The organism is Streptomyces sp. AC555_RSS877 (assembly GCF_019049245.1).
Taxonomy (GTDB): domain Bacteria; phylum Actinomycetota; class Actinomycetes; order Streptomycetales; family Streptomycetaceae; genus Streptomyces.
Window position 1 is genome coordinate 1 of the sequence record NZ_JAGMUK010000007.1, and the last position, 57671, is coordinate 57671.

Consider the following 57671-nt stretch of genomic DNA (forward strand, 5'->3'; position numbering starts at 1 on the left):
TAGCCGGTCGGCGGGGAGTACCCGGCCGACTGCGACACACCGGTGGGGGGCACCTCATCGGCGGGGGGCAACTGCCCGGCTGCGGGCGGGAACACGGTGGTGGCCGTGCCCTCCGGTGCCTCGGGCTCGGCAGCCGCCTCCGGAGAAAAGCCCGGGACCGCCGCGTCGCCCGGCTCCGCCTCCGGAACCGCTCGCATCCGGAACGTGGGAACCGCGTCCCGCACGGGTTCGTCGACCGGCCGTAGAAGATGCGTGGGCAGGTCGTGGCGGGGCTGCGGCTGCGCCGCGGCCGCGAGGTCGTCGGAGGAAGCCGACGGACCGGCCGGCACGAACGGACCGGCCGGCGGCGCGGGCACGCCGGACCCGCCGGACCCGCCGGCCTCCCCCGCCCCCGATGCCGATGCCGATGCCGGAGTCTGCGTCCTCGACCCCGACACCGACCCCTCGGAGTCGACCCCCGCGCCAGACTCCCGCTCCACCTGCGGAGCCAGCGCTGTCGGGTCCGCTGTGAAGCGGCTCGCGCCGTCCGGGTCGACCTGGAGGGGGACGACGTAACCGATGCGCTCGTCGTGGATCGTGGCGAGGACGGCGTGGCCGGTGCTGGAGGCGATGTGGTGCAGGTGGGTGAGGACGGTCTGCTGGACCTCCTCACCGGGGGCCGCGACGATCCGTACGCCATCGACCCACGCCGCGCCCGCGCCCGTACCGGACGCCGGGACGTGGACGTCGATCGATGCCGCTGCCGGGGCGGCCGGGGCCGCGGCGTGCTGCTGGTCCCGCTTCTTGTCGCGGCTGAGTCGAGCCATCGGTTCCCTCACTCGGATGCGTCGGGGAGTCGCCGGGCGACGCGTTCGGATTCCATGGTGCTCCCTCCCGCCGCCGGTCTTCCGCACCCTCAGCGCAAGATCCGGTGGTACACGTACTGTCGAGTCTCTCCGCTCGCTCACGGTTCTCACGTCACCGCGACGTCACAGACTCGTTCCAGGAACTCATGCCTCGTCAGGACAGGTTCGGGATGCCGTGCGTGTCGCCGGGTAGCAGCGGGGTGTCCGGGTTGACGAGGGAGGTCGTGGGCATGCGGACGGACGCGGAGGCGGGCGTACTGACGGAGAAGCGGCGAGGGCCCGAGATCTGGCTCCGCGGACCGGTGGCCGCACCGCAGAGCGGGTGGCCGCCGGAGCCCGCCCACGTCTCCGCCACACCCCGGCGCCACTCCTTCGTGGGCGTGCACGGCGGTGCCGGGACCACGACCCTCGCCACCGTCTACGGCGGCCACGACTGCGGACGCGACTGGCCGGGCCCGGCCGACCCCAGGTCGGTTCTCCTCGTCGCCCGTACGCACGCGTCCGGGCTCAGCGCCGCCCAGCGCACCCTGGAACTCTTCCGGCAGCGCGGGACTCCGCCCGGCCTCGACCTCGACGCCGTCGTCCTGGTCGCCGACGCGCCCGGCCGGCTGCCGCGCCCTCTCGCCCAGCGGATCAAGGCCATCGAGTCGGTCATCGGCGTGCACCGCGTGCCCTGGGTGGCGGACTGGCGTCTTGGCGACCTGAGCGGGGCGCCGCCGCGCGGCACCGAGGCGCTGACCCGCCTCACGGGGGCGGCGGGCCGGTCCCACTGACGTCGGGTGAGCCGAGCGCCTTGCCGCTCACCGCACTCACCCGTATTGCGGACAATCGCCGTATGACAGCCGCCGGGTCCGCGAACCGCTTCTTCCCCTCCGACTTCGCCGCGCTCTCCGCGCAGGAGACCGCGGCCGCCGTACGGTCGCGTGCGCTGCGTGCTGTCGACGTGGTCGCGGCGGCGCTGGAGCGGATCGGTCGGCTGGACCCGCAGTTGTGCGCGTTCGTCGAGGTGTGGGGCGAGGAGGCGTTGCGGCGGGCGGGGGAGGTGGACGGGCGGGTCGCGGCGGGTGAGGGGCTGCCGTTGGCCGGGGTGCCGATCGGGGTGAAGGGCCGGCGCGGGCTGCGTACGGCGGCTCCGCTGCTGGCGGCCGGGTGTGTGGCGGTGGGTGCGACGGCCGTGCCCGGTCCCGGAACTCCCTGGCAGACCTGGGGACTTGGCGCCCGTGGCCGTACCGTCAACCCCTGGCGGGCCGACCGTACGCCGGGTGGCTCCTCGGCCGGGTCGGCCGCCGCGGTGGCCGCCGGGCTGGTGCCGCTCGCGACCGGGAGCGACGGGGCGGGGTCGGTGCGGATCCCGGCGGCGTGGTGCGGTGTGCTGGGGCTGAAGGTCACGGGCGGACGGCTGCCGACGGCCGACCGTACGGGACTCACGGCGCCCGGCGTGCTGACCCGGTGCGCCTCGGACGCGGCGGCGTACTGGCAGGTGGTCTCGGGTGACGCCCCGAGGCCGGGCGGCCGAGCGGCCGCCACCGCCGTCTGGTCCCCCGACCTCGGCTTCGCCGGCCCCGACCCGGACATCGTGGCGGTCGCCCACGCCGCGGCCGTACGCCTCACGGAAGCGGGCGCCCTGCGGCTCGTACGGCCCTCCGTGCCCCTCCGCCTCGAAGACCCGGCCCCGGCCTGGCTCGCCCTCCGGTCTCCCGGCGCGGAGCCCGCCTCCGCCCACCGCGTCCGCGCGGAGAACGACCGCCGTCTGGCCGCCCTCTTCGCCGACGCGGAGTTGCTGCTGACCCCGACGACCCCCAACCCGCCGCACGGCCACGAAGGTCCCGGCGACCGCTACTCGACCGCTCTGACCTGGGCGTTCAACCTGAGCGGGCACCCGGCGGCCAGCATCCCGGCGGGGTTCGGCGGCGACGGGTGTCCGGTCGGGCTGCAGATCGTGGCACCGCACGGGCGGGAGGACCTGCTGCTCCGGACGGTCGCGCACATTGCCCCCATTGCTTGCGTACGCATATAATGCATACGCATGATGTTGTCGCACGCCGACCACTGGGGGACCCCATGACCCGCCGCTTCCTGTTCGTCCTCGGCAGCAGCCGCACCGAGAGCAACACCGAGATGCTGGCCCGCAGGGCCGCCGAGCAACTTCCCACCGACGTCGAGCAGCAGTGGATCAGCCTCGCCGAGCATCCGCTGCCCGACTACGTGGACCTGCGGCACGACAGCGACCACACCCGTCCGACGGAGGGCAACGCAGCACTGCTGCTCGACGCGACGCTCGCGGCGACGGACATCGTGATCGCGTCCCCGCTGTACTGGTACTCGGTCTCCGCCCCCGTCAAGCGCTACCTGGACTTCTGGGCGGGCTGGCTGCGCACCCCGGGCGTGGACTTCAAGGCCACGCTGGCCGGACGCACGCTGTGGGGCGTCACCGCGCTCGCGCACGAGGAGGGGGAGGTCGCCGACCCGCTGGTCGGCACGCTCAACAACTCGGCCGCCTACATGGGGATGCGCTTCGGCGGTGTGCTGCTCGGCAACGGCAGCAAGCCCGGTGACGTACTGAAGGACACCGGGGCGCTGACCCGCGCCAAGACGTTCTTCGCACGAGAGGCGCCGCTCGCGCGCTTCCCTTACGAGACGGAGTGACGGCCAGGAGACGGGGTGACGGGGTGACGGCTGCGTGCGGAGTGACCGCTAGGAGCCGATGTCCTTCGTCGTGAACCGCGCCCACGCCGCCGAGCCGAACACTGCCGCGTACAGGGCCTGCAGGCCGAGGTTCTTCATCAGGTCGTCCCAGTAGACCGGCTCGCGCATGAGGTCGGCGAAGGACAGCCAGTAGTGGGAGAAGAAGTACGGCTGGATCGCGTGCAGCTGGGGGATCTGGTCCAGGATCTGGATGGTGATCAGCAGGCCGACCGTGGTCGCCATCGCCGCGATACCACTGCTGGTCAGCGTCGAGACGAACAGGCCCAGGGCCGCCATGCCCACCAGTGACGCGGCGACGGCCAGAGCGATCAGCAGGGCTCTGCCCAGGCCCTCGGCGAAGCTGATCTGCGTGCCGGAGATGGTCGTCAGGTCACCCAGCGGGAAGAGCAGCGCCCCGACCGTCAGGGCCGAGACCGCGACGACCAGGGTGGCGAGCAGGCAGAAGGCCAGCACGGTCGCGTACTTGGTGAGCAGCAGGCGGGTGCGGCCGGCGGGTGCGACCAGGAGGTAGCGGAGGGTGCCCGCGCCCGCCTCGCCGGCGATCGAGTCACCGGCGATGACGCCGATGGCCATCGGCAGGAAGAACGGGAGCGTCGCGGCGAGCGCGGTGAAGACCAGGAACAGACCGTTGTTGGTGATCTGCGAGATGAACGCCGGGCCTCCGCCGCCGCCACCGCCGCCGGGCCCCGATCCGTCGCTCGTCTCCATCTTCACGGCGATCCCGACGAGGATCGGCACGGCGGCCAGCACGCCCAGCAGGGCGAGGGTGCGCCAGCGCCGGAAGGTGGTCCACAGCTCGTTGCGGAGGAACCCGAAGGTCCACAGCACGCTCGGCGTACGTACCGCTTCAGCCTGCGACATCGAAGCCCTCTCCCGTCAGCGCCACGAACGCGTCCTCCAGCGAGGCCCGTTCGACGCCGAAGCCGCGGACGCGGACGCCCGCCGCCACCAACGCGGCGTTCACCTCGGCCAGATCGCGGTCCTGGGGTGGCTCGGCGCTCACCCGGTCCTCGGCGATGACCACGTCGGCCGCGCCCTGCTCCTTCAGCGTCCGGGCCGCGTCCGCCGCATCGGGGGTCGTCACGACCAGCCGGCCGCGGGTGCCCGCCGCCAGGTCGGCCACCGGACCCTGGGTGATCAGACGGCCCTGGGCCATCACCGCCGCGTGCGTGCAGACCTGCTCGATCTCGTCGAGGAGGTGGGAGGAGAGGAAGACCGTCGTGCCGTCCGAGGCCAGCTCCCGGATCAGGGAACGGATCTCGCGCATGCCCTGCGGGTCGAGCCCGTTGGTCGGCTCGTCCAGGACGAGGAGCTTGCGGGGCTGGAGCAGCGCGGCGGCGAGGCCGAGCCGCTGCTTCATGCCGAGCGAGTACGCCTTCGCCTTCTTGCCGGCCGCCGCCGCGAGGCCTACCCGGTCCAGCGCCGCCGCGACGCGGGCGCGCCGGGTGCGCGGGTCGGCGGCCGGGTCGGCGGCGTCGTAGCGCAGCAGGTTGTCGCGGCCGGAGAGGAAGCCGTACAGGGCGGGTCCCTCGATGAGCGCGCCCACGTGCGGGAGGACCGCGCGCACCGAGCGCGGCATGGGCCGGCCCAGCACGTGGGCCGAGCCGGAGGTGGGCTCGATGAGGCCCATCAGCATGCGGATGGTGGTGGTCTTGCCGGAGCCGTTCGGACCGAGGAAGCCGAAGACGCTGTCCGCCGGGACGGTCAGGTCGAGACCGTCGACGGCGAGCTGCCCGCCCCGGTAGCGCTTGGTGAGGGCGCGGGTGACGATCACGCCGTCACCCGCGCCCTGCTGCTCCCGCTCCGGCTCCGTGGCCGGCGTTTCGCTCATGGCTGCCTTACTACCCGGCGTTCGCGGCCTTCACCAGGGCGTCCTTGGTGACCGCGCCGACATAGACCTTGCCGTCGTCGGTGATCAGCGCGTTGACCAGGCGGGTCGAGAAGACCGTGCCCGAGCCGAAGTCGCCGGTCACCTTGTCGCCGAGCGAGTCGAGGAAGCCGCCGAGGTCGCCGCCGGCGTCGGAGCCGGTGGGCATGCCCTCGCCGCCGCTGTCGAAGGTGGCGACCGAGTTCCAGCCCTCGCCCATGACCTTGAGGCCGTCGAGGCTCTTGCCGAGGTCTTCCTCGGGCTTCGCGCCTGCCCCGTCGTGCTTGCCGTGCGCACCGCGCCCGTCGTGCTCGATGGCATCGCCCTCGGTGACCTTCGCGCCCTTGGGCGGCGTGAAGTCGAACGTGGACGCGGCCGGCTTGGCGAAGCTGACCTGGGTGAAGCCGGCGTCGATGACGGCGGCGCCGCCGCTCGCCGGGGTCAGCGTGAACTTGAGCGGCAGCCCGGTCTTCGCGTCGACGGCCACGGTGATCTGGCCGACCGTGGACCCGGTGCCCTTGGGCTTGACGACGAGCCGGTAGGCGTCGCGGCCCGCGACCTGCGCGGTGCCGTCGACGGTCACGGAGGTGGTGTCGTCGACCGCCTTCAGGGCCTCCTCGGTGAGGTCCTTGGGTGTGGCCGGGACGTCCTTCTCCTTCTCGGCCGCCGCGCTGTCGGACGCGGTGGCGTGGTAGACCTCGTTGGACTTGCTGTCGTAGCCCCAGACGTCCTTGCCGTCGTGGATCACGCTGTACTCGGAGCCGCTCTCCAGCAGCGACAGCTTCTGCCGGTCGGGGCCGTCGGCCGCGACCCGCAGGGTGTGCGTGCCGGACGCGAGCTCGGTGAGCTTGGTGGACGGGTCGGCCGAGGAACCGCCGTCGTCCGGGCCCATGGCGCCGGAGGTCAGGCTGCTCTCCAGACCTCCGAGGTCGGGCAGTCCGAGGTCCGTGCTGATCTTCACCGTGCCGGACAGCTGCTCCACGTCCGAGGCGGCGATCTTCTCGATGAGTGCCTGTGCGCTGATCTTCGGCAGGTCGGGGTCGCCGGAGTCGGCGAGCGCCGGGACGAGCCCGATGGTCGCCGCCGCCACCCCCACCACCGCGACCGGGACGACGTACCGTGCGGCCCTGCGGCGCCCCGCGTGCCGGTCGTCGGCTTCCGCGGCGGTCGTGCTGTCGTCGGTTTCGTACGGTGCCATGTGTGCCTTACCTCCGTCGTCGGCGGCGGCTGCCCAACTCCCTTACGTCCACCCCGTAGCCGCCATTCTCACCCGAATCGGTGAGGAGTGGTGTTTCCCTGGTGTCCATCTGACCAAATCGGCCAGGAAGAAGCGTCAGACCCCGGACTCAACTCCACGTACACCTGCGGTATGACAAAGGGAGGCGGCGCCTCCCCCGACCCGTAGGGGTCGGGGTGCAGACGCCGCCCCCTCCGCGGTCGACGACTCAGCCGCGCAGGAACACGTAATCGGCCTGGTACGGCACGCCCACGATCGTGCCCGGCGTGCAGGAGCCGGCCGGGGCGACGCCGCCGACGGTGTTCAGCCGCAGGATCTCCGTGACGCCGGCGAACAGGCCGCGGTCCTTGCCGGACCGGGTGGCCCTGAGGTCGAGTTCGGGGATGTTGCCGTTCCCGTTGGGGGTTCGGGAGATGACCGCCCCGGTGACCGCGCTGCGGTCGGGCGCGATCCACTGCGGCGTACCGGAGTTGGGCTGCACGAAGGAGTGCGCGATGCCACCGCCGAGCACGGCGCTGACGTCCCGCTGGGCGAAGGCGGGTGAACCGCCCTCGACCGGCTTGCACTCGTAGATCTGCTTGCCCTTGTGGACGGAGGCCTGGAAGTTGTGCAGGGCGTCGCGGAAGTCGAAGGCGGCGACGGTGACCTTGTGGAGCTGGCCCCGGACGGCTCCGCCCGGGAACGCGGCGGTGTGCAGGTTGGCGTAGAAGGAGCCGGGGTCGGTCCTGAGGGCGTCGAGCAGTGCCGCGTCCTCGACCTTGACGGTGCCGGCGACGGTACGGCCCTTGCCGTTGCTCTTCAGGAGGCCGGTGAAGTCGATGCGGACGCCGCCGTTGGTGCCCTTGGCGCCCTGGTGGAGGTGGAGGGCGGTCGGTTTGTCGGTGCCGCGCCACTTGACGGCGACGGAGACCTGGTCGCCGTCGACCTTGACGAACTGGAGCGCTGCGCCGTCCTTGTCGCCGACGGCGGCTCCGCCCTCGACGGGCACCTCGTTGGCGCCCCTGAGGCTCGCGGCGAGGACGGTGCCGCCGCTGTCTTCGGCGGCGACGGCGGGAACCGTGGCGGCTGCGACACCGCCGACGGTGGTCAGGACGGCGGCGGTGAGGAGCAGGGTGGTACGGCGTTTCGCGAACGTCGTGCTCATGCCCATGATGGAGTTTTCTTCCCGTTGCGCAGCCGACACACCCTGCGTCAGCTTCTGGGCATGCATACGGGAGCGGTCTCACGCGGGATCAGTCCCGCGTGAGTGACCTGCGTCACTACCAGGCCGTCATCCGGCCCGGTGCACCACCGCTTCGCACATCTCCATCAGCGCGGCCTTCGCGTCGCACTCCCGCAGCGGAGCCAGTGCCGCCCGCGCGTCCTGCGCGTACCGGACCGTGTCCCGCCGCGCCTGCTCGAGCGCGGGATGCGCCCGCAGCTCCGCCAGCGCCTGCGCGTGCCGTGCGTCGTCGGTCAGGTCGGAGTCCAGCAGCTCGCACAGCGCGATGTCCTCGGCCAGCCCCAGGCGCTCCGCCCGCTCCCGCAGCCGCAGGACCGGAAGGGTCCGGATGCCCTCGCGCAGATCCGTGCCCGGCGTCTTCCCGGACTCGTGGGAGTCGGACGCGATGTCCAGGACGTCGTCCGCGAGCTGGAAGGCGACGCCCAGCCGCTCGCCGTACTGCGTCAGCACGTCGACGACCGTCTCGTCGGCGCCCGACATCATCGCGCCGAACCGGCACGCCACGGCCACCAGGGAGCCAGTCTTGCCGCCCAGCACGTCGAGGTAGTGCTCGACCGGGTCCCGTCCGTCCGTCGGGCCGGCCGTCTCCAGGATCTGCCCGGTGACCAGCCGTTCGAACGCCTCGGACTGGACCCGGACCGCCTCGGGGCCGAGGTCGGCGAGGATGTGCGAGGCGCGCGCGAACAGGAAGTCGCCGGTGAGGACGGCGACCGAGTTGCCCCAGCGGGCGTTGGCGCTGGCGACCCCGCGCCGCACCTCGGCCTCGTCCATCACGTCGTCGTGGTACAGCGTCGCCAGGTGGGTCAGCTCCACCACCACCGCCGACGGCACGATCCCCGGCGCATGGCGGTCCCCGAACTGGGCGGCAAGCATCACCAGCAGCGGCCGGAAGCGCTTTCCGCCCGCCCGCACCAGGTGCTGGGCGGCCTCCGTGATGAAGGGGACCTCACTCTTGGTGGCTTCGAGCAGTCCCTCCTCGACAGCCGCCAATCCGGCCTGGACATCGGCTTCCAGAGCCTGGTCCCGCACGCTCAGCCCGAACGGCCCGACGACGGTCACGAGGGGTCTCCTGTCTGCTGGTGTCCACTGGCGATTACACGGTTTGTCGATAGGTCGCTGCTATCACTCAAGTCAGCGTATCCGGTCACGTTTCGATCACCGATAGCGCCCGTCCGTCCAGCCCGGGCGGTATCGGATCACGACGGGTATGTTTTTGATCACTTGAAAAGAACGGATATCTATCGACTTACATGGAAGTAGTGGAGCGTGTCGCGAACCACTGTCGGTACCGAGCCCGGAAGCCGGCCGCCCCCCGAGGACGACGCCGCCTTCTTCGGCCGCCCGAAAGGCCTGCTCACCCTCTCCGGTCTCGAGGTCTGGGAACGCTTCTCGTTCCTCGGTATGCAGGCCATCCTCGTCCTCCACGTCGCCGACACGGTCGCGCGCGGCGACATGGGCATGTCGGCCGGAACCGCCGCCTTCGTCTCCGCCGCGTTCGGCACGCTCGTCCACCCCGCCTGCGGCCGGCTCGCCGACCGCAGGCTCGGCTCGCACCGCGCGGTCCTGTGGGGCGGCGCCCTGATCGCCTGCGGCCACTACTCCACGGCCGTCCCGACCATCGAGCCCGCCTACCTCGGCGTCAACCGGGCGACCGCGGTGGCCGCGGGTCTGGCGGTCGTGGCCGCGGGTCTGGCGGTCATGGCCGCGGCGCCGTGGCTGCGGCGCACCATGCACCCGGTCCACTGAACTCACGGGGTCACGCTCATGCACATCCGTACGTCCTTCCCCTACGAGACGACCCACGAGGACCTCCGCATCCCGCTGTCGGACGGGACCCTCCTCTACGCGCGCATGTGGCGTCCCCTCACGGACGAACCAGTACCCGCGATCCTCGAATACCTGCCCTACCGCCTGACCGACTGGACCGCGCCCCGCGACTGGCAACGCCATCCCTGGTACGCGGGCCACGGTTACGCCTCCGTACGAGTGGACGTGCGCGGACACGGCAACAGCGAGGGCATGCCCGGCGACGAGTACTCGGCGACGGAACTGGCCGACGGGGTCGCAGTCGTCAACTGGCTGGCGGCGCAGCCCTGGTGCGACGGCAAGGTCGGCATGTTCGGCATCTCCTGGGGCGGCTTCAACTCCCTCCGGATCGCGGCCCTCGCTCCCGAGCCGCTCAAGGCGATCGTCACGGTCTGCTCCACCGACGACCGCTATGACAACGACGTGCACTACATGGGAGGTTCCGTCCTCGCGGTGGACATGCACGCATGGGCGGCCACCATGCTGGCCTTCGTCTCCCGCCCGCCGGACCCGCGGTACGTCGGCGAGGGCTGGCGGGACATGTGGCTTCAGCGCCTGGAGGAGGTCGACCCCCTCATCCACACCTGGCTCGACCACCAGACGCGGGACCGTTACTGGCGCCACGGCAGCGTCTGCGAGGACTACGGCGCGATCGACGCCGCCGTCCTCGCGGTCGGCGGCTGGCACGACCCGTACCGCGACGCGGTCCTGCGCCTCGTCGAGCACCTGCCGGCCGACCGGGTCCGCGGCCTGATCGGCCCCTGGTCCCACCAGTACCCGGACCGCGGCCTGCCGCCCGGCCCGGCCATCGGCTTCCTCCAGGAGACGCTGCGCTGGTGGGACCACTGGCTCAAGGGCAAGGACACGGGCGCGATGTCGGAACCTCTCCTGCGCGCCTACGTCACCGACTCCCACCCCCCGGCCACGGTCTACGACACCCTTCCCGGCCGCTGGGTCGGCGAGCCGGCCTGGCCCTCCCCCAACGTCACGACGATCTCGTACGGCCTTCAGGGCGCCCCTTTCCTGGTCCGCTCCCCGCAGCACACGGGCATCGACGCCGGCCGTTTCCTCCCCGTCGGGAACGACGCCGACCTGCCGCCCGACCAGCGCGAGGAGGACGGCAGGTCGGTGTGCTTCGAGTTCGAAGCCGCCGAGGAGACCTGGGTGTTGGGGCGGCCGAGGGTACGGCTCAGGCTGACCTCCGAGGTGCCGCGCGGGCAGGTGATCGCCCGGGTCTGTGACGTCGCCCCGGACGACTCGTCGACCCTGGTCACCCGCGGCGTGCTGAACCTGTCGGCGCGGCAGGGGCGGGACCAGGTGGTGCCCTGGGAACCGGGTGTCACTCAGGACGTGGAGTTCGAGCTGAACGGCATCGGTCACGCCTTCCCGGCCGGCCACCGCATCCGCCTCTCGGTCTCCTCCGCGTACTGGCCGTGGATCTGGCCGCAGCCCGACTCGGCGGCGGGCTTCACACTGGACCCCGAGGGCAGCTTCCTCGAACTCCCGGTGCGGACCACGGAATCCGACTCCGGAACCGCCTCGGGCACCGGCATCACTTTCGAGGAACCGGAGCAGTCCGCGCCGCTGGGCGTCAATTCCCCGGTCACGCTGGACGAACCGCGACCGGAGCGGCTGGTCGTCCGCGATGTGGCCAAGGGTGAGTGGCGACTGGAGGTCGACCCGCGCCACGGCGGCACCCGCGTGTATCCCGACGGTCTGGAATGCACCGAGGAAGCGCTGGAGACGTACACGATCAACGAGTCGGACCCACTGTCGGCCCGGGCCCGCTCGGACTGGTCGGTCCGGCTGCACCGCCCGGAGCTCGCCTGGGACACGACGGTCCGTACCCGGTCGGAGCTCGGATGTGACGAAACGGGCTTTTTCGCCTCCAACGAGGTCATTTGCACGGACGGCGGCGAGGTGGTCTTCCACCGGACCTGGGAGAAGCGGATCCCACGGACGGCCGGTTGACTATGAGTTGGGCCTATTGCCCGATTTGGCGCGCTTGCGAAAGCGCGTGAATTGGGTCACTCGCGCCCCATTTCGGCCCCGCCGCCGCCGGCCCGCTTTCCGCCTTGCGCGGTGCGCCAGTTGAGTCTTGGCAACCGCAAAGGATCAAGCGCCCCATATGCCTCAGACCAAGGTCAACAGGTCGATGTGTGATTCCGCCACTTGTTACGGACATGTGCTCTCGCATACGTTCCGGGCCTGTCGGGCGGACGCCTAATCCTGCCGCCGCCCAACAGGACACTCATCGACCATCACCGCACGGCAGGAGCGGGGGAACCAGGTAAGTCGCCGTACCGGACTCACGCCGGTACGGCTAGGGGTGAAGTCGCGCCGCCTCACGGCGACGCGGCCGGGCAGCTCCCGCCCGAACCCGACAGCTCACCTCGTAGGCGCCGGAGAGGAACAGCGCCATGGCCGCACGAGGCAAGCACAGCCGCCCCCGCACCAACCCGTTCACCCGAGGCGTCATCACAGCCGGAACAGGCATCGCCGCCCTCGCCCTCCCGCTCCTGAGCGCGACCACCGCGAGCGCCGCGCAGCCGGCCAAGGCCCCCGCCGCCGCGCAGGCCGCAGCGCAGGTCAAGTCCGTCACGTACACCACGGTCAAGGGCGACACGCTCTACGACATCGCGGACACGTACGACACCCCCGGCGGCTGGCAGCAGCTCTACAAGGACAACCGCAAGGCCATCGGCGACAACCCCCGGCTGATCCACACCGGTGTCGAGCTGACGGTCAGAACGGCCAAGAAGGCGAGCGCGCCCGCCAAGAAGCCCGCACAGTCCGCGGCCCAGGCCACCCAGGCCACCCAGGCCTCCGTCAAGACGTACGCGAACAACCTCGACGGCTGGATCCGCGAAGCCATGGACATCATGGCGCAAAAGGGAATTCCCGGCTCGTACGACGGCATTCACCGCAACATCATGCGCGAGTCGTCCGGCAACCCCCAGGCCATCAACAACTGGGACTCCAACGCCGCCGCGGGCACCCCGTCCAAGGGCCTGCTCCAGACCATCGACCCGACCTTCCAGGCCTACCACGTGGACGGCACGTCGTGGGACCCGTACGACCCGGTCGCGAACATCACCGCGGCCTGCAACTACGCGGCCGCGCGGTACGGCTCGATCGACAACGTCTTCGGGGCGTACTGAGCCCTACCGGAGCGGAAACAGTCTTTCGAGGACGACGGCGACGCCGTCGTCCTCGTTCGACAACGTGATCTCGTCGGCCACGGCCTGGAGTTCGGGGTGGGCATTGGCCATGGCGACGCCGTGCGCGGCCCAGTCGAACATGGGGATGTCGTTGGGCATGTCCCCGAAGGCGATGGTGTGTTCGGGCCCGAGGCCCAGATGGTCGGCGGCCAGGGCGAGGCCCGTCGCCTTGGTGATGCCGCATGGCTGGAGTTCGACGGTCCCGGGACCCGACATGGTGACCGTCGCCAGGGAGCCGATCACTCCGCGGGCCGTCGCCGCCAACTCGTCGTCGGACAGGTCGGGGTGGCGCAGCAGCACCTTGCTGATGGGCGCGCTCCACAGGTCGTCCCGCCGGCCGACCCGTACCGCGGGCAGGGTCGGGTGGGGCATCAGATAGCCCGGCTCGATGAGGGTGAGCCCGTCGACGCCGTCCTGGTCGACGGCCGCGTACACCTGGCCGATCTCGGCCTCGATCTTGCCGAGCGCGGTCTCGGCCAGCTCCCGGTCCAGGGTGACCGACCACAGCAGACAGTCCGCCCCGGCGTCGTACACCTGCGCGCCCTGCCCGCACACCGCGAGCCCCTCGCTGCCCAGGTCGTCGAGGAGCGGCCGCACTCTGGGCGCCGGGCGGCCGGTCACCACCAGATGCCGGGCCCCGGCCGCCGCCACCCGCGCGAGCGCGACGAGCGACCGGTCGGAGAGGGTGTCGTCGCCTCGGAGCAGCGTTCCGTCCAGGTCGGTGGCGATGAGTGAATATGCGGTGGGTGCGGCCATGATCAGAGAATACGGATGGAACGCCCCGGCGACTCGACGCGAACCGGACGGCTACAGCCTTCACATGCGTTGACGCCTGCTCCGGTTACGGCAGTCGGCACGCTCACGCGGAGTCCCGTACCACCAGTTCCGTGGGCAGTATCACTCCCGACGTGTCCTCCCCCGCGATCTGCGCGAGCAGCATGCGGACCATCTCGGCGCTGATGCGCTCGAAGGGCTGACGGACGGTGGTGAGGGCGGGGGTGATGGCGGTCGCCGCGGGAGAGTCGTCGAAGCCGCCGACAGCGATGTCATCGGGGACCGAACGGCCGCTCTGCTGGAGGGCGTTGACGACTCCCTGGGCCATGAGGTCGGAGGCGACGAACACCGCGTCCAGGTCGGGGGCCTGGGCGAGCAGCCGGTGGGCCGCCTGCTCGCCGCCGGTGCGGCGGTAGTCGCCCTCGGTCACCAGCGCCGGGTCGTACGGCAGCCCCGCCTCGGCGAGCACCTCGCGGTAGCCGGCCAGCCGGTCCGTGCCGCCGGGGGTGTCCAGCGGGCCGGTGATCATGCCGATGCGGCGGCGGCCGCTGCCGAGGAGGTGGCGGACCATCTCCCGGGCCCCGTCGCGGTCGTCGGCCGCCACGTAGCTCACCCTGGAGCCGAGGCCCATCGGCTTGCCGCAGGCCACCAACGGCATTCCGGCGGCGCGCAGTTCGGCGGCCACCGGGTCCCCGCTGTGACTGGAGACCAGCAGGACGCCGTCGACGTGGCCCGAGGTGATGTAGCGGGTCACGCGACGGCGGTCGTCGTCGGTCGCGGCGAGCATCAGCAGCAGCGGGATGTCGTGCCGGGCGAGGTGCTCGGTGCAGCCGCGCAGCAGCACGTTGAAGTTGGGGTCCTCGAAGAACTTCTCCTGCGGCTCGGTCAGGAGGTAGGCCACCGAGTCCGAACGTCCCGTACTGAGGCTGCGCGCATGCCGGTTGACCACGTAGCCGGTCTTCCTGATGGCGGACTCGACCGCCCGGCGGGCTGCCGGGGAGACGTAGTGGCCGCCGTTCAGGAAGCGGGAGACGGTGCCCCGCGACACGCCGGCCTCCCGCGCCACGTCGTGGATGGTGGGCGGCCGGCGGCGTCCGTTGGCGCTGGTGGTCATGTTCCTCGTTCGTGACGGTGGGGTCGGCGGATACCTCAGGCCTTGACCGAGCCGCTCAGCAGGTCCAGGGACCAGAACCGCTGGATCACCAGGAAGAGCGCGATCAGCGGGATGATCGCCAGCAGACATCCGGTGATGACCAGGGTGTAGAGGGCGGGCTGCGAGGCGCCCTGGGCGAGCAGGGTGTAGAGCCCGAGGGTGAGCGGGAACTTGGTGTCGTCGGCCAGCATCACGTACGGCAGCAGGAAGTTGTTCCAGATGGCGACGAACTGGAAGAGGAACACCGTGATCAGGCCCGGCATCATCATCGGTACGGCGATCCGCGAGAAGATCCGCCACTCGCTCGCGCCGTCCATGCGGGCGGCCTCGAGGAGTTCGGCGGGCACCGCGGCGGCCGCGTAGATGCGGACCAGGTAGACGCCGTACGGGGAGAGGATGGACGGCAGAAGCATCGACCAGTACGAGTCGGCCATGCCCAGCTTCGACAGCAGCAGGTACTGCGGGACGGTCAGCACGATGCTGGGCACCAGGACGCCGGCCAGGATCAGCTTGAAGATGACCTCCCGACCCCGGAAGGCGAACCGGCCCAGCGCGTAGCCGCCGCCGGCGGAGACCGCGGCGGACAGCAGGGCGCCGAAGCCCGCGTAGAGGGCGGAGTTGCCCATCCACGTCCAGTAGATGCCGTCCCGGTAGGCGGTCAGCTCGCTCAGGTTGTCGAAGAAGCCGGTGCCGGGCGCGAAGGTGAAGGTGGAGAACAGCTCCGACCGGTCCTTGGTCGCCGCCATCACCACCCAGGCGATGGGGACCAGGCAATACAGCGCGCCGAGGACCAGCACGAGGGTGGGGACCCAGGCCGTGCGCCGCGCACGGCTCTTGACGGGGCGTATGCCCGCGGTGTCGGCGGTGAGGGTGAGGGGGGTCATGCCCGGTCCTCCCGGGTGTAGCGGTCGGAGACGCGCAGCAGGGTGAAGGAGATGAGGTAGGTGGCCAGGGCCAGGACCACCGCGGTGGCGGAGGCACCGTAGATGTCGGACTTCAGGAAGGCGCTGTCGTAGATGGCCATCAGCGGACTCCAGGTGGAGGTGAGGCTGTTGGTCAGCGGCTTGAGCGCCATGGGCTCGGTGAAGACCTGGAGGGTGGCGATCACCGAGAAGAAGAAGGTCAGCACCAGGGAGGGCATGACGATCGGGATCTTGATCCTGAGCGCGATCTTGAGGTCGGACGCGCCGTCGATGCGCGCGGCCTCGTAGATGTCCGGCGGGATCGCCCGCAGTGCGGTGTAGATGACGATCATGTTGAAGCCGGTGCCGCCCCAGACCGCGATGTTCGCGAAGGAGAGGTACAGGTTGCCGCCGTCGAACAAATCCGGCTGCGGCAGGCCGAACCTGTCCAGCAGGTAGTAGAAGGGGCTGACGGCCGGGAGGTACAGGAAGCCCCACATGAGGGCGGCGATGATGCCGGGCACCGCGTACGGCAGGAAGATCATCAGCCGGGCGAAGGGCGCGCTGCGCACCTTCGGGGTGTCGAGCATCAGCGCGAACAGCAGCGCCAGCCCGAGCATCGTCGGGATGACGATGAGGCCGTAGCCGAAGGCGCGCAGCACGCTGTGGCCGAACTCGGAGTCCTGGAACACGTCGGTGTAGTTGCCGAAGCCGTTCCAGACCTGCTCGCGGGCGCCCTTGCCCAGTCCGATGCCCTTGACCCGGACCTTGTGCAGGCTGAGCCAGATCGCGTACCCGATGGGGACGACGGTGAAGGCGGCGAACAGGACCAGGGTCGGCGTCAGGAACCAGTACGGTGCGCTGCGGCCGCGGCCACGGCGGCGGGGGCGGCTGGGGCGGACGGACTTGGCGGTGCCGGTGCCGTCCGCCAAGGGCCCGACCGTGATGCGGTCGGAGCCCTTGAGCGGAGCGCTGGTCATGCCTCGGTCACCTCGAAGCCCTGCTTCTTCATGTCGTCGAAGGTCTTCGACTGCATGGTGCTGAGGGCAGAGGTGAACTGGGCCTCCTTCTTCGCCTTGGTGGCCTTGCCGAAGCCGTCGTTGAAGGCGGTGTAGGCGGTCTGCACGTTCGGGCCCCAGGCGGCGGTGGCCGTGGTGGCGGCTATCTCCGCGGCCGTGGTGTAGAAGTCCTTCTGGTTCGGGAAGAAGGCGGGCGTGGTGAGCACGTCGCCGGACTGGCCACTGGTGGCCGCCGGGTAGATGCCGACCTCCTTGACCAGGGCGGCCAGCGCCTCCGGATCGGTGTTGATCCAGTGGGCGAACTTCGCCGCGGCCTCGGCGTGCTTGGAGTCGGTGGAGACACCGGTGGAGGAACCGCCCCAGCTGCCGGTGACGTTGTCGCCGGCCTTCCACTGCGGCAGCGGGGCCATCCGCCAGTTGCCCTGGGTCTTGGGGGCGGCGGAGACCAGCACACCGGGCGCCCACACGGCGGAGACCCAGCCGATGTGGGTGCCCTTGTTCAGGGCGTTGTTCCAGGCCGGGGTGTACATCGGCTGGTTGTCGATGACGCCCTCCTGGACCAGGCCGCCCCAGAACTCGGCGACCTTCCGGCTGGCGGCGTCGTCGATGCCGACCGTCCACTTGCCGCCGCCGTCGACCGTCCACCACTTGGCGCCGGCCTGCTGGGTGAGGCCCGCGAACAGACCCGGGTCGTTGGAGGAGAAGGTGGTCAGGTAGGCGTCCGGAAGGGCCTTCTTGGCGGCGCGCGCGGTCTCCGCGAACTCCGTCCAGGTCTTCGGCACGGACAGGCCGTGCTTCTTGAACAGGTCCTCGCGGTAGTAGAACATCAGCGGCCCGGAGTCCTGGGGGACGCCGTAGACCGCGTCGGTGCCGAGGGTGACCATGTCCCACAGGCCCTCGGCGAAGTCGCCCTTGGCGTCACCGACGTACTTCGAGATGTCGGCGAGCACGTCGTTGGAGACCAGGGTCGGCAGCGACTGGTACTCGGCCTGGATCAGGTCGGGCGCGTTGCCGGCCTTCTTCGCCGTGATCACCTTGGTGAGGATCTCGGCGCCACTGCCCTGCTTGGACACCGTGACCGTGATGTCCGGGTTCTTCTTGTTCCAGATCGCGGCGACCTTCTCCATGTTGGGCGCCCACGACCAGTAGGTCAGCTTGACCGGCCCGCTGCTCTCTCCGGAGTCTTCGTCGTCGGAACCGCCGCAGGCGGCGAGGGTGCTCGTAAGGCCGAGGGCTGCGGCCCCGGCGAGGATGTTGCGCCTGCTGATCTGGCGGCGGTTGATCGACATCTTCATCTCCCCTGACTTGGACGAGCCGACCTCGTCAACGTCCCGCGTACGCGGCAACCGCCGTGGGGGGAGGTTCTGCGGGACGTGACCGAGGGGCTGTGCGCGAGGGCCGCGCGGCTCTGTGATCGTGCACAGTAGAGAATTGTTTCGGCCCCTTGTCAATGGCGAGTGCCTGGGGTTACCTACTTGTTGCTCGCGGATGCCAGTCGGAATCAGTACTGTGCACGATCACAGAAACCTGGCGTCACCTCCGCCGCTACCTGTCCTCGATCCCGGGAGCCACCGCATGCCCTCCGCCGCCCCGCACGACCGCCTGCCACTCGCCTTCGGGGGCGACTACAACCCCGAGCAGTGGCCGCAGGAGGTGTGGGAGGAGGACGTACGGCTGATGCGCGAAGCCGGGGTCACCATGGTCTCGCTCGGCATCTTCGCGTGGTCCAGGATCGAACCCCGGCCCGGCGAGTACGACTTCGAGTGGCTGGACCAGATCATCGGGATGCTCCACGAAGCCGGGATCCTCGTGGACCTGGCGACACCCACCGTCGTACCGCCCGCCTGGTTCTACCGCGCCCACCCCGAGGCCCTGCCCGTGACCCGGGAGGGCGTGCGGCTGGCGTTCGGCTCACGCGGCGCGATCTGCCACTCCAACCCGGACTACCGGGCGGCCGCCGCTTCGATCACCTCACGGATCGGCGAGCGCTACGGGCGGCATCCCGCCGTGGTCCTGTGGCACGTCCACAACGAGTACGGCGCTCCCGTCCTGAGCTGCTACTGCGACACCTGCGCCCAGGCCTTCCGGGCCTGGCTCCAGGACCGCTACGGCACCCTCGACGCCCTCAACCATGCCTGGGGCACCGCCTTCTGGGGCCAGCTCTACGGCGACTGGGAGGAGATCGGGGTGCCCCGGACCACGCCCACGGTCGGCAACCCGGCCCATCAGCTGGACTTCCAGCGCTTCGCCGACGGTCAGGCCCGCGCCAACTTCGTCGCCGAGCGGGACCTCCTGCACCGTCTGTCCCCCGGCGTGCCCGTGACCACCAACTTCATGGTCGCGCCCAGCCAGTGTCAGAGCATCGACTACTGGGAGTGGGCCAGGGAGGTCGACCTGGTCACCAACGACCACTACCTGATCACCGACGGCCGCCGCACCCACGTCAACCTGGCCCTCGCCGCCGACCTCACCCGCTCCGTCGCGGGCGGCGCCCCCTGGCTGCTGCTCGAACACTCCGCCTCGGGCATCAACTGGCAGCACCACAACCCGGCCAAGGAACCCGGCCAGATGGCCCGCAACTCCCTCGGCCATGTCGCCCGCGGCTCCGAGGGCGCGATGTTCTTCCAGTGGCGCCAGTCCCGCAGCGGTGCCGAGAAGTTCCACTCGTCGATGCTGCCGCACGGAGGGACGGGGACGCGTGTGTGGCGGGAGGTCACCGATCTGGGTCGCCGGGTCGCGGACCTGGCCGAGCTGCGCGGCACCCGCACCCGGGCCGACGTGGCCATGGTCTGGTCGTGGGACTCCTGGTGGGCGCAGGGCATGGATTGGCGGCCCAGCCAGGACCTGGACGCACGGGAGCGGCTCGACGCGTTCTACGAGGCGCTGTACGACCGGCACCTGACGGTGGACTTCTTCCCGCCGGCCGGGCTGGGAGAGGTCGATCCCTCCCGGTACCCGCTGCTCGTCGTCCCCCAGCTGTACTCGGCGCCCGCCTCCGTCGCCGCCGACCTGGAGCGGTACGTCTCGCGCGGCGGCACGCTGCTGGTCTCCTTCTTCTCCGGCATCGTCGACGAGCACGACAGCGTGCACCCCGGCGCGTATCCCGGGGCGCTGCGGGACGTGCTCGGGCTGAGTGTCGAGGAGTTCGACCCGTTGCTGCCGGGCGAGCGGGTCGCCGTACGGACCTCGCACGGGGACTCGTGGGAGGCCGACCTGTGGTCCGAATACGTCGTCCCGGGCGACGGCTGCGAGACCGTCGCCGCCTTCGCCGACGGCCGTACGGCCGGACGCCCGGCGCTCACCCGGCGCGCGCTCGGCGACGGGGCCGCCTGGTATCTGGCCACCCGACTGAGCGGCGCGGATCTGGCGGCGGTCGTGGACCTCACCCTCGCGGACGCGGGGGTCACGCCCCTGGACCTGCCCCGGGACGTCGAACTCGTCGTACGGGAGGGCGAGTCGGGGGTGTTCCGGTTCGCCGTCAACCACACCGACGCCGAGGTGAAGGTGGTGCTGCCGGACGGGAGCCGGGCGGCGGTGCCCGCGGGCGCGGTCGAGGTGTTCCGCGAGCCGCGCTGAGCTTTCCCTCCTGTTTCCACCTCCTGTTTCCACCTCCTGTTTCCACCTCTTGTTCTTCCTCTTGTTCTTCCTCTGTGACTTTCACTGTGAAGGGACCCTGACATGCGCAGACGCAGTGTTCTGACCGCCGCCGGAGCCGCCGCGCTGGCGATACCCGTGCTGGGCGCGGCACCCGCCGTGGCCGCACCGGCCGTCGCCGCAGCGGCCGGAGATCGTCGCCGCCTGCAGATCCGCGGCGTGGACATCTCCTCGCTGCCGAAGAACGAGGACAAGGGTGCCGTCTACCGGCGTGCCGACGGCCGCCGCCAGGACCCGGTCCGCATCCTCGCCGAGGCGGGCGTCACCCATGCCCGCCTCAAGGTGTGGGTCAACCCGGCCGACGGCTACAACAACAAGGCCCACATACTCCCGCTGGCCCGTCGCCTGAAGCGGGCCGGCATCGGCATCTGGGTCGACTTCCACTACTCCGACACCTGGGCGGACCCGGCGCACCAGACCAAGCCGGCCGCGTGGACCGGCCTGGACGTGGCCGGCCTGACCCGGGCCGTCTACGACCACACCGCCGACGTCCTCGGCGCGCTGAAGCGGCAGGGCACTCCGGCCGACCTGGTACAGATCGGCAACGAGCTCAACGGCGGCATGCTCTGGCCCGACGGCAACTGGGAGCACTGGGACAACCTCGCCGCCTTCCTCAAGGCCGGCCTCAGCGCCGCCCGCGACACCCAGCCGCGCATCCGCACGATCCTCCACCTGGCCAACGGCGGCGACAACGGGCTGTACCGGTGGTGGTTCGACAACGCGGTCTCCTACGGGGTCGACTTCGACATCATCGGCCTGTCGTACTACCCCTTCTGGCATGGGCCGGTGGAGCAGGCCGCCGCCAACATGGCCGACATCACGGCCCGTTACGGCAAGCCGTGCGTCATCGCCGAGACGGCCTACCCGTTCACGCTGGAGAGCGAGGACGACATCAACGACATCATGAACGACCCCTCGCAGCTCACCGAGGGCTTCCCCGCCACGCCCGAGGGCCAGGCGGCCTGGCTGCGCGCGGTGGCCGACCTCGCCGCCGCCGTCCCCGGCGGGCAGGGCCTCGGCTACTGCTACTGGGAAGGCGTGTGGACCTACCGCGCCGGCAGCGGCTGGAACCCTCAGGACCCGGCGTCCGGCAACGCGTGGGAGAACCTTGCCCTGTTCGACTTCGAGGACAGGGCGCTGCCGGGGCTGAGGACACTGGGGCGCTACCGGTCGTAGGACCGAAGGGCCCGTTCACCGGCGGCGACAGCCCTGTCGCCGCCGGACGGTGTAGTGGGCTACACCACCGATACGGGTGACCGTTCCCTCGTCGTGGCGAGCCGGCGACGGGATCGTGGGCGGACAGAGATCCTCACGGATTCCCTCCTCCATCTCTTCCTCTCTCCTCCCCTCTTCCTCGATGAAGGGACAGCCCATGTCCGCGAACCGCCCGCGCCGCCGCCGTTTCACCCGCCTCGCCAGCGCCGTCGCCGCGGTCGCCCTGACCTCGGGGCTCGCCGCCGCCTGCGAGCCCGACGACTTCGACAACTCGCTGGACTGCGTGTCCGACGCCGACACGATCTCCGACAGCCTCAAGGCGATCCACGAGGCCGGCTGGGACGCGGCCGAGGACCCCTCCCGCACGAACGAGTCGATCGACACGATCGAGAAGAACCTCGACAAGATCAACGCGGACACGGACGACAGCAAGGTCGACAAGGCGGCCGACGAGCTGAACCAGGCGGTCAAGGACTACAACCAGGCCGTCCTGAACGGCGACACCGACCCGGACACCGGCAGGATCGACGCGGCGGCCGACAAGCTGAAGGACGTCTGCACGTCGTGAGCGGCCCTCTGTTCGCCGCGGCGCGACGTGACGGGACCGGCGGGTGCTCCACGCGGCCTCTTGGTGCCGGCTGACCGCCCGGACGGGGGCAAGACCATCTTCTCTGTGTCCGCCCACGCAACTCAGCCGTAACGTGTGGCCCGACAGCGTGTGGCGCGACCACATCGAACGCACGGTACGCACGAGAGTGAGGCAGCACCCATGCCCCCCTTCGATGTCCCCGAGGGCGACCCCTTCGGCACGCACAACCTCCCGTACGGCGTGTTCTCGCTCCCCGGATCCGACGATCGCCGGGTGGGTGTCCGCCTCGGCGACCACGTCCTGGACGCGGGCGCGGCGGCCGCCGCCCTCGGCTCCCCGTACGTCGCCCTCCTCGCGCGGCCCTCCCTGAACCCGCTGCTCGCCGCGGGCCGCAACGCCTGGTCGGACGTGCGGCGCGCGCTGACGGCATGGGTGACGGTGCCCTCCCACCGCGAGACCATCGAGCCGCTGTTCCACCCCCTGTCGTCCGTGACCCTGCATCTGCCCTTCGAGGTGGCGGACTACGTCGACTTCTACGCCTCCGAGAACCACGCCCGGAACGTCGGCCAGATCTTCCGCCCGGACGCCGCCGACTCCCTGACCCCCAACTGGAAGCACCTGCCGATCGGCTACCACGGCCGCTCCGGCACGGTGGTGGTGTCCGGCACGGACGTCGTACGCCCGTCGGGTCAGCGGAAGGCCGCTTCCGACCCCGCGCCGGTCTTCGGACCCTCCGTCCGCCTGGACATCGAGGCCGAGGTCGGCTTCGTGGTCGGGGCGCCCTCGCGCAGGGGCGAACCGGTCGCCCTCACCGACTTCCGCGAGCACGTCTTCGGGCTGTGCCTGCTGAACGACTGGTCCGCGCGCGACATCCAGGCCTGGGAGTACGTCCCTCTCGGCCCGTTCCTCGGCAAGTCCTTCGCCACCTCGGTGTCGGCATGGATCACCCCGCTGGACGCCCTGGAGCCGGCACGGGTGACGCCCCCGGAGCGGACCCACCCCCTGCTGCCGTACCTGGACGACACGGACGACGAACCCGGCGGCTACGACCTGCGCATCTCGGTCGCCCTCAACGGCCACGTCGTCTCCGAGCCCCCTTTCTCCACCATGTACTGGACGGCCGCCCAGCAACTGGCCCACATGACCGTCAACGGCGCGTCCCTGCGCACCGGCGACCTGTACGGCTCCGGCACGGTGAGCGGACCTGCCGAGCGGGAACGGGGATCGCTGCTGGAACTGACCTGGAACGGCCGCGATGCCCTCGAACTCCCCGACGGCAAGCGGACCTTCCTCGAGGACGGCGACGAGGTGATCCTGTCGGCCTGGGCCCCCGGCCCTGACGGTGTCCGGGTGGGACTGGGCGAGGTCGTCGGCCGGGTGGTGCCGTCCCCGCCCCACATCGCGCCCCACTGAACGACTTCCGACACCTGCCGTACGCCGCCCGCCGCCGTCATACTGGCGACGGGCGGCGCGGCTGTGAGGACGACGGACGACGCCGTCGCCGCTCGGACAACCCATGCGGCCGCACGGCCCGTCAGCCGTACAGCCCATACGGCCGTACAGCCGGCCGTACAACCCGTGCGGTGCTTGCCCCAGTGCACTGCGCACTGCGCGCTGTGCACCCATAGCAGCCGTTTCTTCCGACCAGATCCGGAGCCCGTGGCATGACTGTCAGCCTGCTCCTGTTGAGCGCCGTCGCCCTGGCGGCCGCCGTACCGGTTCCGCGCGCGCTGACCCGGGCCGCGTGGCCCGAGCGGGACCCCGTGGTCGCGCTGTGGGTGTGGCAGTGCCTGGTCGCCACCGTCCTGCTGTGCTGTCTGGCGGCCCTCGTGCTGGGCACCGCGGCGGTCTTCCACACCGTCCGCGACCACGTCTTCGCACCGGCACCGCCGGCCGTGACCGCCGCGTACGACCTCTCCGTCGCCCCGGCCTGGGCCGTCGCCCTCACGCTGCTACTGGCGTGCGGGGCCGCCTGGACGACCGCGATGCTCGCCCGCGAGTTCGTCGAGGCCCGCCGATGCCGCGGCCAGGCCCGCGCCCACCTGCGCGAACGCGCCCCCGACCTGCCGGCCGGCCTGCCCGCCGCGCGCGGACCCCTGCTCGTCCTGGAGGACGAGTACCCGGACGCCTGGTGGATGCCCGGCAACCCGCCCCAGCTGATCGTGACGACCGGTGCCCTGCACCGCCTCACCGACCACCAGCTGGACGCGGTCCTCACCCACGAGCGCGGCCACGCCCGAGCCCGCCACGACTGGCTGCTCCACCTCTCCACCGCCCTCGCCACCGGCTTCCCCCGTATCCCGCTCTTCGCCCACTTCTGCGACCAGACCCACCGCCTGGTCGAACTGTCCGCCGACGACACGGCCTCCCGCCGCTGCGGCCACCTGACCACGGCCCTGGCCCTGATCGAACTGAACCAACACCGAGGCGTCCTCTCCTGCGCCTCCACCCACCGCCTCCTCGGCGAACGAGTGGACCGCCTCCTGGAGCCCCAGCCCCGCCTCGGCCCCCGCCACCGAGCCCTGACGACAACGGTGGCGACCCTGGTCCCGCTCCTCCCCCTCCTGATCACCTTCGCCCCAGGCATCACGGCACTGTCGTAGGACGGGCCACCCCAGCTGCGGGCAGTCGTGCCGCTGGGGCGGCACGGGTGGGCGCAGGCGGCACCCCGCCGGCGCCGGGCTGCGCCGGTCGCGCCGACCCCGAAACCGGTGGCAGATCTTCCCCACAGCCACCGAAATCCCCAGGTCAGCAGCCCCACCGGCGGAGCCCCTGGTGGCGCAACAATCCCGCAACACGACTTTCCCTACCGCCTCGGTATGGTTCGAAACATGCCCCCCTCCGACCGCATCCGCGACCACGCCGGCCAAGGCGCGACCACCGTCGCCGCCCACCGCACGCGTCGCCGGCTGCGCGCGGACCAGGCGCGCCAACTCGCCGACCTGCTACGCCGCCAACTCCTCACCGACGGCTTCCCGGACGGCACCCTCCCCCACGAGTCCGCCCTCGCCACCGACTACCGCGCCTCCCGCAACACAGTCCGCCAAGCCCTGGACCTGCTGCGCGCCGAAGGCCTGGTGGAACGCCTCCCCGGCGTCGGCACGGTCGTCGTCGCCCAGAAGTACCCCCACGGCCTCGACCGCCTGATGGGCCTCGCGGAAACCCTCCGCGAACACGGCCGGGTCACCAACGAGGTCCGCACCATGGGCCCCGCCCCCGCTCCCGTCCCCGTCGCCGAACGCCTCCACGTCGCCCCCGGCACCGACGTCCTCTACATCGAACGCCTGCGCCGCCTCAACGGCCTCCCCCTCTCCCTCGACCTCACCTACGTCCCCCTCGACCTCGGCACCGCCCTGCTCGGCGCCGACCTGGAGAACACCGACGTCTTCCGCCTCCTGGAAGCCATCACCGGTCAGCCCCTGGGCCACGCCGAGATCACCCTGGAGGCGGTGAACGCGGACGCCCACTCCGCCGCCGTACTGGAAGCCCCGCGCGGCGCTGCCGTCCTCATGCTGGAACGGCTCACGCACCTCGCCGACGGCCGCCCGGTCGACCTGGAGTTCATCCGCTTCCGCGGCGACCGCATCACCATGAGCGGCCTGCTGCACCGGTCGCTGTAAGTCCTCCCCGGTTCCGCTCCACATCCCTGCTTGCGCACCTTCCTGGAGACAGCCATGCCCTTGGCGCCCCAGCGGGCCGACGTGCCCGTGACCATCGACGAGTCGAAGTGCATCGACGGCTGCACGCTCTGCGTGGACATGTGCCCGCTGGACTCCCTCGCCATCGACGAGAGCAACGGCAAGGCCTACATGCACGTCGACGAGTGCTGGTACTGCGGCCCGTGCGCGGCCCGCTGTCCCACTGGAGCCGTCACGGTCAACATGCCCTATCTGCTCCGGTGAGAGGCCACCAACTCCCATGAAACGCACCGCAGTCGCCGCCGCTGCCGTCACGCTCCTCCTGCCCCTCACCGCCTGCGGCGGCAGTGCGGAGGCGGGCGACAGCTCGACGGTCACCGTCACCGTCGGCTACCAGTCCAAGACGATCAACACGGTCACGGCCGGCACCCTCCTGCGCTCTCTCGGCTCCCTCGAGAAACGGCTCAACGCCCTGGGCGACGGCACCACCTACAAGGTGAACTGGCAGGACTACGCCACCGGCGCCCCCATCACCGCCCAGATGACCGCCGGGAAGATCGACATCGGTTCGATGGGCGACTTCCCGCTCCTCATCAACGCGGCCCGCGGCAAACAGCTCGGCCAACCCACCCACCTGGTCTCCGTCACCGGCTACAACCTCCGCGGCGGCCTCAACACGATCGTCACCTCCCCGGACTCGAAGCTCACCTCGCTCGAAGACCTCCGCGGCAAGAAGGTCTCCACCAGCGTCGGCTCGGCCGCCGACGGCACCCTCGTACGCGCCCTGCAACGCGCCGGCATCGACCCCGACCAGGGCGTCGAGAAGCTCAACCAGCAGCCCGCGGTGGGTGCTTCGGCCCTCGCCGCCGGCAGCACGGACGCGCTCTCGCAGTTCGTCGCCTGGCCCGGCCTGCTGGCCTTCCAGGGCAAGGCGAAGGCCCTGTACGACGGCGCCCTCCTGAACCTCCCCACCTTCCACGGCGTCACCGCCCGCGAGGACTTCGCCAAGAAGCGCCCGGCGGTCCTGGAGGCCTTCCTCAAGGCCCAGGCGGAAGCGACCGACTACCTGAACGCCCACCCGGTGGCCGCCGCCGAGAAGGTCGCGAAGGCCACCGGCCTGCCCGCCGAGGTCGTCTACCTCTACAACGGCGCCCACGGCATCGCCACCTTCGACCCGGCGATCAAGCCCCAACTGGTCGCCGCCCTCAAGCAGGACGTCTCGGTCCTCAAGTCGGCGAAACTCACCGGCGACGTGGACGTGGACGCCTTCGTCGACGACCAGTACGTCAAGAAGGCCCTCGGCCCGGCCTACGCGAAGCGCCTCGCCGCCGCCCCCGCCCCGGCCGCGAGCGAGGTCTGGCCCAAGAACTCGACGCGGACCCGGACCTTCAAGTCCCCCTCCGAGCTGCTGCGTTACATCGCCCTGCGCAAGGCCGACATCCGCGCCGCCTACGTCCCCGACGCCACCACCGGCACTCTCTGGTTCGCCGACCGGGCCGTCTGGGTGAGCGACGGCGACCAGCTCCTCCCCTTCGTCGCACCGGCGACCGCGAAGGCATACGTCGCCGACCACGGCGGCGCCCGCGTCATCCCGTACGCCGACGCACTGGCCCGGGCGTCATGACCCGGACGGCGCCGTACCGCTATCCGAGGCGGGCGGGCCGGCTCGCCCTGCGGGTCTCCTCGCTGGCCGCCGCCCTCGGCCTGTGGCAGCTGCTGACCAGCCTGAACATCGACCTGTGGCTGCGCTTCTCGCAGTTCCCCACCGTCACCGACGTGGCCCGCGCCTTCGCCGGCCGGCTGTCCGGGCCCGACTACTGGACCGACCTCACCGACAGCCTCACCCGCATCATCACCGGATTCCTGCTCGCCGCACTCCTGGGCGTGGCGGCGGGCGTGCTCGTGGCGCGCTCCCGTCTCGCCGAGGACCTGCTCGGCCCGGTGCTGGAAGTGATCCGCCCGGTCCCGGCCATCGCCCTCGTCCCCGTCGCGATCCTCCTCTTCCCCTCCAACGAACAGGGCATCGTCTTCATCACCTGCACCGCCGCCTTCTTCCCTGTCCTGGTGTCCACCCGGCACGCGGTCCAAGCTCTGATCCCGGTGTGGGAGGAAGCGGTGCTCACCATGGGCGGCGGCCGGTGGCGGATCCTCGGCTCGGTCGTCCTGCCGGGTGCGCTGCCCGGCATCTTCGGCGGCCTGTCCGTCGGCATCGGCGTCTCGTGGATCTGCGTGATCTCCGCCGAGATGATCTCCGGCCAGTACGGCGTCGGCTACCGCACCTGGCAGGACTACACGGTCGTCGACTACCCGGGTGTGTTCGTCGGCATGGCCACCATCGGCATCCTCGGCTGGATCACCTCCACCGCCGTGGAACTGCTCGGCCGCCGCCTCACCCACTGGCTGCCCCGCACGTACGCCCCCGGCCCCCGGCCCGGGCCCCGCCACCCCACCGGGCCGGCCGTCCACACCACGCCGATCGCCCACACCGTGCCCGACACCGAGGAGGCGCGCGATGAGCACCTCGTCTGAGACGTCCAAGTCCCACGCGCGCGACCGGCTCCTCACCGGTCCTGCGACGAGCGCGCCGTCGTCCGGCGCGGAGCCTGACGTGCCGTCAACCGGCACGGAGCCCGGAGCCTCGAAGGCCGACGCGTCCTCGACCGGCACACAGGCCGCCGCGACCGCGAAGGTCGCGCAGTCCCCCGCCCCGGCGGCCGTCAGCGGCATCCGGTTCGCCCTCCGGAGCGCCACGCTCGGTCGCCCGGACGCCGCCGCTCTGGCCGGCGTCGACCTGGATGTCGCACCCGGCGAGATCCTCACCGTCGTCGGCCCCTCCGGCTGCGGCAAGTCGACGCTCCTGCGGACCCTGGCCGGCCTGCTGTCCCCGCTCTCCGGGGAGATCAGCCAGGACGGCCGCCCGCTGGTGGGCCCCTCCGCCGACCGTGCCCTGGTTTTCCAGGAGGACGCCCTCCTCCCCTGGCGCACCCTGCGCGCCAACGTCGAACTTCCGCTCGCCATCCAGGGGTTGCCGCGCAGGCAGCGCAGGGAGCAGGCGGACGCCTGGCTCGGCCGCGTCGGACGCATCGAGAACCGGGTGATGCCGGTGCGTGTGCTGACGGCCGAGGGCCGCGCCGTGGGGGCGGCGGGTTTCAACACGCGCACGGGACGGTTCGTCACCGTCCGCGCGGGCGCGGTGATCCTCGCCACCGGCGCCTGCGGCCGCCTCGGCCTGCCCGCCTCCGGCTACCTGTACGGCACGTACGAGAACCCCACCAACGCGGGCGACGGCTACGCGATGGCCTACCACGCGGGCGCCGAGCTCACCGGCATCGAGTGCTTCCAGATCAACCCGCTGATCAAGGACTACAACGGCCCGGCCTGCGCCTACGTCGCCAACCCCTTCGGCGGCTACCAGGTCAACCGGCACGGCGAACGCTTCGTCGACTCGGACTACTGGTCCGGCCAGATGATGGCGGAGTTCGCGGCGGAGGTCGCCTCCGACCGGGGCCCGGTGTACCTGAAGCTGAGCCACCTCCCGGAGGAGTCGGTCGCGGCCCTGGAGTCGATCCTCCACTCGACGGAGCGCCCGACCCGCGGCACCTTCCACTCCGGCCGCGGCCACGACTACCGCACTCACGACGTCGAGATGCACATCTCCGAGATCGGCCTGTGCGGCGGCCACTCGGCCTCCGGCGTACGCGTCGACGACCACGCCCGTACGACCGTCCCCCGCCTGTACGCCGCCGGCGACCTGGCCTGCGTCCCGCACAACTACATGATCGGCGCGTTCGTCTTCGGTGACCTGGCGGGCGCGGACGCGGCCCGCTACCGGCCGTACGCGGGCGAACTGCCGGCCGACCAGCTGCGCGACGCCCACGAGTTGGTCTACCGCCCGCTGCGCAATCCGGACGGCCCGCCGCAGTCCCAGGTCGAGTACAAGCTGCGGCGCTTCGTGAACGACTACGTGGCGCCGCCGAAGTCCGGCGCCCGGCTCTCCCTGGCTCTGGAGGCGTTCGAGCGGATGCGCGCCGACATCGCCGAGATGGGCGCCCGCACCCCGCACGAGCTGATGCGCTGCGCCGAGGTCACCTTCATCCGCGACTGCGCGGAGATGGCCGCCCGCGCCTCCCTGGCCCGCACGGAGTCCCGCTGGGGCCTCTACCACGACCGTCTCGACCACCCCCGTCGCGACGACGCGTCCTGGTTCCACCACCTCGATCTGCACAAGTCCCCCTCTGGTGCGATGGAGTTCACGGCTCGTCCCGTGGCTCCCTATCTGGTCCCGATCGAGGAGTTCACCCCGACCGGCGGTACTTCCCGCCACCTCGGCGAGGTCCATCCGGAACAGGTGGCGACCGCCGGGGCACGGCAGGTGGCACCGGTGGCTGCCGGGGCCGAAGAAGCCGAGCCGGCAGGGAGGGGTGCCGGGGAGAACCCGGCCTCCCGCCCAGCCCACGAGCAGTCCTCGGCCCGTCTCGTGGAGCTCGTCGCCCTCGCCGAGGAGCAGCCCGAACTCGACGCTCTGCGGCCGTACTTGGCCGACCCGGCGCCCGCCGTCCGACGCGAGGCCGTCGCAGTGCTGACGGAGGCGCTGCCGCCGGGAACGGGTCCCGCCCTAGCCGAAGCGCTCCGCGACCCCGCCGCGCAGGTGCGCGCAGCCGCGGCGGCCTCGATACGCGAACTGGTCGAGACCCTGCCGCCCGAACCGGCCCTGCGCGACGGTCTGGTCGTGGCCCTGGCCGAGTCCGACCCGGTCGTTCGTGCCGCTTCACTGGACGTCCTGCGCGCCCTGCTCCTGGGCGACGCCGAACTGTTCGCGGGCTCCTTGACGGACTCCGACGTCGCCGTCCGCATCGAGGCCGTGCGTGCGCTGGTGTCGGTCGACGCTGCCGAGGACCTCGCCCGAGCCGCGACCGCCGATCCGTCGCGCGAGGTCCGCGTCACGATCGCCAAAGGGCTGGCCACAGTGTCCGCAGGACGCCTGAGTGCCGTCGCGCCGGCGACGTGCCCCGCGGGTCCGGGCTTTGCCGGAACCGAACCCGATCCCGTCCAGGCCGCCCTCACCGACCTCGTCGACGACCCCGACGCCCTGGTGCGCGCGGCCGCCTACGGTGCGCTCGCCACCACCGGCTGCCCGGCACCGCTCGCCGAACGGGCCACGGCCGCCCTGTCCGATCCGGCGTGGCAGGTCCGGGCCGGCGCGGCCACCGCGCTGTCCGCCGCGGCTCCCGACATGGCCGTCCCCGCCCTCGCCAAGGCCCTGGCGGACCCCAACGCCGACGTCCGCAAAGCGGCGGTCCTGGCACTGACCCGGCATGCGAGCACCGAGGGCGCCCGCGCGGCCCTGGCCACAGCGACGACCGACTCCGACGCGGACGTCAGGGCGTACGCGGCCCGAGCCCTGTGACCCTGCCCCTGCCCGAGCCGTCCCTATATCCAGTCGTCCGGCTCGGGCTCCGCATCCATCTCTGGCCAGTCGTCCGCGCCCGGGTCCGCCTCCCGCTGCGGGTTCGTCTCCCGCTCCGGGTCCGCCTTCTGCTCCGGGCCCGGCGCCGCGCCTTCAGGAGCCCCGTCCAGGCCGGCGAGCACCTCGATCACGCCCTCCCCATAGGTCACCAGCTTCTTTTCGCCGACCCCGCCGACCCCGCCAAGCTCTGCCACGGACGTCGGCCAGACCGTCACGATCTCGCGAAGCGTCGCGTCATGGAAGATGACGTACGCCGGAACCCCCTGCTCACGAGCCTGTTCGGCCCGCCAGGCCCGCAGCGCCTCGAACGCCGGCACCAACGCCTCAGGCAGCTCGGCCACCGCGGCCTTGGCCTTGCGCTCGCCGCGCCCGGAGCCCGAAGCCCCGGCCCCCGATGCCGACCGCGAGGTCACCGCCTTCTTCGGCTCCTTCCGCAGCGGCACCTCCCGCTCCCGGCGCAGCACCGACCCGCTCGCCTCGGTAAGCACCAACGTGCCGTAGTCCCCCTCGACCGCGAGCAGCCCCTGCGCCAGCAGCTGCCGTACGACGCCCCGCCACTCCGCCTCGGAGAGGTCCTCGCCGATGCCGAACACGGACAGCTGGTCGTGGTCGAACTGGATGACCTTGGCCGTGCGCTTGCCCATCAGGATGTCGACGATCTGCACCGCGCCGAACTTCTGCCCCCGCTCGCGCTGCAGCCGTACCACGGTGGACAGCACCTTCTGGGCCGCGACCGTGCCGTCCCAGGTCTCCGGCGGGGTGAGGCAGGTGTCGCAGTTGCCGCAGCCCACCGGGTCGGGATCCTGGCCGAAGTAGGCGAGGAGCTGCCCGCGTCGGCACTGGACCGTCTCGCACAGCGCCAGCATCGAGTCCAGGTGAGCGGCGGCGCGGCGCCGGAACGCCTCGTCGCCCTCGCTCGACTGGATCATCTTGCGCTGCTGTATGACGTCGTTGAGGCCGTAGGCCATCCAGGCCGTGGACGGCAGTCCGTCACGGCCGGCCCGGCCCGTCTCCTGGTAGTACCCCTCGACCGACTTGGGCAGGTCGAGGTGAGCGACGAAGCGGACGTCCGGCTTGTCGATGCCCATGCCGAAGGCGATGGTCGCGACCACGGTCAGGCCGTCCTCCCGGAGGAAGCGGGACTGGTGGGCGGCGCGGGTGCCCGCGTCCAGACCGGCGTGGTAGGGCACCGCCTCGATGCCGTTGCGGGACAGGAACTCCGCCGTCGTGTCCACCGACCGGCGCGACAGGCAGTACACGATGCCCGCGTCCCCGGCGTGCTCCTCGCGCAGGAAGCCCAGCAACTGCTTCTTGGGGTCCGCCTTGGGCACGATCCGGTACTGGATGTTGGGCCGGTCGAAGCTCGCCACGAAGTGCCGGGCCGCCGGCATGTTGAGCCGCTGGGTGATCTCCTGGTGCGTCGCGTGCGTGGCCGTCGCCGTGAGCGCGATCCGCGGGACGTCCGGCCAGCGCTCTCCGAGCAGCGACAGGGACAGATAGTCGGGGCGGAAGTCGTGGCCCCACTGGGACACGCAGTGCGCCTCGTCGATCGCGAAGACCGCGATCTTGCCGCGCGAGAGCAGGTCCAGGGTCGAGTCCAGCCGCAGCCGCTCCGGCGCCAGATACAGCAGGTCCAGCTCGCCTGCCAGGTACTCGGCCTGCACCACCCGCCGCTCGTCGAAGTCCTGCGTGGAGTTCATGAACCCGGCGTTCACGCCGAGGGCCCGCAGCGCGTCCACCTGGTCCTGCATCAGCGCGATGAGCGGCGAGACCACGATGCCTGTACCGGGTCGCACCAGGGACGGGATCTGGTAGCACAGCGACTTGCCGGCGCCGGTCGGCATGAGCACGACGGCGTCCCCGCCGGCCACCACGTGCTCGATGACCTCTCCCTGCTCGCCGCGGAAGGCGTCGTACCCGAAGACACGGTGCAGCGTGGCCAGCGCCTCGCTATCGATCGTCCCTGGCATCTCGGTGATCCCGCCCGTCCCGCGCATAGCCGTGTCCCCCGTACGTCGTCCCTCGACCACTGCCTCCACGATAGGGGTCCGGACTGACACCGCCGGAGTTATCCACAGGCTGGTCCGGCAACGCTCCGTACTCAGCCCAATGGAGTCCGTCACATGGCACGTCCGCGACGGCCGGGACATGCTGCTCGGGTGGGAGGGGGAGGCCCGCTTCTCCCTCAGACGGCACGCCGTTGCGTGCGTGTCCTTCCCGCCCCAAGGAGTCCCAGGTTCTCTCGGCCCCTCGCCGCCCTGGCCTCGGCGACAGCGGTGTCCTTCTTACCGGCCGCCGTTCCCGCGCAGGCGACGACCGCCGCCGACCCGGATGCCTTGGCCTGGACGCAGCTGACCCACACGTACACGGCCACCGGCATGTACGTGTACGAGCCGTTCGCCACCAGCGGCGGCTGCCAACGCACCGACCAGTGCGTCCCCGGCAAGGGCTACCACTACCTCAACCCGGCGTACCTCGGCAGCGTCGACCCGGCCACCCCGGCGGTCCTGCTGTACGAGGACGGGATCGACGGCAGCGAGCTGATCGGCGTGGAGTGGATCGTCGAGGACAAGGGGCAGACCGCGCCGAAGCTGTCCGGCCAGACCTTCGACACGGGCCGGCTCCCCGGCTACTACACGCTCCATGCCTGGATCTACGAAACCAACCCCGACGGGTTCTTCAAGGAGTCCAACGCGACGGTGACGTGCACGGCCACCTGTCCGCACAAGCAGGGGCCCCGGTTCCCACGAGGGAAACCGGGGCCCGCCGTACGAACACCGTACGAACACCGCAGGTCAGCGCGTCCGGCGCGGTCAGCGCACGAAGACTCCCGCCTGGTTCGCCAGGTCGAGGAAGTACTGCGGGGCCACACCGAGCACCAGCGTGACCGCCACGCCGACCCCGATCGTGGTCGTCGTCAGCAGCGACGGCACGGCCACGGTCGGGCCGTCGGGCTGCGGCTCACTGAAGAACATCAGCACGATGACGCGGATGTAGAAGAAGGCCGCGATCGCGGACGAGATGACACCGACCACGACCAGCGGGGCCGCGCCGCCCTCCGCCGCCGCCTTGAACACGGCGAACTTCCCGGCGAACCCGGAGGTGAGCGGGATGCCCGCGAAGGCCAGCAGGAACACCGCGAACACGGCCGCCACCAGAGGGGAACGCCGGCCGAGCCCCGCCCACTTGGACAGGTGCGTCGCCTCGCCGCCCGCGTCCCGCACCAGGGTCACCACCGCGAACGCGCCGATCGTCACGAACGAGTACGCGGCCAGGTAGAAGAGGACCGAGGACACCCCGTCCGGCGTGGTCGCGATGACACCCGCGAGGATGAATCCGGCGTGCGCGATGGACGAGTACGCCAGCAGGCGCTTGATGTCGGTCTGCGTGATCGCGACGATCGCACCGCCGAGCATGGTGACGATCGCGACGCCCCACATGACCGGCCGCCAGTCCCAGCGCAGGCCGGGCAGGATGACGTACAGGACCCGGAGCAGGGCGCCGAAGGCCGCCACCTTGGTCGCCGCGGCCATGAACCCGGTCACCGGAGTGGGCGCGCCCTGGTAGACGTCGGGCGTCCACATGTGGAACGGCACCGCGCCGACCTTGAACAGCAGGCCCATGATGAGCATCGCGGCTCCGATGAGCAGCAGCGCGTCGTTGCCCATGGTGTCCGCGAGCGCCGGGTTGACGGTCTGGACCTGGCCGTCGACGACCTGCGCGATCGTCGCGTAGGACATCGAGCCCGCGTAGCCGTACAGCAGCGCGATGCCGAACAGCGTGAACGCGGAGGCGAACGCTCCGAGCAGGAAGTACTTGACCGCGGCCTCCTGCGACAGGAGCCGCTTGCGGCGGGCCAGCGCGCACAGCAGGTACAGCGGGAGCGAGAAGACCTCCAGCGCCACGAAGAGCGTCAGCAGGTCGTTGGCCGACGGGAAGATCAGCATGCCGGCGACGGCGAACAGCAGCAGCGGGAACACCTCGGTGGTGGTGAACCCGGCCTTCACCGCGGCTTTTTCGCTGTCGCTGCCCGGCACCGAGGCGGCCTGCGCGGCGAAGGAGTCGACGCGGTTGCCGTGCGCCTCCGGGTCGAGCCGCCGCTCGGCGAAGGTGAAGAGGCCGACCAGGGCCGCCAGCAGGATCGTGCCCTGCAGGAAGAGGGCCGGCCCGTCGACGGCGATCGCGCCCATCGCCGCGATGCGCGCCTTGGTCGTGCCGTATCCGTCGGCGGCGAGCGCGACGACCGCGGCGAACGCGGCGACCAGCGCGACGACGGACACGAACATCTGGACGTAGTAACGGGACTTGCGCGGGACGAATGCCTCGACCAGCACCCCGACGATCGCCGCGCCGACGACGATCAAGGTGGGCGACAGTTGTCCGTATTCGAACGTCGGCGCGTCGATCTTGGTGATCGGTTCGGCCGCGGTTGTCCACAGGCTGTGGACGGCTGTTGCGCTCACTTGGCCGCCTCCACCTCGGGCTGGGGGTCCTTCTTGTCCACGTCGGACATGGTCTGCTTGACCGCCGGGTTCACGATGTCGGTGAGGGGCTTCGGATAGACGCCCAGGAAGATCAGCAGGACGACCAGGGGGGCGACCACCACGAGTTCCCGCACCCTGAGGTCGGGCATCGCCGCGACCTCGGGCTTCACCGGGCCCGTCATCGTCCTCTGGTAGAGGACGAGGGTGTACAGCGCGGCGAGCACGATGCCGAAGGTGGCGATGATCCCGATCACCGGGTAGCGCGCGAACGTGCCGACCAGGACGAGGAACTCACTCACGAACGGCGCGAGCCCAGGCAGCGACAGGGTCGCCAGGCCGCCGATCAGGAAGGTGCCGGCGAGCACCGGAGCGACCTTCTGCACTCCGCCGTAGTCGGCGATGAGCCGCGAGCCGCGCCGCGAGATCAGGAAGCCGGCCACCAGCATCAGTGCGGCGGTCGAGATGCCGTGGTTGACCATGTAGAGCGTCGCGCCCGACTGCCCCTGGCTGGTCATCGCGAAGATGCCCATGATGATGAAGCCGAAGTGCGAGATCGACGCGTACGCCACCAGCCGCTTGATGTCCCGCTGGCCGACGGCGAGCAGCGCCCCGTAGATGATGCTGATCACGGCGAGGACGAGGATGACGGGCGTCGCCCACTTCGACGCCTCCGGGAACAGCTGGAGGCAGAAGCGGAGCATCGCGAAGGTGCCGACCTTGTCGACGACCGCGGTGATGAGGACGGCGACCGGGGCGGTGGCCTCCCCCATCGCGTTGGGCAGCCAGGTGTGCAGCGGCCACAGGGGCGCCTTCACCGCGAAGGCGAAGAAGAAGCCCAGGAACAGCCAGCGTTCGGTGTTGGTCGCCATGTCCAGCGAGCCGTTGGCGCGCGCCTCGGCGATCTCTTGGAGGCTGAAGTTCCCGGCGACCACGTACAGGCCGATCACCGCGGCCAGCATGATCAGGCCGCCGACCAGGTTGTAGAGGAGGAACTTCACGGCGGCGTAGGAGCGTTGGGTCGCCGCGTTCTCGTCGGAGCCGGCGTGGGCACGGTCTCCGAAGCCGCCGATGAGGAAGTACATCGGGATCAGCATGGCTTCGAAGAAGATGTAGAAGAGGAAGACGTCGGTGGCCTCGAAGGAGATGATCACCATCGCCTCGACGGCCAGGATCAGGGCGAAGAAGCCCTGCGTGGGCCGCCACCGCTTGTTGCCGGTCTCCAGCGGGTCGGCGTCGTGCCAGCCCGCGAGGATGATGAACGGGATCAGCAGCGCGGTCAGCGCGATGAGCGCCACCCCGATGCCGTCCACACCCAGCTCGTACCTGACCCCGAAGTCCGCGATCCAGGCACGTGATTCGGTGAGCTGGTAACGGTCGCCGTCCGGGTCGAAGCGGACCAGGACGACGATCGCGAGGGCGAGCGTGGCGAGCGAGACGAGAAGCGCCAGCCACTTGGCGGCGGAGCGCCGCGCGGCCGGTACGGCTGCCGTGGCGACCGCCCCGAGGGCCGGAAGCGCCGCCATCGCTGTCAGCAGGGGAAAGGACATCGGTATCAGACCGCCCTCATCAGCAGGGTCGCGGCGACGAGGACCGCCGCACCGCCGAACATCGAGACCGCGTACGACCGCGCGAAGCCGTTCTGCAGCTTGCGCATCCGCCCCGAGAGTCCGCCCATCGAGGCCGCCGTGCCGTTGACGACGCCGTCGACCAGGGTGTGGTCGACGTACACCAGGGAGCGCGTGAGGTGCTCGCCGCCGCGCACGAGGACCACGTGGTTGAAGTCGTCCTGGAGCAGGTCGCGCCGGGCGGCCCGGGTGAGCAGCGACCCGCGCGGGGCGACGACCGGGACCGGACGGCGCCCGTACTGGAGGTAGGCCGCGGCGACACCGATCACGAGCACGACCATGGTGGCGAGGGTGACCGTCAGCGCACTGACCGGGGGATGTCCGTGGTCGTGGCCGGTCACGGGCTCCAGCCAGTGCAGGAAGCGGTCGCCGACGCTGAACAGGCCACCCGCGAAGACCGATCCGAAGGCCAGCACGATCATGGGGATCGTCATGGACTTGGGCGACTCGTGCGGGTGCGGCTCGGCGTGCTCGCCGCGGTGCTCGGCGGCGGGCTCCACACTCGGCTCGGCCGGGGACGGCGTCCCGGTGTGACGCCAGCGCTCCTCTCCGAAGAACGTCATCAGCATCACGCGCGTCATGTAGTACGCCGTGATGGCCGCGCCCAGCAGGGCCACGCCGCCGAGGATCCAGCCCTCGGTGCCGCCCTTGGCGAAGGCCGCCTCGATGATCTTGTCCTTGGAGAAGAAGCCGGACAGGCCTGGGAAGCCGATGATGGCGAGGTAGCCGAGGCCGAACGTGATGAAGGTGACCGGCATGTACTTCCTGAGGCCGCCGTACTTCCTCATGTCGACCTCGTCGTTCATGCCGTGCATGACCGAACCGGCGCCGAGGAACAGCCCGGCCTTGAAGAAGCCGTGCGTCACCAGGTGCATGATCGCGAAGACGTAGCCGATGGGGCCCAGGCCCGCGGCGAGGATCATGTAGCCGATCTGCGACATGGTCGAGCCGGCCAGCGCCTTCTTGATGTCGTCCTTCGCGCAACCGACGATCGCACCGAACAGCAGCGTGACGGCACCGACGATGGTGACGACGAGTTGCGCGTCGGGCGCCGCGTTGAAGAGGGCCCCGGAGCGGACGATCAGGTAGACGCCTGCGGTCACCATCGTCGCGGCGTGGATGAGGGCCGAGACCGGGGTCGGGCCCTCCATCGCGTCCCCGAGCCAGGACTGCAGCGGCACCTGGGCGGACTTGCCACAGGCGGCCAGCAGCAGCATCAGGGCGATGCCGGTGAGCGTGGCCTCGGAGGTGTCACCGACGAGCCCGGGTTCCTCGTGGGTGCCGAGCACCGGGCCGAAGGCGAAGGTCCCGAAGGTCGTGAACATCAGCATGATCGCGATCGACAGGCCCACGTCGCCGACGCGGTTGACCAGGAATGCCTTCTTCGCGGCGGTGGCGGCACTGGGCTTGTGCTGCCAGAAGCCGATCAGCAGGTACGACGCCAGACCGACGCCCTCCCAGCCGACGTACAGCAGCAGGTAGTTGTCGGCGAGGACGAGCAGCAGCATCGCCGCGAGGAACAGGTTCAGATAGCCGAAGAAGCGGCGGCGCCGCTCGTCGTGCTCCATGTACCCGATCGAGTACAGGTGGATCAGCGAGCCGACGCCGGTGATGAGCAGGACGAACGTCATCGACAGCTGGTCGAGCTGGAAGGCGACGTCCGCCTGGAAGCCCTCGACCGGCACCCAGCTGAACAGGTGCTGGGTCAGTGTCCGGTGTTCGGCGTCCTTGCCGAGCAGGTCGACGAAGAGGATCGCGCCGAACACGAAGGACGCGGAGGCCAGGGCCGTGCCGATCCAGTGGCCGACGGCGTCCAGTCGCCGGCCGCCGCACAGCAGGACCGCCGCTCCGAGCAGGGGCGCCGCGATGAGCAGCGCAATCAGGTTCTCCACGATTCAGCGACCCCTTACAGCTTCATCAGGCTGGCGTCGTCGACCGAGGCCGAGTGGCGGGAACGGAACAGCGACACGATGATCGCGAGCCCGACCACGACCTCCGCGGCGGCGACGACCATCGTGAAGAAGGCGATGATCTGGCCGTCGAGATTGCCGTGCATCCGGGAGAAGGCGACGAACGCGAGGTTGCAGGCGTTGAGCATCAGCTCGACGCACATGAAGACGACGATCGCGTTACGCCTGATCAGCACGCCGGTGGCGCCGATCGTGAACAACAGGGCGGCGAGATACAGGTAGTTGACCGGGTTCACTTCGACGCCTCCTCGGCCCGCTTGCGGTTCGTCGACTCAACCGCGGAGCGCTCCAGGCGTTCCTCGGCACGCTGTTCCATGGCCCGCAGGTCGTTCAGCGCATCCTGCGACACGTCACGGATCTGGCCACGCTCCCGCAGCGTCTTGCTGACCGTGAGGTCGGACGGGGTGCCGTCGGGCAACAGGCCCGCGATGTCCACGGCGTTGTGCCGGGCGTACACGCCCGGCGCCGGCAGCGGCGGCAGCTGCTTGCCCTCGCGGACGCGCTCCTCGGACAGCTCGCGCTGGGTCTTGGCCCGCTCGGTGCGCTCGCGGTGGGTGAGCACCATGGCGCCGACGGCGGCCGTGATCAGCAGCACGCCGGTGATCTCGAAGGCGAAGACGTACTTCGTGAAGATGAGGGCCGCCAGGCCCTCCACGTTGCCGTTCGCGTTCGCCTGCGTGAGGCCGCTGAACTCGTTCAGGGAGGCGTTCCCGATGCCCGCGAACAGCAGGACACCGAAGCCGAGCCCGCACATCAGTGCCAGCCAGCGCTGACCCTTGATGGTCTCCTTCAGGGAGTCCGCCGCGGTGACGCCGACGAGCATCACCACGAACAGGAACAGCATCATGATCGCGCCGGTGTAGACGACGATCTGCACGACGCCCAGGAAGTAGGCCCCGTTGGCGAGGTAGAACACCGCCAAGATGATCATGGTTCCGGCCAGGCACAGCGCACTGTGCACGGCCCGCTTCATGAAGACGGTGCACAGTGCGCCGATCACGGCGACGGTCCCGAGGACCCAGAACTGGAAGGCCTCACCCGTGGAGGTGGAGTAGGCCGCGAGTTGGGCGCTCATCGGCCGATCACCTTCTCCGACATCGGCTCGTCCTCGCCGGTGGTCGACGCGGCCTCCTGCACGACCTCGCCCTTGGAGACGGCGACCTGCTGCACCGTGCCGGGCGCGGCCTCCGTCACCAGACCCCGGTAGTAGTCCTGCTCGTCCGTCCCCGGGAAGATGGAGTGCGGACTGTCGACCATGCCCTCTTCGAGGCCGGCGAGCAGTTGCTCCTTGGTGTAGATGAGGTTGGCGCGGCTGGAGTCGGCGAGCTCGAACTCGTTGGTCATCGTCAACGCGCGCGTGGGGCACGCCTCGATGCACAGGCCGCACAGGATGCAGCGGGCGTAGTTGATCTGGTAGACGCGGCCGTACCGCTCGCCCGGCGAGTAGCGCTCCTCGTCCGTGTTGTCGGCGCCCTCGACGTAGATGGCGTCGGCGGGACAGGCCCAGGCGCACAGTTCGCAGCCGACGCACTTCTCCAGGCCGTCCGGATGGCGGTTGAGCTGGTGCCGTCCGTGGAACCGGGGGGCAGTGGTCTTCTGCTGCTCCGGGTACTGCTCGGTCAGCCGCTTCTTGAACATGGCCTTGAAGGTCACACCGAAGCCGGCCACGGGGTTCTGGAAACCGGGTTTGGTCTCCTTCGGCTCCTCAGCCATCGGACGCCTCCTTTCCATCCGAAGATCCGTCACTCGCAGTATCCGGTCCACCACTGACAATCAACTCCCGCTCGCGGTGCGAGCGGCGCCGCGGCACCGGCGAAAGCTCCTGCCCCGGCAGCGGAGGTACGGGGAACCCGCCCGCCATCGGGTCGAAGCCGACCGGTTCCTCGACGGGCGGCTCGGCCGCCTTCGCCTTCTCGCGGAACATGTCGACGACGAAGGAGAGCAGCAGCAGGACGAGGACGCCGCCGCCGATGTAGAGAGCGATGTCGGCGAAGTCGTAGTTCTCGTTCCTGAGGGTCCGCACGGTGGCCACGAGCATCAGCCAGACCAGCGAGACCGGGATGAGGACCTTCCAGCCGAGCTTCATCAGCTGGTCGTAGCGGACGCGGGGAAGCGTGCCGCGCAGCCAGATGAAGAAGAACAGCAGCAACTGCACCTTGATCACGAACCAGAGCATCGGCCACCAGCCGTGGTTCGCGCCCTCCCAGAAGGTGCTGACCGGCCACGGGGCCCGCCAGCCGCCCAGGAAGAGCGTCACCGACACGGCCGAGACCGTCACCATGTTCACGTACTCGGCGAGCATGAACATCGCGAACTTGATCGACGAGTACTCGGTGTTGAAGCCGCCCACCAGGTCGCCCTCGGACTCCGGCATGTCGAAGGGGGCGCGGTTGGTCTCGCCCACCATCGTCACGATGTAGATCAGGAAGGAGACCGGCAGCAGGACGATGTACCAGCGGTCCTGCTGCTGCTCGACGATCGTCGACGTCGACATCGAGCCTGAGTAGAGGAACACCGAGGCGAAGGCGGCCCCCATGGCGATCTCGTACGAGATCATCTGCGCGCAGGAGCGCAGGCCGCCGAGGAGCGGATAGGTGGAGCCGGAACTCCAGCCCGCCAGGACGATGCCGTAGATGCCGACCGAGGCGACCGCGAGGATGTAGAGCATCGCGATCGGCAGGTCGGTGAGCTGCATCGCGGTGCGGTGCCCGAAGATCGAGACCTCGTTGCCGGCCGGGCCGAAGGGGATCACCGCGATCGCCATGAAGGCCGGGATGGCCGCGACGATCGGCGCGAGGACATAGACCACCTTGTCCGCGCGCTTGACGATGACGTCTTCCTTGAGCATCAGCTTCATGCCGTCGGCGAGCGACTGGAGCATGCCCCAGGGGCCGTGCCTGTTGGGGCCGATGCGCAGCTGCATCCACGCGACGACCTTGCGCTCCCACACGATGGAGAACAGCACGGTCAGCATCAGAAAGGCGAAACAGAACACCGCCTTGATGAGGACCAGCCACCAGGGGTCGGTGCCGAACATCGAGAGGTCTTCAGCGGCGAGGTACGGGCTCATGCCTCCACCTCCTGGGGGGCTTCGGCGGCGGGCTTCGCCGGTCCGATGCGGACGAGTGAGCCGGGCAGCGCCCCGGTGTCGGAGGCGACGCCGCCGCCCGAGGAGTTCAGCGGGAGCCAGACCACACGGTCGGGCATCTCGGTGACCCGGAGCGCGAACTCGGCCGTCCCGGCGGTGCCGGTCACAGCGAGCAGGTCGCCGTCCTTCACACCCGCCTCGGCGGCCGTGGCGGGCGACACGCGCGCGTGGACCGCGTGCCGCGTCCCGGCGAGCGCCTCGTCGCCCTCCTGGAGGACGCCCTGGTCGAGCAGCAACCGGTGCCCGGCCAGTACGGCCTCCCCGGCCGCCGGCCGCGGCAACTGCGCGGCGGATTCCAGAGGTTCGGTGGCCCGGGGACCGTCCCACGCCCCGAGCCGGTCCAGCTCCGCGCGCACGGTCCGCAGGTCCGGCAGACCCAGGTGTACGTCCATGGCGTCGGCCAGCATCTGCAGCACGCGCGCGTCGGTGGGCGCGAGGCGCCGGGTCATGTGGTCGGGCTTGAGCGCGGCCTCGAAGAAGCGCACCCTGCCCTCCCAGTTGAGGAACGTGCCGGCCTTCTCGGCGACCGCCGCCACCGGCAGGACCACGTCGGCGAGTTCGGTGACCTCGCTGGGCCGCAGTTCCAGCGACACCAGGAAGCCGACCTCGCGCAGCGCCTCACGCGCGCGTGCCGGATCGGGCAGATCGGCGACCTCGACGCCCGCGACCACGAGCGCCTGAAGCTCCCCGCCCGCGGCGGCCTCGACGATCTGGCCGGTGTCACGACCGTAGCGGTGCGGAAGTTCGGCCAGACCCCAGGCCGCGGCGACCTCGTCCCGGGCGCGCGGGTCGGTGGCCGGGCGCCCGCCCGGCAGCAGCGTGGGCAGTGCGCCCGCCTCGACGGCACCGCGCTCCCCGGACCGGCGCGGGATCCACACCAGGTGGGCACCGGTCGCGGAGGCGGCCCGTACGGCGGCGGTCAGCCCGCCCGCCACGGCGGCCAGCCGCTCGCCCACGGCGATCACCGCGCCCTCTGCGCGCAGCGCCTGTGCGGCCTTCGCGCCGTCGTCCTCCAGGCCGGCCCCGCTCGCGAGCGCGTCCAGCCACTCGGTCTCGGTGCCGGGAGCGGCGGGCAGCAGCGTGCCGCCCGCCTTCTCCAGGCCGCGCGTCGCGTGCGTGGCGAGGGAGAACACCTTCTGCCCGTGCTTGCGCCAGGCCTTGCGCAGCCGGAGGAAGACGCCGGGCGCCTCCTCCTCGGCCTCGAACCCGACCAGCAGAACGGCGGGCGCCTTCTCCAGAGCGGTGTACGTGACGCCCGTACCGTCGAGGTCCCGGCCGCGTCCGGCGACCTGGGCGGCCAGGAAGTCGGCCTCCTCACCACTGTGCACGCGCGCACGGAAGTCGATGTCGTTGGTGCCGAGCGCCACGCGCGCGAACTTGCTGTACGCGTAGGCGTCCTCGATGGTGAGCCGGCCGCCGGTCAGGACACCGGTCCGGCCCCGTGAGGCGAGCAGCCCCTGAGCGGCGATCTGCAGCGCCTCCGGCCAGGAGGCCGGCACGAGGTCACCCTCGGCGTTGCGCACCAGCGGGTGCTGGAGCCGGTCCCGCTGCTGCGCGTACCGGAACGCGAACCGCCCCTTGTCGCAGATCCACTCCTCGTTGACCTCGGGGTCCTCGGCCGCGAGCCGCCGCATGACCTTGCCGCGCCGGTGGTCGGTGCGCGTCGCGCAGCCGCCGGAGCAGTGCTCGCAGACCGACGGCGAGGAGACGAGGTCGAAGGGCCGGGAGCGGAATCGGTACGCCGCGGAGGTGAGCGCGCCGACCGGGCAGATCTGGATGGTGTTGCCGGAGAAGTAGGACTCGAAGGGGTCGCCCTCACCGGTGCCGACCTGCTGGAGCGCGCCCCGCTCGATCAGCTCGATCATCGGGTCGCCCGCGACCTGGTTGGAGAACCGGGTGCAGCGGGCGCACAGCACGCACCGCTCGCGGTCGAGCAGCACCTGCGTGGAGATCGGCACGGGCTTCTCGTACGTCCGCTTCTTTCCCTCGAAGCGGGACTCGGACTGGCCGTGCGACATGGCCTGGTTCTGCAGGGGGCACTCGCCGCCCTTGTCGCAGACCGGGCAGTCCAGCGGGTGGTTGATGAGGAGCAGCTCCATCACACCGTGCTGCGCCTTCTCGGCGACCGGCGAGGTGAGGTGCGTCTTCACCACCATCCCGTCGGTGCAGGTGATGGTGCAGGACGCCATGGGCTTGCGCTGGCCCTCGACCTCGACGATGCACTGGCGGCACGCGCCGGCCGGGTCGAGGAGGGGGTGGTCGCAGAACCGGGGGATCTCGATGCCGAGTTGCTCGGCGGCCCGGATGACCAGGGTGCCCTTGGGCACGCTGATCTCCACGCCGTCGATCGTCAGCGACACGAGGTCTTCCGGCGGGACCGCCGCCTCTCCCCCACCTGCGGGAGCGTTGGTGGTCACAGTCATGCGTTCACCTCCGTGCGGTCGGCCCAGGCCGTCGACTTGGCCGGGTCGAAGGGGCAGCCGCGGCCCGTGATGTGCTGCTCGTACTCCTCACGGAAGTACTTGAGCGAGGAGAAGATCGGCGAGGCGGCGCCGTCGCCGAGGGCGCAGAAGGACTTGCCGTTGATGTTGTCGGCGATGTCGTTCAGCTTGTCGAGGTCGGACATGACGCCCTTGCCGGCCTCGATGTCGCGCAGCAACTGCACGAGCCAGTAGGTCCCTTCGCGGCACGGTGTGCACTTGCCGCAGGACTCGTGGGCGTAGAACTCGGTCCAGCGGGTCACGGCTCGCACGACGCAGGTCGTCTCGTCGAAGCACTGCAGAGCCTTTGTGCCGAGCATGGAACCCGCGGCGCCCACTCCTTCGTAGTCAAGAGGGACGTCGAGGTGCTCTTCGGTGAACATCGGCGTCGAGGACCCGCCGGGGGTCCAGAACTTGAGCCGGTGCCCGGCTCGCATGCCGCCGCTCATCTCGAGGAGCTGACGGAGCGTGATGCCGAGCGGTGCCTCGTACTGACCGGGACTGGTGACGTGGCCGCTGAGCGAGTAAAGCGTGAAGCCCGGAGACTTCTCGCTGCCCATCGACCTGAACCATTCCTTGCCCTTGTTCAGAATCGCGGGAACCGACGCGATCGACTCGACGTTATTCACCACAGTCGGGCACGCGTAGAGGCCCGCGACAGCAGGGAAAGGGGGACGGAGCCGCGGTTGACCCCGGCGGCCTTCGAGCGAGTCGAGCAGTGCGGTCTCCTCACCGCAGATGTACGCGCCGGCGCCCGCGTGCACGGTGAGTTGGAGGTCGAGTCCGCTGCCCAGGATGTTCTCGCCCAGGTAGCCCGCCGCGTAGGCCTCACGCACGGCCTCGTGCAACCGCCGCAGCACAGGGACGACTTCACCACGCAGATAGATGAAGGCATGCGAAGACCTGATGGCGTAACACGCGATGACAATGCCCTCGATGAGGCTGTGCGGGTTCGCGAAGAGGAGCGGGATGTCCTTACAGGTTCCCGGCTCCGACTCGTCGGCGTTGACAACTAGATAGTGCGGCTTTCCATCCCCCTGGGGAATGAACTGCCATTTCATTCCCGTGGGGAATCCCGCACCGCCGCGGCCGCGCAGACCGGAGTCCTTGACGTACGCGATCAGGTCGTCCGGCGACATGGCCAGCGCCTTGCGAAGTCCCTCGTATCCTTCGTGCCTTCGGTAGACGTCCAGCGTCCAGGACTTGTCCTCGTCCCAGAAGGCCGACAGCACGGGTGCGAGCAGCTTCTCGGGGCTGGTGTCTTTGATCTCGGCTGCCAAGGTCATCACTCCCCCTCCTCGGCGGTAGGCCCTGCCGGGTGGGCCGGGTCGGAGGCCGACGTGTCCTGCGGCGCGTCGTGTGAGCTCAGGTGCTCTGTCGGTGACGGGTGGTGCACCGCCTTGTCCTGCGGCTCGTCGTGCGGTCCGCCGTCGCGCGGATGGACCACGCGCGCGGGTGCGGCCTCTCCCCTTGCCAGGCGAAGGCCCACCAGCGAAGCGGGTCCCGCTCCGCCGCTCGCCTCGACGGCCCCGGGCCGCTCGTCGGGGAAGCCGGCCAGGATCCGGGCGGTCTCCTTGAAGGTGCACAGCGGCGCCCCGCGCGTGGGCTCGACCGGTCGCCCCTCGATCAGGTCGTCGACGAGGCGCTTGGCGCTCGCCGGGGTCTGGTTGTCGAAGAACTCCCAGTTGACCATCACGACGGGCGCGAAGTCGCAGGCCGCGTTGCACTCGATGTGCTCCAGGGTGACCTTGCCGTCCTCGGTGGTCCCGCCGTTGCCGACGCCCAGGTGCTCCTGGAGGGACTCGAAGATCGCGTCGCCGCCCATCACCGCGCACAGCGTGTTGGTGCAGACGCCGACCTGGTAGTCACCGCTCGGCCGGCGCCGGTACATGCTGTAGAAGGTGGCGACCGCGGTCACCTCGGCCGTGGTCAGGTCCAGCACGTCCGCGCAGAACTTCATCCCGGTGCGCGTGACGTGGCCTTCCTCCGACTGCACGAGATGCAGCAACGGCAGCAGGGCCGAGCGGGAGTCCGGGTAGCGGGCGATGATCTCGCGCGCGTCCGTCTCCAGCCTTGCTCGGACGTCGTCCGGGTACGCGGGCGCGGGCAGTTCGGGCATGCCCAGGCTGACGCCCCGCTCCGAAGAAGAGGTGGTCACCGGTCGACGCCTCCCATCACGGGGTCGATGGACGCGACGGCGACGATGACGTCGGCGACCTGGCCGCCCTCGCACATCGCCGCCATTGCCTGAAGGTTGGTGAAGGACGGGTCCCGGAAGTGGACCCGGTAGGGGCGGGTGCCTCCGTCGGAGACGGCGTGCACCCCGAGTTCGCCCTTGGGCGACTCGACGGCCACGTAGGCCTGTCCCGGCGGGACCCGGAAGCCCTCGGTGACCAGCTTGAAGTGGTGGATCAGCGCCTCCATGGAGGTGCCCATGATCTTCTTGATGTGGTCGAGGGAGTTGCCGAGCCCGTCCGGCCCCAGGGCGAGCTGGGCGGGCCAGGCGATCTTCTTGTCGGCGACCATGACCGGGCCGGGCTGCAGCCGGTCCAGGCACTGTTCGACGATCCGCAGGGACTGGCGCATCTCCTCCAGCCGGATCAGGAAGCGGCCGTAGGAGTCGCAGGTGTCGGCGGTGGGGATGTCGAAGTCGAACGTCTCGTATCCGCAGTACGGCTGCGCCTTGCGCAGGTCGTGCGGCAGGCCTGTGGAGCGCAGGATCGGGCCGGTGGCGCCGAGGGCCATGCAGCCGGCCAGGTCGAGATAGCCGACGTCCTGCATACGGGCCTTGAAGATGGGGTTCCCGGTGGCGAGCTTGTCGTACTCCGGGAGGTTCTTCTTCATCTTCTTCACGAACTCGCGGATGTGGTCCACCGCGCCGGGCGGCAGGTCCTGGGCGAGTCCGCCGGGGCGGATGTACGCGTGGTTCATCCGGAGGCCCGTGATGAGCTCGTAGATGTCGAGAATCATTTCACGATCACGGAATCCGTAGATCATGATCGTGGTGGCGCCGAGTTCCATGCCGCCGGTGGCGATGCACACCAGGTGCGAGGACAGCCGGTTCAGCTCCATCAGGAGCACCCGGATGAGGGTGGCGCGGTCGGTGATCTGGTCGTCGATGCCGAGGAGCTTCTCGACGGCGAGACAGTAGGCGGTCTCGTTGAAGAAGCTCGTCAGGTAATCCATGCGCGTCACGAACGTGGTGCCCTGCGTCCACGTGCGGAACTCGGTGTTCTTCTCGATGCCGGTGTGGAGGTAGCCGATGCCGCAGCGGGCCTCGGTGACCGTCTCGCCGTCGATCTCCAGGATGAGGCGGAGCACGCCGTGCGTGGAGGGGTGCTGGGGGCCCATGTTGACGATGATGCGCTCGTCGTCGGCGCGGGCCGCGGACTGGACGACCTCGTCCCAGTCGCCACCGGTGACCGTATAGACGGTGCCCTCGGTGGTCTCCCGAGGGGAGGCATGCGAAGTGCTCACGAGTACGACCTCCGCTGGTCCGGAGCCGGGATCTGGGCGCCCTTGTACTCGACGGGGATGCCGCCGAGGGGATAGTCCTTGCGCTGCGGGTGGCCCTGCCAGTCGTCCGGCATCATGATCCGCGTCAGGGCCGGGTGACCGTCGAAGACGATGCCGAAGAAGTCGTAGGTCTCGCGCTCGTGCCAGTCGTTGGTCGGATAGACGGCGACCAGTGACGGGATGTGCCGGTCGGTGTCCGGAGCGCTGACTTCGAGGCGGATCAGCCGGTTGTGGGTGATCGAGCGCAGGTGGTAGACGGCATGCAGCTCGCGGCCCTTGTCGTGCGGGTAGTGGACCCCGCTCACGCCGGTGCACAGTTCGAAGCGCAGGGCCGGGTCGTCGCGCAGGGTGCGGGCGACGCGCAGCAGGTGCTCGCGTTCGATGTGGAAGGTGAGTTCGCCGCGGTCGACGACCGTCTTCTCGATCGCGTTGCCGGGCAGCAGACCCTGTTCCTCCAGGGCGCCCTCCAGTTCGTCGGCGATCTCGTCGAACCAGCCGCCGTAGGGGCGGGCGGCCGGGCCCGGGAGCCGGACCGAGCGGACCAGGCCGCCGTAGCCGGAGGTGTCGCCGCCGTTGTTGGCGCCGAACATGCCGCGCTGGACGCGGATCTCCTCGCCGCCCTCGCCACGCATGCCGGGGAGGTTGGAGGCGCCGAGGTCCTTTTCGGGGTTCACCCCGTTCGACGCCCCGTTGGTGCCGTTCGCGTCGCTCACCGCAGCAGCCCCTTCATCTCGATCGTCGGCAGGGCCTTGAGCGCCGCTTCCTCCGCCTCACGGGCCGCCTCCTCGGCGTTCACGCCGAGCTTGGAGGTCTGGATCTTCTGGTGGAGCTTGAGGATGGCGTCCATCAGCATCTCGGGCCGTGGCGGGCAGCCGGGCAGATAGATGTCGACCGGGACGATGTGGTCGACGCCCTGGACGATGGCGTAGTTGTTGAACATGCCGCCCGAGGAGGCGCAGACCCCCATGGAGATCACCCACTTCGGGTTCGGCATCTGGTCGTAGACCTGCCGGAGCACCGGCGCCATCTTCTGGCTGACCCGACCGGCAACGATCATCAGGTCGGCCTGGCGCGGCGAGCCGCGGAAGACCTCCATGCCGAAGCGCGCCAGGTCGTAGCGGCCGGCGCCGGTGGTCATCATCTCGATGGCACAGCAGGCGAGGCCGAAGGTGGCAGGGAAGACGGACGACTTGCGCACCCAGCCCGCGGCCTGCTCGACGGTGGTCAGCAGGAAGCCGCTCGGCAGCTTTTCTTCGAGTCCCATGTCTAAAGGCCCCTCAGTCCCATTCCAGGCCGCCGCGCCGCCATACGTACGCGTACGCGACAAAGACGGTGAGCACGAAGAGCAGCATCTCCACGAGCCCGAAAACACCCAGGGCGTCGAAGGTGACGGCCCAGGGGTAGAGGAAGACGATCTCGATGTCGAAGACGATGAAGAGCATCGCCGTCAGGTAGTACTTGATGGGGAAGCGCCCGCCGCCGGCCGGCGTGGGGGTCGGCTCGATTCCGCACTCGTAGGCCTCGAGCTTGGCGCGGTTGTACCGCTTCGGACCGATCAGCGTGGCCATGACCACGGAGAAGATCGCAAAGCCTGCCCCGAGGGCTCCCAGTACGAGGATGGGCGCATACGCGTTCACCGCTCCTCGCTCCTCTCAGTCGGCACTGACTGCTGGCGATGGCACATCGGGCTCACTGCGCCCCACATGCCCCACGGGCCTCGCCGATCCCGGCGAAGATCGCGAACATGTGAAGCAGGTCACAAGCCCAACTGCCTCGCATCCTATGCCTGCCGCTCTGTGATCTGCGACACGGGGTATTGCACAAGCTTTGTGATCTCCACCACCTGATGAAGGATCATGAAGTCAGATGGGTGTCGATCTTCGTACGAGAAGCGTCCGAGTGATCACGAGAGGTGACATTTCCGCTCGTCGGCGCAGGTCGAAAGGTGAGTCTCCATATCAAGAGACTTCCCTTGCATGCAAATTGGTGCTGGACCATGCACCTTGATAGAGGGCCGCGTTCACACATCAGAGGGAGTCGCGCTGCGCGATGTGGACACGTGCACACATTCACGAGCCCGGGCCGACGGATTCCGCACACCGGACGCACCCACCCCCGTAACCGTTGCGTGACCTCCACCACATCCATGAGAAGCATCTGAGAAGCGGGGTTGGCCACCTGCCTCAACCAGTGGTAGGTGGCGGGCAATTCGGACGTAACAGCGAAAGAGCGTGATCACGGGCCTGGTAGCCGGTGCCCGCAATGTCCGTTACGGCGTCAATAAAGAAACACGTGGCAGGTGTTCGGGGGTCCGATTGAACAACTGTGGCGCACCACACGTTTCTTGAAGGTATGGAGGAGCCCCTGATACCGGTTGTTCTCATGTCCCACACCGCTCACATACGCAGCCACCGGAAACCCCGCCGCAGCGCGTCGAAAATCGCGATGCGGGCCGGAGTTGCCGGTGGCGTTCTCAGCACCCTGGCAGTGGCCGGGGCGTCAGGTTCGGCGAACGCTGCCGAACCCGTGACGCAGACGCTCGAACTGCCCACCCTGACGGCCGACCTGGCCGCGCAGGTCGCCGAGTCCGCCGACGCCACGCAGCAGGCGGCGGCGAACTACCAGCTGCAGGCCGAGCGTGACGCAGCCGCCGCAAAGGCCGCGAAGCAGGCCAAGGCGGACCTCGCGGAGGCGAAGCAGAAGGCCGAGGCCAGGAAGAAGGCCGCCGAGGAGGCCGCTCGCAAGGCCGCTGCCGAGCGCGCGTCCCGCACCACCGAGCGGGCCACCCTGTCCGCCTCGGCGAGCGCAGACACGTCCACCAGCACGTCCACGGCCACCGGTTCGGCCGCCGCGGTCATCGCCTTCGTCAAGGCGCAGGTCGGCGACGCCTACGTCTCCGGCGGCACCGGCCCCAACTCGTGGGACTGCTCCGGCCTCGTCCAGGCCGCCTTCAACCAGATCGGCGTCAGCCTGCCGCGTGTCTCGCAGGACCAGTCGACCGCCGGCACCCAGGTCTCGCTCGACAACCTGCAGCCGGGCGACATCCTGTACTGGGGCAGCGCGGGCAGCGCGTACCACGTGGCGGTGTACGTCGGCGACGGCATGTTCGTCGGCGCGCAGAACCCGTCCACGGGCGTCGCCGAGAAGCCGATGTCCTACGACCCGCCCACCGGAGCGGTGCGGGTGCTCTGACGCACAACCGTACGGAAGGGACCGCAGCCGCTCGGGGGCAGCGGTCCCTTCCGGGTTTGTTCCGGGTTCTCCGGGGGCCGGTACGGCTTCCGTCCGCGAGCGTGGCCGGTCTGGCCGGTCTGGGTCTGGGGACGCCGTGTGTGTTCTGTTGTCATGTGTGACGGAGGGTAGGGAGGAGTTCCGGAAGCGGAACCCCTGATTCCCTGCCGCCCACAACCTCCGCACACGACAGGAGAACCAGTCATGCCGAGCGTTTTCGTCCAGGGGAAGCCCGTCGACTCGTATCCCCCGCTCTCCCCCGAGGCCCGGCGCGGGTCGGTCCGGCGTATCACCGAGGTGGGTGAGGAGGTTCTGCACAAGCCGTGCCGGGACGTGACCGAGTTCGGTCCCGACCTCGCCGCGCTCATCGACGACATGTTCCTGACGATGTACGTGGCCGACGGCGCGGGACTGGCCGCGAACCAGGTCGGCGTCGGGCTGAGGCTGTTCGTCTACGACTGCCCGGACGACGACGGTGTCCGGCATGTCGGGCACATCGTCAACCCCGTGCTGGAACCCCTCGACCCGGCCGGGCGACGGCTGCTCGACGAGAACGAGGGCTGCCTGTCGGTGCCCGGCGCCGTGATGGACGTGCCCCGTCCGGACCTGGCCGTCGTGTGCGGGCTCGACAAGGACGGCGAGCCGCTCGTCATCGAGGGCACGGGGTACTTCGCCCGCTGTCTGGCCCACGAGACCGACCATGTGAACGGGCACGTGTATCTCGACCGGCTCTCCAAGCGGGAGCGGAAGGACGCGCTGCGGCAGGTGGCGGACCGGCGCGACGAGGTCTTCGCCCGCCGGGCCGCCAACATCGAGGCTCTCAGCGGGTAGTCGCGCCCCGCCTCAGCGCTCTGCTCACGCCTTCGGCGCCACCTTGCTCAGCCCGTTGATGATGCGGTCCATCGCGTCGCCGCCCGTCGGGTCCGTGAGGTTCGCGAGCATCTTCAGCGTGAACTTCATCAGCAGGGGGTGCGACAGCCCGCGCTGGGTCGCGATCTTCATGACCTTCGGGTTGCCGATGAGCTTCACGAAGGCGCGGCCCAGCGTGTAGTAGCCGCCGTAGGTGTCCTTGAGGACACGGGGGTAGCGCTGGAGGGCAAGTTCGCGCCCCGCGGGGGTCGAGCGGGCGTGGGCCTGGACGATGACGTCGGCGGCGATCTGGCCGGACTCCATGGCGTAGGCGATGCCCTCGCCGTTGAAGGGGTTGACCAGGCCGCCGGCGTCGCCGACCAGGAGCAGGCCCTTGGTGTAGTGCGGTTGGCGGTTGAAGGCCATGGGGAGTGCCGCACCGCGGATGGGGCCGGTCATGTTGTCCGGCGTGTAGCCCCAGTCCTCCGGCATCGACGCGCACCAGGCCTTCAGGACCTCACGCCAGTCGAGTTCCTTGAAGGAGTCCGAGGTGTTGAGCACACCCAGGCCGACATTCGAGGTGCCGTCGCCCATGCCGAAGATCCAGCCGTAGCCGGGCAGTAGCCGGTCCTCGGCCCCGCGCCGGTCCCACAGTTCCAGCCAGGACTCCAGGTAGTCGTCCTCGTGGCGCGGCGAGGTGAAGTACGTACGGACCGCGACGCCCATCGGTCGGTCCTCGCGGCGGTGCAGGCCCATCGCCAGCGAGAGCCGGGTCGAGTTGCCGTCGGCGGCGACGACGAGCGGCGCGTGGAAGGTGACCTCGCGCTTCTCCCCGGTGTCACCGAGCTTGGCGTGCACGCCGGTGATGCGGCCGGTGCGGTCGTCGAGGATCGGCGCGCCCACGTTGCAGCGCTCGTACAGCCGCGCGCCCGCCTTCTGCGCCTGGCGCGCGAGCTGCTCGTCGAAGTCGTCGCGCTTGCGGACGAGGCCGTAGTCCGGGAAGGACGCGAGATCCGGCCAGTCGAGCTGGAGACGGACGCCGCCGCCGATGATGCGCAGGCCCTTGTTGCGCAGCCAGCCGGCCTCCTCCGAGATGTCGATGCCCATGGCGACGAGCTGCTTGGTGGCGCGCGGGGTGAGTCCGTCGCCGCAGACCTTCTCGCGCGGGAACTCGGTCTTCTCCAGCAGGAGTACGTCGAGTCCGGCCTTGGCGAGGTGGTAGGCGGTGGTGGAGCCGGCTGGCCCCGCGCCGACGACGATCACATCGGCGGTGTTTTCGGAGAGGGGCTCGGTCACGGCGGGATCTCCCCAAGTTCGGAATCTGCGTGCCGACGGGCACTGGACATGGGCAGTCTATTCAGCAGAATTGATCACCCGGCTGAAGGGCTGCCCAGTGAACCGAGCTCTGCCCGTAGTACGGCTGCGTGTCCCCACCGACGAGGACGCCGTCGCCTGGCACCGGACCTTCGCCCACCCGGACGTCATGGAGTTCCAGGGCGGCAAAGCGGCGGAGCTGTCCGTCTACGAAGAGCTCACCGCCCGCCAGCGCCGGCACGACGCCGAGCGCGGGTACTGCCTGTGGACCATGCTCGACGAGTCCGGGCTGGTCATCGGCTTCACGGGCGCCCAGCCGTGGGAGCGGACCTGGGGGCCTACGGGCGAGATCGAGATCGGCTGGCGGCTCGGGCGCGAGCAGTGGGGCCGGGGTTACGCCACCGCGGCCGCGCGCATCACGCTGGAACGGCTGCGGGCGGCGGGCGTGCCGAGCGTGGTCGCCATGGTCGACGCACGCAACACCCGGTCCGTCGCGGTCACCCGGCGGCTGGGCATGCGCCTCGCCGAGGTCTTCCGGACACCGACGTCGGAGCGGGAAGGGCACTGCTACCGGCTCGACCTGGAGACAGCCGGAGAACAGCCGGAGCCAAGCGGAGACGAGCAGAGATAACCGACAGTAATCGACTGTCACAGAAAGACACTTGACGCTTCCGGACGCTACCCGGCCGGGGTTACCCTGCCAGTACCGCTGGGGGTGACATCTTGCGTATACCACCCAATTCGCCCGAGGTGCGGGTGCCGAAACTGGTCGGTCTGATGGCCGTCGACGCGCGCGAGGCGGCCGAGACGGGCGGCGTACTGCTCGCCGCCCCCGACCGGCCCGACTTCCGCCGCACGGTCGTGGAGTACGTCGTACGGCAGTACCCGCCACCCGGTGCCGCGGTGCCGCACGGTGCCGTGGTCACCGTGTGGTTCGACTTCGGCGAGGGTGAGGGCGGCGGCGGTGCGGGCGTGCACGAGCCCCGCGTACCGCGCCCGGGCGGCGGCGGTATGGAGCGCGAACTCGACGAGCCGGGAGATCCCTTCGCCGTGGCCGGGTTCGGCTCGCCCTACTGACCGCTCGCCTTGAATCCCCGGTGCAGCGCCACGATCCCGCCGCTCAGGTTCCGCCAGGCCACCGTCGACCAGCCGGCCTTCTGCAGGCGCTCGGCCAGCGCGGGCTGGTCGGGCCAGGCGCGGATGGACTCGGCGAGGTAGACGTACGCGTCCGGGTTGGACGACACCGCGCGCGCGACCGGCGGCAGGGCACGCATCAGGTACTCGGTGTACACGGTCCGGAAGGGCGCCCAGGTCGGGTGCGAGAACTCGCAGATCACGACCCGGCCGCCGGGCTTGGTCACCCGGTACATCTCGCGCAGCGCCGAGTCGGTGTCCTGCACGTTGCGCAGCCCGAAGGAGATGGTGACGGCGTCGAAGGTGTCGTCCTTGAAGGGCAGCCTCGTCGCGTCGCCCGCGGTGAACGGCAGCCAGGTGTGCTTGCGCTTGCCGACCTGGAGCATGCCGAGGGAGAAGTCGCAGGGGACGACGTACGCGCCGGTGCGGGCGAAGGGCAGCGAGGACGTGGCCGTACCGGCGGCCAGGTCGAGGACCTTCTGCGCGGGCCGGGCGTCGACGGCCTTGGCGACCTCTCTGCGCCACACCCGGTCCTGGCCGAGCGAGAGCACGTCGTTCGTCAGGTCGTACCGTTCCGCCACGTCGTCGAACATCGAGGCGACTTCGTGCGGCTGCTTGTTCAGGGAGGCGCGGGTCACGGGGGCCATTGTTGCAGTACGTCCCCGCATGCCCGCTCAGGGGAGCAGGCGTGGTTTCCTCTTCGCCGCCACGTCCTCCACCCATCCGCACACCAGGACGAACGCCGCGATCGACGAACACGGGCCCCTCTTCGGACCCGTTGCCGCGTTTGCGGCGGCGACCGTGCACAGCGTCGGCAGGGGCGACAGCGGCGCGGTTGTCGAGGGCAGGCTCGGAATGCATTACCCGGATATTAGGGAGCCTTTATGCGTCCTAACTCGGACGTGCTTGTGAGAGAACCATGAGAAACGCGGAACCTGTCCTTTCCCTGAGAGATTCCCGGAAAGGCTGCGTAACCGAGAGCGGAGCGAAGGAGTTGAATGCCCGGATTACCCGCCCGTCAAGCACCTTTTGACCGCCTCTGCCCGTGAAGCGCCTGTGCGACTCGTGTCCGCCCGAAGCTCGGTGCGTGTGAGACATTTCCATTCCGGAAACGCGCTTTGTTTCCGGCCTGGGACAGGACGTCACAAGAGCGGGAGCCAACTCGATGCGGAGTTTCCTGAAGCCGGCGGCCGGGCTCACCTGCCTGTTTGCCCTGGCCACCGCGGGGTGCTCCGCGGGATCCGACGACACCTCCGACGCGGCGCCCGCCGCACCGGAGCAGTCGAGCGCCTCCCTTGCCGAGGAGACCGCGCCGAGCACCGCGTACGCCCCCTACGTGAGCGCCACGACCGCGTCCGGCAACGACGCGGCGGGCTCCCCGACGACGTACAACCTGGCTTTCGTGATCTCCGGGGGCGGCGACTGCACGCCGAAGTGGAACGGGACGGAGGCCATCGCCGACTCGGCGGTGACGGACCGGATCGCGCAGCTCAAGAAGGACGGTGCCACGGTCCGCGTCTCCTTCGGCGGCGCCTCCGGCGAGGAACTGGCGGCGACCTGCGACAGCGCGTCCGAGCTGGCGGAGGCGTACGGCAAGGCGCTGGACGCGGCCGGCTCGGCCCAGGCCGACTTCGACATCGAGGGCGACGAACTCACCGACGCCGACTCGGTCGCCCTGCGCTCCGAGGCGATCGCGGCGTTGCAGGAGGAACGCACCGGCCTCCAGGTCTCCTTCACGCTCCCGGTCATGCCCTCCGGCCTCGACGACGACAGCCTCGCCCTCCTGGAGTCGGCCAACGAGCACGACGTGCAGGTCTCCACCGTCAACCTGATGACGATGAACTACGGCGAGTCGTACGGCGGCGACATGGACGACTACGCGCTCACCTCCGCGAGGGCCGCCCATGGCCAGCTCAAGGACGTGTTCGGGCTCGCGGACGCGGCCGCCTGGCAGGGCATGGCGCTGACGTCGATGATCGGCGTGAACGACGTGGCCAACGAGACGTTCACGCTCTCCGACGCCGCCCAGGTGCGGTCGTTCGCGGAGGAGAAGGGGATCGCGTGGGTGTCGATGTGGTCGACGTTCCGGGACCAGCGGTGCGAGGACGACAACGCCTCGCGGAACGACGCGTTGACCGACTGCAGTGGGGTGGAGCAGAGTTCGGGAGCGTTCGCCAAGGCGTTCGCGGGCTGAGGTGGCCGAGCGGAACGGAACGGACGCGGCGGCTGAGTGACTGAGCGGGGCGCTATCGGCGCCGGTGCACCAGGCGTCCGCCGACGACCGTCGCCACGCATGTCACCGCTCCGCGTTCGGTGAGCGCGGCCTCGTCCGGGACGTCGAAGACGGCGAAGGTCGCGTCCGCCCCGGAGTGCGGTGCCAACGGGGTGAGGATCGCCTCCGCGAGTTTCCGCCCGGCCAGCGGGTCGAGCGAAGGCGGACCGGTCGGTGACCCGAAGCGCTGTTCGACGCGCAACCCCGCCCGGTGCACGGCGTCGGCCACCGCCGGCCGCCACAGGTCCCCCGCCACCGCGACGGTCCCGTGCGCGAGCATGCGCTGCACCCCGCGTCGCGCGCTCGCGCCCCGGCGGGCGTCGGTCAGGGCGC

Annotated in this window: 50 protein-coding genes, 2 pseudogenes and 1 riboswitch (1 of these 53 running past the window's edge); of the genes and pseudogenes, 21 read left to right on the top strand and 31 right to left on the bottom strand. The window is 70.3% G+C overall.

Features of this window, described 5'->3' with window-relative positions; all coding sequences use genetic code 11:
- Window positions 1-806 (bottom strand): annotated as a pseudogene (locus KUM49_RS03860) (tetratricopeptide repeat protein); the annotation flags it as partial.
- Window positions 807-1075: 269 nt separating this feature from the next.
- Between KUM49_RS03860 and KUM49_RS03865 the strand changes: the two are divergent.
- The 3 genes from KUM49_RS03865 to KUM49_RS03875 all read left to right on the top strand — a co-directional run bounded on the left by KUM49_RS03865 (window position 1076) and on the right by KUM49_RS03875 (window position 3491).
- A complete protein-coding gene (locus KUM49_RS03865; RefSeq protein WP_217235245.1) occupies window positions 1076-1618 on the top strand; it encodes a DUF6668 family protein in 543 nt (180 codons plus the stop codon).
- A 62-nt stretch (window positions 1619-1680) separates the two neighbouring features.
- Window positions 1681-2862, top strand: coding sequence for an amidase (locus KUM49_RS03870; protein ID WP_217235246.1), 1182 nt, complete (start codon window positions 1681-1683; stop codon window positions 2860-2862).
- Between the two features lie 44 nt (window positions 2863-2906).
- Window positions 2907-3491 carry a flavodoxin family protein gene (locus KUM49_RS03875; RefSeq protein WP_217235247.1) on the top strand — a complete coding sequence of 195 codons (585 nt, stop codon included), beginning with the start codon at window positions 2907-2909 and terminating at the stop codon, window positions 3489-3491.
- 48 nt (window positions 3492-3539) lie between these two features.
- On the opposite strand, the gene KUM49_RS03880 is transcribed toward KUM49_RS03875, so the two are convergent.
- The 5 genes from KUM49_RS03880 to KUM49_RS03900 form a co-directional block, all read right to left on the bottom strand.
- The gene (locus KUM49_RS03880; protein ID WP_217235248.1) at window positions 3540-4412 is read right to left on the bottom strand and encodes an ABC transporter permease; all 873 of its coding nucleotides are present in this window, start codon (window positions 4410-4412) and stop codon (window positions 3540-3542) included.
- A complete protein-coding gene (locus KUM49_RS03885) occupies window positions 4399-5382 on the bottom strand; it encodes an ABC transporter ATP-binding protein (RefSeq protein ID WP_217235249.1) in 984 nt (327 codons plus the stop codon). Before KUM49_RS03885 ends, KUM49_RS03880 begins: the two co-directional genes overlap by 14 nt.
- A gap of 10 nt (window positions 5383-5392) precedes the next feature.
- Window positions 5393-6616, bottom strand: a complete 1224-nt coding sequence (locus KUM49_RS03890) for a DUF2092 domain-containing protein (protein WP_217235250.1) — start codon at window positions 6614-6616, stop codon at window positions 5393-5395.
- 247 nt (window positions 6617-6863) lie between these two features.
- On the bottom strand, window positions 6864-7805 hold the full coding sequence (locus KUM49_RS03895; protein WP_217235251.1) for a CHRD domain-containing protein: 942 nt from the start codon (window positions 7803-7805) through the stop codon (window positions 6864-6866).
- 120 nt (window positions 7806-7925) lie between these two features.
- A complete protein-coding gene (locus tag KUM49_RS03900) occupies window positions 7926-8936 on the bottom strand; it encodes a polyprenyl synthetase family protein (RefSeq protein WP_217235252.1) in 1011 nt (336 codons plus the stop codon).
- A gap of 207 nt (window positions 8937-9143) precedes the next feature.
- Between KUM49_RS03900 and KUM49_RS03905 the strand changes: the two are divergent.
- The 3 genes and pseudogenes from KUM49_RS03905 to KUM49_RS03915 all read left to right on the top strand — a co-directional run.
- Window positions 9144-9498 (top strand): annotated as a pseudogene (locus KUM49_RS03905) (MFS transporter); the annotation flags it as partial.
- A 143-nt stretch (window positions 9499-9641) separates the two neighbouring features.
- The gene (locus tag KUM49_RS03910) at window positions 9642-11654 is read left to right on the top strand and encodes a CocE/NonD family hydrolase (RefSeq protein WP_217235253.1); all 2013 of its coding nucleotides are present in this window, start codon (window positions 9642-9644) and stop codon (window positions 11652-11654) included.
- A 281-nt stretch (window positions 11655-11935) separates the two neighbouring features.
- Window positions 11936-12098: riboswitch (cyclic di-AMP (ydaO/yuaA leader) on the top strand.
- Between the two features lie 5 nt (window positions 12099-12103).
- Window positions 12104-12844, top strand: coding sequence for a LysM peptidoglycan-binding domain-containing protein (locus KUM49_RS03915; RefSeq protein WP_217235254.1), 741 nt, complete (start codon window positions 12104-12106; stop codon window positions 12842-12844).
- A gap of 3 nt (window positions 12845-12847) precedes the next feature.
- Here KUM49_RS03915 and KUM49_RS03920 read toward each other — a convergent pair whose 3' ends face one another.
- The 5 genes from KUM49_RS03920 to KUM49_RS03940 form a co-directional block, all read right to left on the bottom strand.
- On the bottom strand, window positions 12848-13660 hold the full coding sequence (locus KUM49_RS03920) for an HAD family hydrolase (protein ID WP_217235255.1): 813 nt from the start codon (window positions 13658-13660) through the stop codon (window positions 12848-12850).
- Window positions 13661-13763: 103 nt separating this feature from the next.
- Window positions 13764-14792: a LacI family DNA-binding transcriptional regulator gene (locus tag KUM49_RS03925; RefSeq protein WP_217235256.1), complete on the bottom strand. Its 1029-nt coding sequence runs from the start codon at window positions 14790-14792 to the stop codon at window positions 13764-13766.
- A 35-nt stretch (window positions 14793-14827) separates the two neighbouring features.
- Window positions 14828-15715, bottom strand: a complete 888-nt coding sequence (locus KUM49_RS03930; RefSeq protein ID WP_217235257.1) for a carbohydrate ABC transporter permease — start codon at window positions 15713-15715, stop codon at window positions 14828-14830.
- Entirely contained in the window at window positions 15712-16713 is a 1002-nt protein-coding gene (locus KUM49_RS03935) for a carbohydrate ABC transporter permease (RefSeq protein ID WP_217235258.1), read from the bottom strand. The genes KUM49_RS03930 and KUM49_RS03935 overlap by 4 nt, the downstream gene beginning before the upstream one ends.
- The gene (locus tag KUM49_RS03940) at window positions 16710-18047 is read right to left on the bottom strand and encodes an ABC transporter substrate-binding protein (protein WP_217235259.1); all 1338 of its coding nucleotides are present in this window, start codon (window positions 18045-18047) and stop codon (window positions 16710-16712) included. Before KUM49_RS03940 ends, KUM49_RS03935 begins: the two co-directional genes overlap by 4 nt.
- A 280-nt stretch (window positions 18048-18327) precedes the next feature.
- Here KUM49_RS03940 and KUM49_RS03945 point away from each other — a divergent pair, with 280 nt between their 5' ends.
- From KUM49_RS03945 to KUM49_RS03990, 10 genes are all read left to right on the top strand, one after another.
- Complete coding sequence (locus KUM49_RS03945) at window positions 18328-20328, top strand: beta-galactosidase (RefSeq protein WP_217235260.1); 2001 nt, start codon at window positions 18328-18330, stop codon at window positions 20326-20328.
- Between the two features lie 102 nt (window positions 20329-20430).
- Entirely contained in the window at window positions 20431-21582 is a 1152-nt protein-coding gene (locus KUM49_RS03950) for an arabinogalactan endo-1,4-beta-galactosidase (RefSeq protein ID WP_217235261.1), read from the top strand.
- Between the two features lie 196 nt (window positions 21583-21778).
- Window positions 21779-22189, top strand: a complete 411-nt coding sequence (locus KUM49_RS03955) for a hypothetical protein (RefSeq protein ID WP_217235262.1) — start codon at window positions 21779-21781, stop codon at window positions 22187-22189.
- 201 nt (window positions 22190-22390) lie between these two features.
- On the top strand, window positions 22391-23623 hold the full coding sequence (fahA, locus tag KUM49_RS03960) for a fumarylacetoacetase (RefSeq protein WP_217235263.1): 1233 nt from the start codon (window positions 22391-22393) through the stop codon (window positions 23621-23623).
- 251 nt (window positions 23624-23874) lie between these two features.
- Window positions 23875-24813 carry a M56 family metallopeptidase gene (locus KUM49_RS03965; protein WP_217235264.1) on the top strand — a complete coding sequence of 313 codons (939 nt, stop codon included), beginning with the start codon at window positions 23875-23877 and terminating at the stop codon, window positions 24811-24813.
- Between the two features lie 228 nt (window positions 24814-25041).
- Window positions 25042-25830, top strand: a complete 789-nt coding sequence (locus KUM49_RS03970) for a GntR family transcriptional regulator (protein WP_217235265.1) — start codon at window positions 25042-25044, stop codon at window positions 25828-25830.
- Window positions 25831-25884: 54 nt separating this feature from the next.
- Window positions 25885-26112, top strand: coding sequence for a ferredoxin family protein (locus KUM49_RS03975; protein WP_010986276.1), 228 nt, complete (start codon window positions 25885-25887; stop codon window positions 26110-26112).
- A gap of 16 nt (window positions 26113-26128) precedes the next feature.
- Window positions 26129-27472, top strand: coding sequence for an ABC transporter substrate-binding protein (locus KUM49_RS03980; protein WP_217235266.1), 1344 nt, complete (start codon window positions 26129-26131; stop codon window positions 27470-27472).
- Window positions 27469-28377 (top strand): ABC transporter permease, encoded by a 909-nt coding sequence (locus tag KUM49_RS03985; RefSeq protein WP_217235267.1) that lies wholly within the window; start codon window positions 27469-27471, stop codon window positions 28375-28377. The genes KUM49_RS03980 and KUM49_RS03985 overlap by 4 nt, the downstream gene beginning before the upstream one ends.
- Window positions 28361-31255 carry a fumarate reductase/succinate dehydrogenase flavoprotein subunit gene (locus KUM49_RS03990; protein ID WP_254400708.1) on the top strand — a complete coding sequence of 965 codons (2895 nt, stop codon included), beginning with the start codon at window positions 28361-28363 and terminating at the stop codon, window positions 31253-31255. Before KUM49_RS03985 ends, KUM49_RS03990 begins: the two co-directional genes overlap by 17 nt.
- 23 nt (window positions 31256-31278) lie before the next feature.
- Here KUM49_RS03990 and recQ read toward each other — a convergent pair whose 3' ends face one another.
- From recQ to KUM49_RS04075, 17 genes are all read right to left on the bottom strand, one after another.
- On the bottom strand, window positions 31279-33312 hold the full coding sequence (gene recQ / locus KUM49_RS03995) for a DNA helicase RecQ (protein ID WP_217235368.1): 2034 nt from the start codon (window positions 33310-33312) through the stop codon (window positions 31279-31281).
- 188 nt (window positions 33313-33500) lie between these two features.
- Window positions 33501-33761, bottom strand: a complete 261-nt coding sequence (locus KUM49_RS04000) for a hypothetical protein (protein WP_217235268.1) — start codon at window positions 33759-33761, stop codon at window positions 33501-33503.
- Window positions 33762-33770: 9 nt separating this feature from the next.
- Window positions 33771-33929: a hypothetical protein gene (locus KUM49_RS04005; protein ID WP_217235269.1), complete on the bottom strand. Its 159-nt coding sequence runs from the start codon at window positions 33927-33929 to the stop codon at window positions 33771-33773.
- A 199-nt stretch (window positions 33930-34128) separates the two neighbouring features.
- Complete coding sequence (nuoN, locus tag KUM49_RS04010) at window positions 34129-35778, bottom strand: NADH-quinone oxidoreductase subunit NuoN (RefSeq protein WP_217235270.1); 1650 nt, start codon at window positions 35776-35778, stop codon at window positions 34129-34131.
- Window positions 35775-37346 carry an NADH-quinone oxidoreductase subunit M gene (locus tag KUM49_RS04015; RefSeq protein WP_217235271.1) on the bottom strand — a complete coding sequence of 524 codons (1572 nt, stop codon included), beginning with the start codon at window positions 37344-37346 and terminating at the stop codon, window positions 35775-35777. Before KUM49_RS04015 ends, nuoN begins: the two co-directional genes overlap by 4 nt.
- A gap of 5 nt (window positions 37347-37351) precedes the next feature.
- The gene (nuoL, locus tag KUM49_RS04020; RefSeq protein ID WP_217235272.1) at window positions 37352-39316 is read right to left on the bottom strand and encodes an NADH-quinone oxidoreductase subunit L; all 1965 of its coding nucleotides are present in this window, start codon (window positions 39314-39316) and stop codon (window positions 37352-37354) included.
- Between the two features lie 14 nt (window positions 39317-39330).
- The gene (gene nuoK / locus KUM49_RS04025; RefSeq protein WP_004927567.1) at window positions 39331-39630 is read right to left on the bottom strand and encodes an NADH-quinone oxidoreductase subunit NuoK; all 300 of its coding nucleotides are present in this window, start codon (window positions 39628-39630) and stop codon (window positions 39331-39333) included.
- Entirely contained in the window at window positions 39627-40469 is an 843-nt protein-coding gene (locus tag KUM49_RS04030; protein WP_217235273.1) for an NADH-quinone oxidoreductase subunit J, read from the bottom strand. Before KUM49_RS04030 ends, nuoK begins: the two co-directional genes overlap by 4 nt.
- Window positions 40466-41107 carry an NADH-quinone oxidoreductase subunit NuoI gene (nuoI, locus tag KUM49_RS04035; RefSeq protein WP_217235274.1) on the bottom strand — a complete coding sequence of 214 codons (642 nt, stop codon included), beginning with the start codon at window positions 41105-41107 and terminating at the stop codon, window positions 40466-40468. Before nuoI ends, KUM49_RS04030 begins: the two co-directional genes overlap by 4 nt.
- Window positions 41100-42464 (bottom strand): NADH-quinone oxidoreductase subunit NuoH, encoded by a 1365-nt coding sequence (nuoH, locus tag KUM49_RS04040; protein WP_217235275.1) that lies wholly within the window; start codon window positions 42462-42464, stop codon window positions 41100-41102. The genes nuoI and nuoH overlap by 8 nt, the downstream gene beginning before the upstream one ends.
- Window positions 42461-44965, bottom strand: a complete 2505-nt coding sequence (locus KUM49_RS04045) for an NADH-quinone oxidoreductase subunit G (RefSeq protein WP_217235276.1) — start codon at window positions 44963-44965, stop codon at window positions 42461-42463. The genes nuoH and KUM49_RS04045 overlap by 4 nt, the downstream gene beginning before the upstream one ends.
- Window positions 44962-46311, bottom strand: a complete 1350-nt coding sequence (gene nuoF, locus KUM49_RS04050) for an NADH-quinone oxidoreductase subunit NuoF (RefSeq protein WP_217235277.1) — start codon at window positions 46309-46311, stop codon at window positions 44962-44964. Before nuoF ends, KUM49_RS04045 begins: the two co-directional genes overlap by 4 nt.
- Window positions 46308-47180 carry an NADH-quinone oxidoreductase subunit NuoE gene (gene nuoE / locus KUM49_RS04055; RefSeq protein WP_217235278.1) on the bottom strand — a complete coding sequence of 291 codons (873 nt, stop codon included), beginning with the start codon at window positions 47178-47180 and terminating at the stop codon, window positions 46308-46310. The genes nuoF and nuoE overlap by 4 nt, the downstream gene beginning before the upstream one ends.
- A complete protein-coding gene (locus KUM49_RS04060; RefSeq protein WP_217235279.1) occupies window positions 47177-48499 on the bottom strand; it encodes an NADH-quinone oxidoreductase subunit D in 1323 nt (440 codons plus the stop codon). Before KUM49_RS04060 ends, nuoE begins: the two co-directional genes overlap by 4 nt.
- Entirely contained in the window at window positions 48496-49251 is a 756-nt protein-coding gene (locus KUM49_RS04065; protein ID WP_217235280.1) for an NADH-quinone oxidoreductase subunit C, read from the bottom strand. The genes KUM49_RS04060 and KUM49_RS04065 overlap by 4 nt, the downstream gene beginning before the upstream one ends.
- A complete protein-coding gene (locus KUM49_RS04070; RefSeq protein WP_010041554.1) occupies window positions 49248-49802 on the bottom strand; it encodes an NADH-quinone oxidoreductase subunit B family protein in 555 nt (184 codons plus the stop codon). The genes KUM49_RS04065 and KUM49_RS04070 overlap by 4 nt, the downstream gene beginning before the upstream one ends.
- 13 nt (window positions 49803-49815) lie before the next feature.
- The gene (locus tag KUM49_RS04075) at window positions 49816-50175 is read right to left on the bottom strand and encodes an NADH-quinone oxidoreductase subunit A (protein ID WP_007383963.1); all 360 of its coding nucleotides are present in this window, start codon (window positions 50173-50175) and stop codon (window positions 49816-49818) included.
- A gap of 745 nt (window positions 50176-50920) precedes the next feature.
- Between KUM49_RS04075 and KUM49_RS04080 the strand changes: the two genes are divergently transcribed.
- Window positions 50921-51730, top strand: a complete 810-nt coding sequence (locus KUM49_RS04080; protein WP_217235281.1) for a C40 family peptidase — start codon at window positions 50921-50923, stop codon at window positions 51728-51730.
- A 243-nt stretch (window positions 51731-51973) separates the two neighbouring features.
- A complete protein-coding gene (gene def, locus KUM49_RS04085) occupies window positions 51974-52600 on the top strand; it encodes a peptide deformylase (protein ID WP_217235282.1) in 627 nt (208 codons plus the stop codon).
- 24 nt (window positions 52601-52624) lie between these two features.
- Here the strand turns inward: def and KUM49_RS04090 are convergent, their stop codons facing one another.
- Window positions 52625-53914 carry a geranylgeranyl reductase family protein gene (locus tag KUM49_RS04090; protein WP_217235283.1) on the bottom strand — a complete coding sequence of 430 codons (1290 nt, stop codon included), beginning with the start codon at window positions 53912-53914 and terminating at the stop codon, window positions 52625-52627.
- A gap of 70 nt (window positions 53915-53984) precedes the next feature.
- Between KUM49_RS04090 and KUM49_RS04095 the strand changes: the two genes are divergently transcribed.
- The gene (locus tag KUM49_RS04095) at window positions 53985-54563 is read left to right on the top strand and encodes a GNAT family N-acetyltransferase (protein WP_217235284.1); all 579 of its coding nucleotides are present in this window, start codon (window positions 53985-53987) and stop codon (window positions 54561-54563) included.
- Window positions 54564-54709: 146 nt separating this feature from the next.
- A complete protein-coding gene (locus KUM49_RS04100) occupies window positions 54710-55009 on the top strand; it encodes a PASTA domain-containing protein (protein ID WP_254400720.1) in 300 nt (99 codons plus the stop codon).
- Here the strand turns inward: KUM49_RS04100 and KUM49_RS04105 are convergent.
- Window positions 55003-55704, bottom strand: a complete 702-nt coding sequence (locus tag KUM49_RS04105) for a demethylmenaquinone methyltransferase (RefSeq protein WP_217235286.1) — start codon at window positions 55702-55704, stop codon at window positions 55003-55005. The genes KUM49_RS04100 and KUM49_RS04105 overlap by 7 nt on opposite strands.
- Window positions 55705-56231: 527 nt before the next feature.
- Here KUM49_RS04105 and KUM49_RS04110 point away from each other — a divergent pair.
- Complete coding sequence (locus KUM49_RS04110) at window positions 56232-57260, top strand: chitinase (protein ID WP_217235287.1); 1029 nt, start codon at window positions 56232-56234, stop codon at window positions 57258-57260.
- Between the two features lie 52 nt (window positions 57261-57312).
- On the opposite strand, the gene KUM49_RS04115 is transcribed toward KUM49_RS04110, so the two are convergent.
- Window positions 57313-57671, bottom strand: partial view of a hypothetical protein gene (locus KUM49_RS04115; protein ID WP_217235288.1) — the 3' portion only. It continues 298 nt past the right edge of the window; 359 of the gene's 657 nt are visible here — the last part of the coding sequence; its start codon lies beyond the right edge, outside the window; the stop codon is at window positions 57313-57315.

Coding starts and splice junctions, on each gene's coding strand:
- KUM49_RS03990 (WP_254400708.1), top strand. CDS start 28,361: ATGAGCACCTCGTCTGAGACGTCCAAGTCCCACGCGCGCGACCGGCTC.
- def (WP_217235282.1), top strand. CDS start 51,974: ATGCCGAGCGTTTTCGTCCAGGGGAAGCCCGTCGACTCGTATCCCCCG.
- KUM49_RS03915 (WP_217235254.1), top strand. CDS start 12,104: ATGGCCGCACGAGGCAAGCACAGCCGCCCCCGCACCAACCCGTTCACC.
- KUM49_RS04100 (WP_254400720.1), top strand. CDS start 54,710: ATGGCCGTCGACGCGCGCGAGGCGGCCGAGACGGGCGGCGTACTGCTC.
- KUM49_RS04030 (WP_217235273.1), bottom strand. CDS start 40,469: ATGAGCGCCCAACTCGCGGCCTACTCCACCTCCACGGGTGAGGCCTTC.
- KUM49_RS03910 (WP_217235253.1), top strand. CDS start 9,642: ATGCACATCCGTACGTCCTTCCCCTACGAGACGACCCACGAGGACCTC.
- KUM49_RS03955 (WP_217235262.1), top strand. CDS start 21,779: ATGTCCGCGAACCGCCCGCGCCGCCGCCGTTTCACCCGCCTCGCCAGC.
- KUM49_RS03945 (WP_217235260.1), top strand. CDS start 18,328: ATGCCCTCCGCCGCCCCGCACGACCGCCTGCCACTCGCCTTCGGGGGC.
- KUM49_RS04080 (WP_217235281.1), top strand. CDS start 50,921: ATGTCCCACACCGCTCACATACGCAGCCACCGGAAACCCCGCCGCAGC.
- KUM49_RS04070 (WP_010041554.1), bottom strand. CDS start 49,802: ATGGGACTCGAAGAAAAGCTGCCGAGCGGCTTCCTGCTGACCACCGTC.
- KUM49_RS03880 (WP_217235248.1), bottom strand. CDS start 4,412: ATGTCGCAGGCTGAAGCGGTACGTACGCCGAGCGTGCTGTGGACCTTC.
- nuoI (WP_217235274.1), bottom strand. CDS start 41,107: ATGGCTGAGGAGCCGAAGGAGACCAAACCCGGTTTCCAGAACCCCGTG.
- KUM49_RS03865 (WP_217235245.1), top strand. CDS start 1,076: ATGCGGACGGACGCGGAGGCGGGCGTACTGACGGAGAAGCGGCGAGGG.
- KUM49_RS04045 (WP_217235276.1), bottom strand. CDS start 44,965: ATGACTGTGACCACCAACGCTCCCGCAGGTGGGGGAGAGGCGGCGGTC.
- KUM49_RS03875 (WP_217235247.1), top strand. CDS start 2,907: ATGACCCGCCGCTTCCTGTTCGTCCTCGGCAGCAGCCGCACCGAGAGC.
- recQ (WP_217235368.1), bottom strand. CDS start 33,312: ATGCGCGGGACGGGCGGGATCACCGAGATGCCAGGGACGATCGATAGC.
- KUM49_RS04015 (WP_217235271.1), bottom strand. CDS start 37,346: ATGTCCTTTCCCCTGCTGACAGCGATGGCGGCGCTTCCGGCCCTCGGG.
- KUM49_RS03975 (WP_010986276.1), top strand. CDS start 25,885: ATGCCCTTGGCGCCCCAGCGGGCCGACGTGCCCGTGACCATCGACGAG.
- KUM49_RS03985 (WP_217235267.1), top strand. CDS start 27,469: ATGACCCGGACGGCGCCGTACCGCTATCCGAGGCGGGCGGGCCGGCTC.
- KUM49_RS03890 (WP_217235250.1), bottom strand. CDS start 6,616: ATGGCACCGTACGAAACCGACGACAGCACGACCGCCGCGGAAGCCGAC.
- KUM49_RS03940 (WP_217235259.1), bottom strand. CDS start 18,047: ATGAAGATGTCGATCAACCGCCGCCAGATCAGCAGGCGCAACATCCTC.
- KUM49_RS03925 (WP_217235256.1), bottom strand. CDS start 14,792: ATGACCACCAGCGCCAACGGACGCCGCCGGCCGCCCACCATCCACGAC.
- KUM49_RS03965 (WP_217235264.1), top strand. CDS start 23,875: ATGACTGTCAGCCTGCTCCTGTTGAGCGCCGTCGCCCTGGCGGCCGCC.
- fahA (WP_217235263.1), top strand. CDS start 22,391: ATGCCCCCCTTCGATGTCCCCGAGGGCGACCCCTTCGGCACGCACAAC.
- KUM49_RS03930 (WP_217235257.1), bottom strand. CDS start 15,715: ATGACCCCCCTCACCCTCACCGCCGACACCGCGGGCATACGCCCCGTC.
- KUM49_RS03920 (WP_217235255.1), bottom strand. CDS start 13,660: ATGGCCGCACCCACCGCATATTCACTCATCGCCACCGACCTGGACGGA.
- KUM49_RS03895 (WP_217235251.1), bottom strand. CDS start 7,805: ATGGGCATGAGCACGACGTTCGCGAAACGCCGTACCACCCTGCTCCTC.
- KUM49_RS03885 (WP_217235249.1), bottom strand. CDS start 5,382: ATGAGCGAAACGCCGGCCACGGAGCCGGAGCGGGAGCAGCAGGGCGCG.
- KUM49_RS04110 (WP_217235287.1), top strand. CDS start 56,232: ATGCGGAGTTTCCTGAAGCCGGCGGCCGGGCTCACCTGCCTGTTTGCC.
- KUM49_RS03970 (WP_217235265.1), top strand. CDS start 25,042: ATGCCCCCCTCCGACCGCATCCGCGACCACGCCGGCCAAGGCGCGACC.
- KUM49_RS03870 (WP_217235246.1), top strand. CDS start 1,681: ATGACAGCCGCCGGGTCCGCGAACCGCTTCTTCCCCTCCGACTTCGCC.
- KUM49_RS03980 (WP_217235266.1), top strand. CDS start 26,129: ATGAAACGCACCGCAGTCGCCGCCGCTGCCGTCACGCTCCTCCTGCCC.
- nuoH (WP_217235275.1), bottom strand. CDS start 42,464: ATGAGCCCGTACCTCGCCGCTGAAGACCTCTCGATGTTCGGCACCGAC.
- KUM49_RS03950 (WP_217235261.1), top strand. CDS start 20,431: ATGCGCAGACGCAGTGTTCTGACCGCCGCCGGAGCCGCCGCGCTGGCG.
- KUM49_RS03935 (WP_217235258.1), bottom strand. CDS start 16,713: ATGACCAGCGCTCCGCTCAAGGGCTCCGACCGCATCACGGTCGGGCCC.